We start from the raw sequence: 57,174 nt of genomic DNA on the forward strand, positions 1-57,174 counted from the left end.
GAATTCGGGGAGGACGGCGGTGTAGTCGGACACGTCGTATCCGCCGTCGCGCAGGGGCGATTTGAAGAAGGGCGGCAGCCAGAGGCAGTCGACTCCGAGCCATTGCAGGTAGTCGAGTTTGGCGGTGATGCCCTTGAGGTCGCCGACGCCGTCGCCGTTGCTGTCCTGGAAGGAGCGGACGAGGACCTCGTAGAAGACGGCGCGCTTGAACCACTCGGGGTCGCGGTCCTTGGCGGGGGTGTCCTCGAAGGTGTCCGGGACAGGGGAGTTGACGGTCATGGCGGTCTGGAGCCTCCGATCGGCGGTGATGCGGGTCACCGGACGTGGAACACGTGGGCGGGCGTCCGGCCCGGCTCCAGGCGCACGTAGTTCGTTCTGCTCCAGGCGTAGGTCTCGCCCGTCAGTTCGTCGCGCACGGACAGGGTTGCGCCGTCGTCCAGGCCGAGTTGCGGCATGTCCAACGACACCGTGGCCTCCTGGGTGTGGTGGGGGTCGAGGTTGACGACCACCAGAACCGTGTTCGAACCCGTCCGCTTGCTGTACGCGATGACGGAGGGGTTGTCCGTGCCGTGGAAGCGGAGATTGCGCAGCCGGTGCAGGGCCGGGTTGGCCCGCCGGATCTCGTTGAGCCGGGTGATCAGCGGGGCCAGGCTGCGGCCCTCGCGCTCGGCCGCTTCCCAGTCACGGGGTTTGAGCTGGTACTTCTCGGAGTCCAGGTACTCCTCGCCGCCCTCCCGCAGGGGCGTGTTCTCACACAGCTCGTAGCCGCTGTACAGGCCCCAGGTGGGGGAGAGGGTCGCTGCCAGGACGGCCCGGACCTCGAACGCGGGCCGGCCGCCGTGCTGCAGATAGGCGTGCAGGATGTCCGGGGTGTTGGCGAAGAAGTTGGGCCGCATGTACGAGGCGGCCTCCCCCGACAGCTCGGTGAGGTAATCGGTGAGCTCTTCCTTGGTGTTGCGCCAGGTGAAGTAGGTGTAGGACTGCTGGAAGCCGATCTGGGCGAGGGTGTGCATCATCGCGGGGCGGGTGAAGGCCTCGGCGAGGAAGATCACGTCGGGGTCGGTGCGGTTGATGTCCGCGATGACCCGCTCCCAGAACACGATCGGCTTGGTGTGCGGGTTGTCCACCCGGAAGATCCGCACCCCGTACGACATCCAGTGCCGCAGCACCCGCAGGGTCTCGGCGACCAGACCCTTCATGTCCGAGTCGAACGCGAGGGGATAGATGTCCTGGTACTTCTTCGGCGGGTTCTCCGCGTACGCGATCGTCCCGTCCGGGCGGTGGTGGAACCACTCGGAGTGCTTGTGCACCCAGGGGTGGTCGGGGGAGCACTGCAGGGCGAAATCGAGGGCGATCTCCAGCCCCAGTCCGCGCGCCCGCTCCACGAACCAGGCGAAGTCCTCCAGCGTGCCCAGGTCCGGGTGGACGGCGTCGTGGCCGCCCTCCGGGGAGCCGATCGCCCACGGCACGCCCACGTCGTCCGGCCCGGGGTCGAGGGTGTTGTTGCGGCCCTTGCGGAACGTCGTGCCGATCGGGTGGATCGGGGGGAGGTAGACGACGTCGAAGCCCATCTTCGCGATGGCCGGCAGCCGCCGCGCGGCGGTGCGGAACGTCCCGTGCGGGCGCTCGGGGGTCCCCTCGGACCGCGGGAAGAACTCGTACCAGGACCCGTACAGGGCACGCTCCCGCTCGACCAGGGGTCGAGGGTGTTGTTGCGGCCCTTGCGGAACGTCGTGCCGATCGGGTGGATCGGGGGGAGGTAGACGACGTCGAAGCCCATCTTCGCGATGGCCGGCAGCCGCCGCGCGGCGGTGCGGAACGTCCCGTGCGGGCGCTCGGGGGTCCCCTCGGACCGCGGGAAGAACTCGTACCAGGACCCGTACAGGGCACGCTCCCGCTCGACCAGCAGCGGCAGCGGCTCGGAGGCCGTGACCAGCTCGCGCAGCGGCCGCCGGTCGAGCAGCGCGGTCACCTCCGGCGTCAGCGCCGCGGCGTACCGTTCGGCCACCGGGGCCGAGTCGTCGAGCAGTTTCTTCGCCGCTTCCCGCAGCAGGGTGCGCTCCGGGCCGCGCGGGGCCCGGGCGGCCGCCCGTTCGTGGAGCCGGCCGCCTTCCTCCAGCACCAGGCCGACGTCGATGCCCGCCGGGATCTTCACGTCGGCGTGCCGGCGCCAGGTGGCGATGGGGTCGCTCCAGGCCTCCACGGTGTAGGTCCAGCGGCCCATGGCGTCCAGCGTCACATCGGCGCCCCAGCGGTCCGTGCCGGGGGCGAGCTCGCGCATCGGCGTCCAGGGCCCGCGGTCGCCGTCCGGGTTCTTGAGGACCACGTTGGCGCCGATGGCGTCGTGGCCTTCGCGAAACACCGTCGCGGAGATCCGCACCGTCTCCCCGGTCACGGCTTTCGCCGGCCGCCGGCCGCACTCCACGCGCGGTTCGACGTCCCGGACCGGGATCCGGCCGATCGCCCTGGTGGACTTCACCTTTGCACCTCCGCTAGCTGAAATTGGCTTCCTTCGCCCGGAGTTGGGCGACCGACCCGCGCTGGCGCGGGGTGCTACGTCTCCGCGGGCAGGCGGGGAAGGGACGACGTCACCGAGAGCCGGGTGACGCCGCTCCTGCGGCCCGCCCCCCTGCGCTCCCGCAGGCGGCCGTCGGCACCGGCCCGCAGATACTGCTCGGCGGCGTCCGCGGCCTCCCGTGCGCAGCGCTTGCCCATCAGCACGCACAGGGTGTAGCCGCAGTCCTCGAACGCGGCCCGTGCCGAGCGGTCGCCGGGATGCGCGAGCATGGCCCGCTCCCAGGCCCGGTAACCCCGCAGGGTTCTGGCGACTTCGGTCTTCGCTGGTTGCAGCATCGCGCTGTTCACCTTTCGGGAGTTCACGAGGTACGCCGCTCGAGACGAGCGGGTCGGCCCTTTCCGCAGAGGTGCGAAAACGTCCAACCTCCCGAGGCCTTCACTTATGGTGCACGGCGCATCACCCAACGTCCTGTTGGATCTTGGTTGTGGTGCGCTCGTGTTGCACGAATGGCGTAGCAGCCCCACTGTGGTTGTGACTCTGAAGCGATTACCGCTCACGCTTCGTGTCGGGGACCCCGGCCCGTCGGGCCGAGGAGGAGTGTGAGCCTCGCCGGTGAGGAGCGAACGACGATGAAGACCGCAGTCCCCTGCTACTACCACCTCGACGTGGACGTCAGTCCGGATCGGGTCGGACAGGTCAGGCGCATCCTGGCCGCCCACCTGACGTACTGGGACCTCGAGACGCTCGTCGAGCCCGTCTGTCGCGGGGCCGAGATGCTGCTGAAGGCCATCGACGAACACGCGCAGGACAAGCACACCTCGATCGAGATGTGGTGGAACGGCCAGCATCTGATCACCGCGATCGGCGGCGACGACCGTCAGCTGCGCCCCGACCTCGACCTGCGCGCCTGCCTGGAGCGCATCGCCGCCATGAGCGACGGCTGGGGCTGCTGCGCCACCGGCGCCGGCAGCATGGTCATCTGGTTCTCCCAGCGGGCCCGCGCCGGCGAGCGCGTGCCCCGTGTGCCGACCGGGCCGTCCCCCAGCCTGCGGGAGGGGCTTCAGGTGCCTCGCGCCCTCATCATGGCCGACGTGGCCGCCCCGGCGGACGAGGAGCGCGTCCTGGAGGCCGCCCGGTGAGCTCGCGCCCCAGCCGTACGCGCCGGAGCGCAGGGGTGCCCGCCTGGAGCGGGCGCCCCTACCCGCTGGGCGCCGACTTCGACGGACAGGGAACCAACTTCGCGCTGTTCAGCGAGGTCGCCGAACGTGTCGAACTCGTCCTCGTGGACGACGACCGAACCGCCCGGACCGTCCCGCTGACCGAGGTCGACGGCTTCGTCTGGCACGCCTACCTGCCCGGGATCGGCCCCGGGCAGCGCTACGGGTTCCGCGTGCACGGACCGTGGAACCCGTCCTCCGGCGACCGGTGCAATCCCGCGAAACTGCTCCTGGACCCCTACGCACGGGCGGTCGACGGCCAGATCGACAACCACGCCGCCCTCTTCGAACGGGCCGGCGACCGGCCCGACCCGGCGGACAGCGCGGAACACACCCTGCTCGGGGTGGTCACCGACCCGGCCTTCGACTGGGGCGACGACCAGCCGCTGCGCCGCCCCTACGCCGACACGGTCATCTACGAAACCCATGTGCGGGGCCTGACCCGCGCCCACCCCGACGTCCCGCCCGACCTGCGCGGCACCTACGCCGGACTCGCCCATGCCGCGGTGACCGGACACCTCACCTCGCTGGGCGTGACGGCGGTTGAGCTGATGCCCGTGCACCAGTACGTGCAGGACGGCGTCCTCACCGACCGGGGCCTCTCCAACTACTGGGGCTACAACACCATCGGCTTCTTCGCCCCGCACAACGCCTATGCCGCCCGCGGCACCCGCGGTGAACAGGTGAGCGAGTTCAAGGCCATGGTCAAGGCGCTGCACGCGGCCGGCCTCGAAGTGATCCTCGACGTCGTCTACAACCACACCGCCGAGGGCAACGAGAAGGGCCCGACCCTCTCCTTCCGCGGCATCGACAACGCCTCCTACTACCGGCTCGTGGACGGCGACTGGGCGCACTACTACGACACCACCGGCACCGGCAACAGCCTGCTGATGCGCCACCCCCACGTGCTGCAGCTGATCATGGACTCGCTGCGATACTGGGTGACCGAGATGCACGTCGACGGCTTCCGCTTCGACCTCGCCGCCACCCTGGCCCGGCAGTTCCACGAAGTGGACCGGCTGTCCGCGTTCTTCGACCTCATCCAGCAGGACCCGGTGATCAGCCGCGTCAAACTGATCGCGGAGCCCTGGGACGTCGGCGAGGGCGGCTACCAGGTCGGCAACTTCCCGCCGCTGTGGTCCGAGTGGAACGGCCGCTACCGCGACGCCGTGCGCGACTTCTGGCGCGCGGAACCCGGCTCGCTCGGCGAGTTCGCCTCCCGGCTGACCGGCTCCTCCGACCTGTACGCGCACAGCAGGCGCCGCCCGCGCGCCAGCGTCAACTTCGTCACCGCGCACGACGGTTTCACCCTGCGCGACCTCGTGTCGTACAACGACAAGCACAACGAGGCCAACGGGGAGGACAACCAGGACGGCGAGAGCGACAACCGGTCGTGGAACTGCGGGGCCGAGGGCCCCACCGAGCGCCCCGCGGTCCTCGCGCTGCGGGCCCGGCAGCAGCGCAATCTGCTCGCGACCCTGCTGTTGTCGCAGGGCATCCCGATGCTGTCGCACGGCGACGAGCTCGGCCGCACCCAGCTCGGCAACAACAACGCCTACTGCCAGGACAACGAAGTGTCGTGGATCGACTGGCGGTTGACCGACGAGCAGCAGGCCCTGACCGGATTCTGCCGCAGACTTGTGGCGCTGCGCGCCGCTCATCCCGTGCTGCGCCGCCGCCGCTTCTTCCGGGGCGAGACCGTCACCAGCGCCGGGCAGCCGCTGCCCGACCTGGTCTGGCTGCGGCCCGACGCGGGCGAGATGAGGGCCCGCGACTGGCAGCGCGCCGACGCGCACAGCGTCGGCGTCTTCCTCAACGGCGACGCCATCGCCGAACCGGATCCCCGCGGCCGGCCCGTCGTCGACGACTCGTTCCTGCTGCTGTTCAACGGTTTCTGGGAGCCGGTCGTCTTCCGGCTGCCCGACGCGCGCCACGGCGAGCGCTGGACCGTTCGCGTCGACACCATGGAGCCCGACGGCGGCCCCGACGAGAGCGAGTACAAGGCGGGCGCGGAGGTGACCCTGGAGGCCCGGAGCCTGCTGGTGCTCTCGCGGCCCCCGCTCGGTCCGCGGTGAGGCGGGCGGCGCTCAGCGCTGCCGGTGCGAGGTCACCGTGAACTGGGCGCCGTCAGGGTCCCGCAGCACCGCCTCCCGGGCGGTCTCCACGAGCACGCTGCCGCCGTGCTTCTCCGCCGCCCTGGCGCACGCGGTCACGTCCGCCACGGCGAAGTGGACCTGCCAGTGCGGCCGGATCGTGGGGTCGGGCGCCGCCTCGAGCGCGCCCGACTCGATCCGGGCCACCACATCGCCCCTGCTGCGCAGTACGACCTCGCCGGCCTCGTAGTGGACCTCGCAGCAGCCGGGGCGGTCGGTCGCCCAGTCGAGGATCTCGCCGTAGAAGATGGCCGAGTCGAAGGCGTCGCGGGTGTGCAGCCTGACGAACGCGGGCGCCGCCTGCCGCCAGGCCTCCCAGTTGCCGATCAGCTCGCCCTCCCAGATGCCGAAGGTCGCGCCGTCGCGGTCGGCCAGCAGGGCCGCCCGGCCCGGCGGCAGCGAGATGGGCCCCACGGCCACCGTCCCGCCTCGCTCCCGGGCCCGGGACGCCGCCTCGTCCGCACTGGGCACCGCGAAGTACGGCGTCCAGGCGACCGCCATCTGCCACATCGAGGCGACGGCGGCGATCCCCGCGACCGGCACGCCGCCCACCAGGGCCGTGCGGAAGTGGTCGCCGAGCGTGCCCCGAAGCCACTTCCAGCCCAGCACCGCCTGATAGAAGTCCTGGGTGGCCTCCAGATCGCGGCTGGTCAGGCTCACCCAGCAGGGAGCGCCGAAGACGGAGTGCGTGGAGACCGTGCCCCGGGCGCCGGGGGCGGATGTCGAATGATGGTTCATGGCACTCGCGTTCCTGGTCTGTCGGCGGCGGGCGGGGGAGAGGGACTGCCACCAGTGTCCGGCCGCACCGGGCCCGGCCGCCTGCCGAGGACCCGGGTGGTTCGATGGAGGGGCGGCACGAGTACCGCGCAGGAGCACAGCCGAAACGGCCCGGATCGACCGGGCCGTTCGGGTGACGGACTCCGTGGGGGTCCCGGGCGGCGGGTGTCAGTCGGCTCCGGCCCCGGTCTCGGCGGTGATCTCCTCCCGCAGCCGGGCGAAGCAGCCGCTCAGCAGCCGGGAGACGTGCATCTGCGAGATGCCCAGCTGCTCGGCGATCCGGCTCTGCGTCATGCCCGCGAAGAACCGCAGATACAGGATGGTCCGCTCGCGCTCCGGCAGGGCCCGCAGACACGGTGTCACGGCCACCCGGTCGATGACGGTGTCGTAGCCGGGGTCGGGATGGCCGAGGGCGTCCTCGAGCGCGTAGCCGTCCGTGCCGGGCAGCTCGGCCTCCAGCGACAGAGCGGTGAAGCACTCCAGCGCCTCCGCGCCGGTACGCACCTCTTCCTCGGTGAGCTGCGCGTACGCGGCTATCTCGGCGATGGTCGGCGCCCGGCCCGGAGTCGTCTGGGCCAGCTCCTTCGCCGCGTGCCGCACCCGGTTGCGCAGGTCCTGGACCCGGCGCGGCACGTGCAGCGTCCACATGTGGTCGCGGAAATGCCGCTTGATCTCACCGGTGATCGTCGGCACCGCGTACGCCTCGAAGGCGCGGCCGCGGTCGGGGTCATAGTGGTCGACGGCCTTGACGAGCCCCAGCGCGGCCACCTGGTAGAGGTCCTCGAGGGCCTCGCCGCGCCCGCGGAAGCGGACGGCGATCCGCTCGGCCATGGGCAGCCACAGCCGGACCAGCTCGTCCTTGAGGGCCTGGCGCTCGGGACCTGCGGGGAGCCCGGCGAGACGCGTGAAGGACTCGGTCGTGTCCGGGGCGTCGTCATGGGGGTGCTGTTTCGTTCGGACGGTGGTACGCATCACGCGCGCCTCCCTCAGGAGGGTTGCCGATGAACGGGGGGAACACCGTGGGAAACGCACACTCGGACGGATTGGGCACCCGGGGCGGGCCGATCGGCAGGTCCCACGGACGTGCCTCCTGTCCGAAGCACTTCCCTGCAGATGCCCGCGGATGGGTGTCTCAAAACAGTTTTACCCGATTTGTCTTCTATCGCTGTTCTCGTCGCTCTCCGTACCTTCTTGACCCTTCCTTGGATCGGTTACCTCTGACACAGAGGTAACGTCGTCGGTGTGGACGGTGCGGAGCAGGAGACCTTCCCCGAAGAGCTCGCCGACGCCCTTGTCGGCGTCCAGAGGCTGCTCAGGCGGCGGTTGCGAGCCGGTCTGACCGAGCCACGGCTGCGCGGGGCCGAGGTCGAGCTGCTGCGCCTGGTCGAGGGGCGGCCCGGCGTCGGCGTCTCGGACGCGGCCAAGGAGCTGTGCCTCGCGGGCAACTCCGTGTCGACCCTGGTCAACCGGCTGGTCAAGGACGGGTTCCTGGTCCGCGAGACCGACCCGGCCGACCGGCGCGCCGCACGTCTGCTGCTCACCGAGCGGGCCGAGGCCCGGCTGCACGCCTGGCGGGAGCGGCGCGCCGCGCTGGTCGCGCGGCAGGTCGCCCGCCTGGACGCCGCCGACCGCCGGGCCCTGCGCGCGGCGCTCCCGGCCCTGCGCGCGCTCGCCGTCACCCTGCACGAGGAGGCCGAGAGGTCATGACGACCGACAGTGGCGCGCACGCCGTCGTGTGCAGCCGGCTCGCCCACGCCTTCGGCGACACGAAGGCCGTCGACGGGCTCGACCTGACCGTCAGGGAAGGCGAGGTCTTCGGCCTCCTCGGACCCAACGGAGCGGGCAAGACCACCGCCATCCGGTGCATCACCACCCTGCTGCGGGTTCCCTCCGGCATGGTGCGCGTCTTCGGCCATGACGCCGCCGGGGACCGCATGGCCGTCCGAAGACTGCTCGGTTACGTCCCGCAGCAGCTGTCCGCCGACTCGGGGCTCACCGGCCGCGAGAACGTCTCCCTGTTCGCCCGCGTCTTCGACGTGCCCCGGCGCGAGCGCGCCGAACGCGTCGCCCAGGCCCTGGGCGCCGTCGGCCTCACCGACGCCGCCGACCGGCTGGCCGGCACCTACTCCGGCGGCATGGTCCGCCGCCTCGAACTCGCCCAGGCACTGGTCAGCGCGCCCCGGCTGCTCATCCTCGACGAGCCGACCATCGGCCTCGACCCGATCGCCCGAACGGGTGTCTGGGAGCACATCACCGCCGTGCGCGAGGCCACCGGCATGACCGTCCTGGTGACCACGCACTCCATGGACGAGGCCGACCGGTACTGCGACCGGGTCGGACTGATGCACCGCGGCCGCATCCGCGCGCTCGGCGCCCCGGTGGAGCTCCGCGAGGGCCTGGGCGAGCGCCGGCGCGCCGAGGGCGCACCCGCCACGGACCCGCTGCCCAGCCTGGAGGACGTCTTCCGGGACGTCGCCGGCAGCGGCCTCGACGAGCAGGCAGGAGATTTCCGCGATGTCCGAAGCACCCGCCGCACCGCTCGGCGCGTCGGCTGACCGCGTCCCCGCCCAGAGCATCGACCTGCTGCTGCGGCCGCCCCTCCCGCGCGCGGGCCGGCGGGTGCTGCCGGCCCGGGTGGCCGCCCTGTGCGCCGTCGAGCTGCAGAAGCTGCGCCATGACCGCACCGAGCTGTACACCCGTGCCGTCCAGCCCGCACTGTGGCTGCTGATCTTCGGTCAGACCTTCACCCGGATCAAGGCGATCCCCACCGACGGCATCCCCTACCTCGACTATCTCGCTCCGGGGATCATCGCCCAGTCCGCGATGTTCATCGCCATCTTCTACGGCATCCAGATCATCTGGGAGCGGGACGCCGGCGTGCTCGACAAGCTGCTCGTCACGCCGACTCCGCGCTCCGCGCTCATCACCGGCAAGGCGTTCGCGGCCGGGGTGAAATCGGTGATCCAGGCGGTCGTCGTGGTCGTCATCGCCGCGCTGCTCGGCGTCTCCCTGACCTGGAACCCGCTCAGGCTGCTCGGGGTCGCCGCCGTCGTCGTCCTCGGCTCGGCCTTCTTCTCCTGCCTCTCGATGACCATCGCGGGCATCGTCCTCAGCCGGGACCGCCTGATGGGCATCGGCCAGGCGATCACCATGCCGCTGTTCTTCGGCTCCAACGCCCTCTACCCGGTCGCCGTCATGCCCGGCTGGCTCCAGGCCGTGAGCAAGGCCAACCCGCTCAGCTACGAGGTGGACGCCCTGCGCGGGCTGCTCCTCGGCACGCCCGCGCATCTCGCGCTCGACTTCGGGGTGCTCGCCGTGGCCGCCGCGCTCGGTGTCACCGCGGCCTCCTCGCTCCTGGGCCGACTGGCCCGTTGACGCGGCCCGGGGACGTGATGTGCGGCACGCCCGGCCGATCCCTGGGGAGGTCCGTCGGCCGATTGTGCCTGCGCACGGCTTGATCAGCGATCAAAGGGGGCGAATTCCCTGGCCACAGCGCATTCTGCTCATTTGACAGTGCGATCGGCGCACGGATAGGAAGCAGCCGGTAGAAGTCGAGAGGTGGACTGTGTACGAGCCGAACGTGGTCGGGGACTGGCTGGAGTACGACGAGTACGCCGGTCTACGGGTCCGCGTCCACCGACTGGAACAGAGCGAGCCGCCGCGGGGGCGTGACGACGCCGCGGAGGGGCTGGCCTACTTCTGTCTGCGGGTGACCGTGGAGAACCGGGGCGCCCTGCACTCCACGATCCACCTGGAGGACGGCCAGATCGACGTGCGGCTCGGGCCGGACGGCGAGAGCGCGTTCATCGACTGGCGCAACTCGCAGTTCATCGAGGGCTTTGACGTGTATCCGCTGCGCCGGGCGACCGCCGTGCTGTACGCGGCGGGGCCCGAGGCGTCCCTCGGCCAGGTGGACGTCCAGATCCAGCTGCGCGTCGACGACGACTGGGCCGACCGCCGGCTGTGGACGGGCGGCATCGGACTGCACGAGGGCTCCGGCGCCGCCCAGGCCGGCGCGGGACGCGACAGCCTGTCCCTCCAGGTGAGCAACTTCCTGCGCGACCAGGCCGAAGAGGGCACCGCCTGAGTGATGCGGCGCCCTGCGGGTCGCGGCGGACGGGTCAGTGCGGGATGCCGTCGATGATCTCGCGTGCGCCCTGCCGCAGCAGCGCCACCGCCACCGAGGTGCCTAGCGTCGCCGGGTCGAGGCGGCCCGCCCACTCGTGGGCGTTGAGCCGGGTCTTGCCGTCCGGGGTGAACACGCAGGCGCGGAGGGACAGTTCGCCGCTGCGGTCCATGCGCGCGAAGCCCGCGATCGGGCTGTTGCAGTGGCCCTGGAGCACATGCAGGAACATGCGTTCCGCCGTGGCCTCCCGGTGCGTGGCCGGATCGCCGAGCCCGCTGACCACGTCGATGAGGTCGGCGTCGCCCTCGCGGCACTGCAGGGCGAGGATGCCCGCCCCGATCGGCGGCATCATCGTCTCCGGCGACAGCACCTCGGTGATCACGTCCCGCCGGTCGATCCGCTCCAGGCCGGACACCGCGAGCAGCAGTGCGTCCGCCTCGCCGGCCGCGAGCTTCTCCAGCCGCCGGTTGGCGTTCCCTCGGAACGGCACGCACCGCAGGTGGGGGTGGGTGGCGGCGAGTTGGGCGATCCGGCGGACCGAGGAGGTGCCGATGCGCGTCCCGGCAGGCAGTTCGTCCAGGGCGCGGCCGCCCGGGTGGATCAGTGCGTCACGGATGTCGTCGCGCCGCAGGAACGCCGCGAACACCGTGCCTGCGGGCAGCGGCCGGTCGGCGGGGATGTCCTTGACGCAGTGCACCGCGAGGTCGGCCACGCCGGCCAGCAGCGCCGCGTCGACCTCCTTGGTGAACGCGCCCTTGCCCTCGACCAGGGACAGATCCCCCATCCACTTGTCGCCGGTCGTTTTCACGGGGACCACCTCGGTGCGCACACCGGGATGCAGGGCGGCCAACTCCGTGCGCACCCGCTCCACTTGGGCCAGAGCCATGGGCGAGTCGCGGGAGACGATGCGGATGAGTTCCGGAACGGACATGCGGGACACGATAGACCCTCGTGACCCGCGGCCCGCACCGCTCACGGGTTTCGGTCACCGTTGCACGGCTCAGGTGTCGACCCGCAGACTGAAGCGCCGTTTGTCCGCCCCGAGCGCGCCGCGCCGGGCGTAGAAGCGGATGGCGCCCTCGTTCCAGACCGGGGTCTGCCACTGGACCTCGGCGAGCCCCAGACTGCGGGCCCGGTCCGCCACCGCGTCCATCAGCAGCGCGCCCAGACCCTGCCCGCGATGGTCCGGGGCGAGGAAAAGGCAGTCCATATGCAGATACTCACGGCCCTCCCAGGTGGAGAGCGCGGGAGAGCAGGTGGCGTAGCCGACGATCTCGCCCTCGGGCAGTTCGGCGACCAGACACCCGAGGAGCGGTGCCGGCACGTCGAAGAGGAGCACGGCCAGGCGCTCGGCGAGGTCGGGCACGGGCGGCTCGGCGCGCTCGAACTGCGCGTGCTGCGCGGCCAGTTCCGCGACACGCGGCAGATCGGACCGCTCGGCGTGCCGCACCCGGGCGGCGCTCACCGGACCTCGCTCCCGGCCCGGACGCAGACCGGCGCCTTCTCCGTCGTCACGGGCGGGAGTTCTCGAAGAAGATCCATCCAGTCATCATGCCCCGCGGACGGCCCCGGACGCCGGTTCCGGGGCCGAACTCTGCCGCGGGGCCCACGCGTCAGGCCCTTCACACGCCTACGCGTCGGGGTCGAAGGAGATCCCGGAGGGCTTCGCCGACGACAGGTTCCCGGCGAAGGAGGCGTCCTTCAGGCCGAAGTTGGCGCTTCCGAAGTCGTACCCGCTCAACTTGTCCCGCAGGCCTGCCGGGTAGCCGTTCCAGCCGACCAGCGGCGGGTACTGCCAGGTGTGCTTGGCGTTCTCCGGCGGCTCGTCGTTGGAGTTGGCGATCCGGAAGCAGTGCGTGCGGATGCCGTCCTTGTGGTAGACGGCCTTGGCGTGGGTGCCCTCGAAGCGCACCGTCGACGCGGCGTGCACGGTGAACGAGCCGTGGTTGGACGTGGAGACGTACTGGACCTGGTTGTTCTGCACCCAGACCACGACGTGCTCCCAGTCGTTGCGGTGGCCGCCGATGCCGCTGCCCGCCACCGCCTGGTCCTTCTCGAAGTACAGGCTGTACATGTACGCGCACCAGCCGTTGTTGCACTTGTAGCGCGAGTAACTGTTGGTGTTGTCCAGGTCGGAGGCGTCGTGACAGTCGCCGTTCAGCGCACCGGTCGGCTTCAGGCCGCCGTTGATCGTTCCGTCGGGGCCGATGGCGGGCGTGGAGTAGCACCCGTCCGTGTCGTAGTCGAACGCGGGCTGGTACGTCAGCTCCGCGGCCTCGGCGTTCTGCGGAAGCGCCCGGGGAGGGGCGGCGAAGGCGACCGAGGGGACGGCGACGACCAGCGCGGCGGCGCCGGTGAGACCGGTGAGCCATCTCCTGCGGTGGGCCTTGAACCTGGCTGAGGACACGGGGAGTTCTCCTCGGGATGCGGGCGCAGCCGAACGGCTGTGGGGGAAGAGGGAGTTCAGCTTCCACGCTTTTCACTTCCGCGCCAAGGGGCCGCAGGCGTATCGGTGATGAAGGGCAGCCCAATAGTCGGCGGCCCCGCGCCGTCTCAGACGGAAGTGTCCGGAAGGTCGGCCGCCGACTCCTCGGGCGTCAGGTCCGCTCGCAGCCGCAGCCAGGACGGCTGGCGCAGCAGCCCCGCCCGGGTGCGGGTGCTGTAGCGCACCTCGCCGACCAGCCGTGGCGTCACCCAGCGCGCGCCCGGCGACCGCGGGACGGCGTCGAAGGGACACTTCTCGGACGCGTCGGCCCGCAGCAGCGCCGCGAGTTCGCCGCGTTCGGCCTCGCTCCAGCCGGTGCCCACGCTGCCGACGTAGCGCAGTCCCGTCGTGGCGCGCTGCCCGACGAGGACGGCGCCGGGCAGCCCGGTCAGCCGCCCCTTGCCGGGCAGCCAACCGCCGACCAGGACGTCCGCCACCCGCATGTTGCGGATCTTGATCCAGGCCCGCGAGCGCACGCCGGGCTCGTACACCGAGTCCAGCCGCTTGCACACGAGCCCCTCCAGTCCGTGCGCGCGGGTCGCCTCCAGGGCCTCCCGGCCGTGCCCCACCAGAGCGCTCGGGGTCGACCAGAACGGTCCCTCCAGCGCGAGCGCCTCCAGCCGGGTCCTGCGCCGGGTGTAGGGCAGGGTCAGGAGAGAGCGTCCGGCGAGGTGCATCACGTCGAACAGGACGAGGTGCACGGGAGCCGTGGCGGCCAGTCGGGCGGCCCTGCCCGGGGCCTGGACCAGGCCCATGCGCGACTGCAGCAGCTGGAAGTCCGCCCGGCCCTGCCGGTCCAGCGCGAGCACCTCTCCGTCCAGCACCGCAGGGGTGCCGCCCAGCGCTCCGCCGAGCGGCCGCAGCTCCGGGTAGGCGGCGGTGATGTCCTCCCCCGAACGGGCCCGCAGCGTGACGGTCCCGTCCCCGGCGAGATACACCACGGCACGCTGCCCGTCCTGCTTGGTCTCGTACGCCCAGCGCGCGTCCTGGCCCACGGGCGGCAGGGAGCCGGGGGTGGCGAGCATGGGCGCGACGAGGGGGAGGGGCATGGGTGAGTTGTCGACACGGGGACGCCTCGCCACGCGCACGGCGCGATCGTTTCCCCTGAACGGTGCACCGGGCCCTGTCCCGGGGGCCTCCAGGGGGCCCGTGGGGTGTGTGCGGTGGACCCCGGCAGGCGGTGCGAGCCTGCCGGGGCCCGGCCGGCGAGCCGGGGGCCCGGCGGCATACCGCTCAGTATGGGCCGCCGTACGCCATCCGGGTACCGGTCGAGCGCCGCTCGTCCGCTGCCGTGGGCCGTGGGCCGTGGGCCGTGGGCCGTCGGCCGGGTCCGGGGCGCGGACGCCGTGAGCGGGCAGCCGGCGTGTCCCGCCCGGCCTCGGAGGGCCCGGGGCGGCTCGTCATGCTCCTCCACCGCATGGCGGACGGCCTCCCCGCCCACGCCGTCGAGGACGGGAGCGAGCGGGTGGGCGTCGGTGACGAAGCGGTCAGGCCGTCGGCGAAGCCCGGCAGGAGACGGGCACGGCGCATGCGCTCCTCGGCCCTCTCGGACGTGGAGCAGGCACCGAGCAGCTTGAACGTCGTCGCCGTCCTGCTCGTCGATGCGGACCGTCTCCCCGTCGAGGTGCACGGCCGCCCCGTCCCGCTCTCCTCGGCCTCGTCGTGCTGCGCGACGCGCCACAGCAGCCGGACGATCACCGACGCAGACCATCCGGTGCCGGCAACCTCGGCCCCGACAGGGCGCGTTGGGGGGCGCGGCCGTCCCGGCACCCCGCCGGACGGCCCGCTCCTACCCTCCAGTAGTGTCGGGCGCCAGTCATCTGAGGAGGAACCGTGCCCCGGTCCGAACGCTCACCCCTGCTGCTGGCGGGCCTGCTGGCCGCCGCGGGCGCGGCCCACTTCACCGTGCCGCGCCCGTTCGACGCGATCGTCCCGCGCGCACTGCCCGGCTCGCCCAGGAACTGGACGTACGCCAGCGGCGTCGCCGAACTGGTGCTCGCCGCGGGAGTGGCCCTGCCCCGGACCCGCAGGACGGCCGCCCTGGCCAGCGCCGCGCTCTTCGTCGGCGTCTTCCCCGCGAACGTCAAGATGGCGTGGGACTGGCGCCACCGCCCCGCCCCGCTCAGGGCCGCCGCCATCGGCCGCCTCCCCCTGCAGGCGCCCCTCGTCCTGTGGGCCCGCAGCGTCGCCGCGGGCGCCGGCGCCGCCCGGACGACGGAGGGACGGGCATGACCAAGGCGCTGGAGGTCGGCGACCTCGTGGACGACTTCGCGCTGCCGGATGAGACGGGCGCCGTCCGTACGCTGACGAGCCTGCTCGCCGACGGGCCGGTGGTCCTCTTCTTCTACCCCGCCGCCCTCACCCCGGGCTGCACCGCGGAGGCCTGCCACTTCCGTGACCTGGCCGCGGAGTTCGCCGCCGTGGGCGCCCAGCCCGTCGGCGTGAGCGGAGACTCCGTCGACCGCCAGCAGGAGTTCGCCGGCCGGCACACGCTCGGCATGCCGCTGCTGTCCGACGAGGACGGTTCGGTGCGGGAACGGTTCGGGGTGAAGCGCGGATTCTCCCTGGCGCCCACCAAGCGGGTCACCTACGTCATCGGGCGCGACCGCACGGTCCTGGAGGTGGTGCGCAGCGAGCTGCGCATGAACACCCACGCCGACCGTGCCCTGGACGTGCTGCGCGCCCAGCGTCCCTGAGGGGCGCAGGCGGCCGGAGCGGGCCGTGGAGCCCCCGGCCGTCGGGCCCCGCGTCCCGACCGGACCGGCGCGGTTGATGCACCGGGCTCGAGGGACCATTCTGGACGACATGGAGCAAGTCGTCGCTGCGGCCGTCATCGATGCGCACGGCATCGTGACGGGCTGGAGCGAGGGTGCCCGCCTGCTGACCGGCCATCCGGCCGAGGAGGCCGTGGGCCGGACGGCGGCCGACCTGCTCGCCGAGGAGCTGCCGCCCCGCGCGGACGGCGACTGGACCGGCCCCGTCGTCGTGCGCCATCGCGACGGGCGTCCCGTCACGCTCGTCGTGTCGGCCTGCCCGGTGCTCGGCCGCGACGGCCGGCGCACCGGGTACACGCTCAGCGCCCAGCGGCCCGCCGCCACCGAGCCGACCCTGGCCGGACGGGCCTTCGAGCAGGCCTCCATGTCGATGTCCGTGTTCGACCCCCAGCAGCGCTATCTGCGGTTGAACGAGGTCGCCTGCAAGGTGATGGGCGTCCCGGAGGACGTCCTGCTCGGCCGCCACTTCCCCGACACCGTCGCCGACGTCGAGCCGCACCGGGGATTCGACTGGCACCTGCGTCAGGTCGCCGAGACCGGCCGCCCGATCCGCTACGAGAGCTTCACCAGCGCTCCCTCCCTCAACCGCGAGCACGCCTGGACCACCGAGATGTGGCCCGTGCGGGATGCCTCCGGGGAGGTCGCCGGGGTCGCCCTGGCCGCGTTCGACAGCACCGAGCAGTACCTGGCCCGCCAGCGGCTGACCCTGTTGAACGAGGCCGCGGCCTCCATCGGGACCACCCTCGACGTCGTGCGCACCACCGAGGAGGTCGTCGAGCTCCTCGTCCCGCGGTTCGCCGACTTCGTCAGCGTCGACCTCCTGGACTGGGTGCTGGGCGCCGACGAGCCGCCACCCGTCCCGTCCGGCGAGGTGGTGTTGCGCCGGGTCGCCCACGGCTCCGCCCAGGAGGGCACTCCCGAGGCGGCCGTCCGCCTCGGCGAGACCGACGTCCACCCGCCGTTCAGTCCGCCCGCCCGCGCCCTGCGGGAGGGGCGTGCGATCCGCATCCAGGCAGGCGAGCCCGACTTCGTGAGCTGGCTCGCCGAACGCAACGCGCGCGCTCCCGAGGGCCGCCCCTTCCGCACCGGCGTCCACTCGGTGATCTCGGTGCCCCTGAAGGCACGCGGCATCACCCTGGGCGTCCTGGTCGGCGTCCGTATCGCCCACTTCGACGACTACGAGGCCGACGACGCCGTCTTCGCCGAGGAACTCGCCAGCCGGGCCGCCGTCTGCATCGACAACGCCCGCCGTTTCGCCCGCGAACGCACCACCGCCCTCGCCCTGCAGAGCAGCCTGCTGCCGCGCGGCCTGTCCGGACAGGCCGCCGTCGAGGTGGCGCACCGCTATCTGCCCAGCGGCTCCACGGCGGGGATCGGCGGCGACTGGTTCGACGTCATCCCGCTGTCCGGGAGCCGGGTCGCCCTCGTCGTCGGCGACGTCGTCGGACACGGCATCCCCTCCTCGGCGACCATGGGGCGCCTGTGCATGGCCGTGCGCACCCTCGCCGACGTGGACCTGCCGCCGGACGAACTGCTCACCCACCTGGACGACCTCGTCACCCACCTGGCGGCCTACGACGAGGGCGGGGAGGACGTCGCCGAACTCGGCGCCACCTGCCTCTACGCCGTCTACGACCCCGTCAGCCGCAGGCTGACCGCCGCCGCCGCGGGCCATCCCGCGCCGGCCCTGGTACGGCCCGACGGCACCGTGCAACTGATCGGCATGACCCCCGGGCCCCCGCTCGGCGTCGGGGGACTGCCCTTCGAGGCCGTCGAGCTGGAACTGCCCGAGGAGTCCGTCCTCGCCCTCTTCACGGACGGCCTGATCGAGGACCGCGACCGCGACGTCGACCGTGCCGTCGGCGAGCTGTGCAACGCCCTCACCGCGCCCGCGGCCTCTCTCGACGCCCTCTGCGACAGCGTCCTCAAGGCGGTTCTGCCGGAGGATCCGGGCGACGACGTCGCGCTCCTGCTCGCACGCACCCGCGCCCTGGGCGCGGACCGGGTCGCCACCTGGGACGTCGCCCCCGACCCGGCCCAGGTGGCAGCCGCCCGGCAGGCCGCCACCGAGCAGCTCGCGGCGTGGGGCATGGAGGAGGCGGCGTTCGTGACCGAACTCGTCGTCAGCGAGCTCGTCACCAACGCCATCCGCTACGGCGCACCGCCCATCCGGCTGCGCCTGATCCGCGACCGCAGCCTCATCTGCGAGGTCTCCGACGGCAGCTCCACCTCCCCCCATCTGCGCCGCGCCCATGCCTTCGACGAGGGCGGGCGCGGCCTGCTGCTGGTCGCGCAGCTCACCCAGCGCTGGGGGAGCAGGCAGACGGGCCGAGGAAAGACGATCTGGGCGGAGCAGTCGCTCGAGTTCGAGTGATCACTCGAAAGGGCAGCATCGTCGCGGCTCGCGGTCGGACGTCGTCACGATTTCCCGGCGGGTGGTGCGGGTGGTGCGGGTGGTGCGGGCGAGGGGCCGACCGGGCGGCCCCCCCCGGCGGGCGACGCGGGGCGGGGAGTGCCGCCGACCGTGCCACCCGGCCTCACCGGCTCCTCCGTGCCGCGGGCGCATCCGGTGACCGTCCCGCCAGGCGCCGACCGCGCACGGGAGAGCACCGTCCGCCCGCCGACCTGCGGCCCGCCGGTGCGGGCGGCCGGGGGAGGCGATGCGGGCGGATCGGCACCCCTCGCAGCGCTCAGAACTCCTCGTGCACCTCGGGGTCGCCGCCCAGGCGCCGATGCGTCCGGTGCGCGATCGCCGCCATCTGCGCGGGGCCGAGTTCAAAGCCGAAGACGTCGAGGTTGGCGCGCTGCCGTAGCGGACTGGAGGACTTCGGGATGGGGACCGCGCCCAGTTGCAGATGCCAGCGCAGCACGACCTGGCCGGGGGTCACGCCCTGCGCCTCCGCGACCGACACGACGGCCGGGTCCGCCAGGATCGCCGAGCCGCGCCCCAGCGGACTCCAGCTCTCCGTGCGGACGCCCTTGGCCTCGTGGAAGGCGCGCAGCTCCTCCTGAGGGAAGAGCGGGTGCAGCTCGATCTGGTTGACGGACGGCAGAACGCCGGTCTCCTTCTCCAGCCGGTCGAGGTGTTCGGCGGTGAAGTTGGAGACGCCGATCGACCGGACCAGGCCGTCCTCGCGGAGCTTGATCATGGCCCGCCACGAGTCCACGAACCTGCCGACGCGGGGGAGCGGCCAGTGGATCAGGTAGAGGTCCACGTAGTCGACGCCGAGCCGCCGACGGGACTCCTCGAAGGAGGCGAGGGTCTCCTCGTAGCCATGATGGCGGCCGGGCAGCTTCGTGGTCAGCACGATCTCCTCGCGCGGCACCCCGGCCCGGGCCACGCCCCGGCCGACCCCGGTCTCGTTGCGGTAGTTGGTCGCCGTGTCGACGAGCCGGAAGCCCAGGCCGATCGCCCCGGCCACCGCCTCCTCCGCCTCCGCGTCGTCCATCGGCCAGGTGCCCAGGCCCAGAGCGGGGAGCTTCGTGCCGTCGTTCAGAGAGTGCTGCGGGATGTCGATCACGATGGAGCCTTCCCTCGACGGTGTCGTCCTCCCAGCCTCGGGGAAGAGCGGGGGATGGACCAAACGGGAGGCCCGGGCGGGGGCGGGAGACAGGGAGCGCGGTGTCGCCAGGCCGACGATGCGCTGTCACGATCTTCCTGTCGCCGTGACCCACGACCACGACGAGTCGTCGTGACCCACGACCACGACGAGTGAAGACGAGTCGAAGACGAGCGGAGAGCGCATGACGACGGACAGCCGACCGGCAGGCCTCGACGACGCTGCGGCCGACGAGGCCGCGCGGGCGGCCGGAGTGCGGGTGCAGCCGGTCGCCGGGCACATCGGGGCGGAGATCGACGGCGTCGACCTGGCCGCCGGCCTCGACGACGCCCAGGTCGCCGCGATCAGAGCCGCCCTGTGGCGCTGGAAGGTGGTGTTCTTCCGGGACCAGCGCCTCGATCACGCCGGACATGTGGCGTTCGCTCGGCGGTTCGGCGACCCCGTCGTCCTGCACAGCCGCGGCGGCGCCTCGCCGCCGGACTTCCCCGAGATCGAGACGACGGCCGACCGGCTCGAACTGGGCGGGAAGTTCGGCATGGAGCACGAGGAGTGGCTGCGCCGACGCCGTCACACCCTGCTGCGCGGCTGGCACTGCGACCACGGCGCCCGCATCGACCCGCCGGCCGCGACGATCCTGCGGGCCGAGACCGTTCCGCCCTACGGCGGGGACACGACCTGGTCCAACCTGGCCGCCGCCTGTGCCGGACTCTCCGCACCGGTGAGGGAGTTCGTGTCGGGGCTGCGCGCCGAGCACCGCCTCGGCGTGGGCTACCAGCCCCGGCCCGGGGAGGACGCCTACGTCCGCCACCTGCTCGACCGTCAGGTCGCCTCGGTGCATCCCCTGGTGCGCGTCCACCCCGAGACGGGCGAGCACGTGCTGTACGTCAACGGCTACTACGTCGAGCAGATCACCGATCTCTCACGGGCGGAGAGCCGCGCGATCCTGGACATGCTGCTCGACGAGGCGACCCGCGCCGAGTACACGGTCCGCTTCCGCTGGGAGCCCGGCAGCGTGGCCTTCTGGGACAACCGCGCCACCATCCATCTCGCGCCGAGCGACAACGCCCACCTGGGCTTCCCGCGCACCATGCACCGGGTGATGCTCGCCGGCGAGGTCCCCGTCGGGGCGGACGGCAGGCCGTCCGAGGCGGTGACGGGAACCGAGCCGGGCCGCTGGTGAGGAACCTCAGACCTGCGCGCCGGGCCGCCACCCCAGCGCCGGGCCGAGTTCCGTCGCCATGTCGGTGAGGATCTGCACGTAGTCCTCGCGCTCGAAGGTGAACGGCAGGGCGAAGGCCACCTCGTCGATCTCGCGGAACGCGACGTGGGCGTGCAGGCGTTCGGCGATCTCGGCCGAGGAGCCCACCAGGTCCGGGGCGAAGAGCAGACGGGCGGGGCCCTGCGGAGAGGAGGTGCGGGGGAGGCGCTCGGCCGCGAACTGCGCGTACCGTGCGCGTTGTTCGGGCGAGGCGGAGTCGGTGGGGATGACCACGAGGCCCTGGGAGACGCGCGCCGAGTCCCCGTCGGGGTGGGCGGCCCGGAAGGCGTGCACATGGGAGCGCTGGATCTCGGCGAAGTCCCTGGTGTCGTCCGGCCCTTCGGCCTTGACGACGCTGCTGGTGAGGAAGTTCATGCCGTGTTCCCCGGCCCAGCGCGCCGAACTCAGGCTGCCGCCGCCGTACCACATCCGGCGGCCCAGGCCGGGGGAGTGCGGCTGGACCCGGTCGGAGAAGACCTCGAAGCCCTCGACCCCGCTGAAGTCGGTGGCGGACTCGCCCCGCACGAGGTCCAGCAGCCGGCGCACCCGTTCGTAACCGAAGTCCTCGGCGTCGGCCGTGTCCGGGTACAGGGCCTCCTTCACCTGGTCGTAGTGCATCGGCGGGCCGACGCTCACGCCCGGGTTGAGGCGGCCCGCCGACAGGACGTCGACCGTCGCCAGGTCCTCCGCGAGGCGCAGCGGGTTCTCCCAGCCGAGCGGGATCACGGCGGTGCCGAGCTCGATGCGGCGGGTGCGCTGCGAGGCCGCCGCCAGGACGGCGACAGGGGAGGAGATGCCGTACTGCAGGTGCCGGTGGCGCACCCAGGCGCTGTCGAAGCCGAGCCGCTCGCCCAGCTCGATGATCTCCAGCGTGCTCTCGTGGCCCGGTCCCGGGTCGTCGCCGTCGAACAGTCCGATGGTGAGGAAGCCCAGCTTGCGCAGGGGGCGTGAGGTCGGGGGCACAGCTCCTCCGTCGTTCTCGGCGTGCACGCTCGTGCGGTGGTCCTGGCCGTATGGTCGCAGGCGGGCTCAGACCAGGGGGATGACGACCTCGTCCTCGACCGGCGGGTTCAGCTCCTGGGCCAGGTTGCCGGTCGCCGCATGGCAGCGCAGCCGGACCGCCTCCGGTGAGACGTCCAGGCGCAGGAAGCACTTGAAGAACGGCGGGCTGTAGGTGGCCGAGCCGGGCGAGAACAGCTGGGTGTAGATCTTGCGCACCGGCAGCCGGAAGCGTGTGCGGTGCTCCGGACGGCTGCCGGAGCCCAGCAGGGAGGCGATCAGCCGGATCCGGCGCGTCACGCGCACCTGCGGACCCGGCGTGCGGGTGGGCGGGATGCCCAGCCGCTCGGCGACGACCGCCTGGGCCTCCTCCTCGGTGAGGGCGAAGAAGCGGCGCAGCCGCAGCCGGCGCCCGTAGAGCCTGCTGTAGAAGGCCAGGGAGTCGCCGCGCAGCGGATAGCAGCGGAAGTCGCCTTCCGTGACGCCGGCGACGGACACCCGGGGGATGGTGTGCGTGGCGTGCATGAAGGCGCCCCCGCCGCCCGCGACGACGTACTGCAGGGTCCGGCCGTCCGCGAGGCGCACCGGGTAGCGCTGGTAGTTGTGGATGTCGCCGCCTATCGCCGCCACGAAGTGGTGTGCGGGCGCGCTGACGATGTCGTCGACGGTGCCGCCGCCCTCGATGGGACAGGGGTGGTGTTCTCCGTCGACGTACAGGGGCGAGCCGGTGATCAGGATCTTCGGGCGCGGCCCCTGGGACACCTCGCGCAGCCAGGCGCCCTGTTCGGCGTCCAGGACGCCGAGGAGCCCGGTGTCGATCCCGATGATCCGGACCGGCCCGGCGTCGATCGCCCAGTACGGGCCGGGCTGCACGGCCTGTTGGACGGCCTCGCCGCGCAACGCCCGTGCCCGCGCGAGGTGTCGGCCGTCGTCCGGGCGAGGCCGGTGCCAGAGCAGCGAGCGCAGCCAGGCGCGGCTCGGGGGGCGCGGGGCCGGCTCGGCGGGCAGGGCCGGGGCGTCGCCGCAGAAGACCCGCATGAACGCGCCGAGGTCCTCGTACCAGTCGTGGTTGCCCGGTATCGCGTAGATCGGGGCCCGGTAGTCGCGGTACGGGCGGAAGAACTTGGTCTCGTAGTCGTCGGCGCTGCCGACCGGGTAGATGACGTCACTGGCCAGGACGGCGAACGACGTGCCCTGACCGACCCTCAGAAAGCCCGGCACCACCGCGTATTGCGGATCGTCGCCCTCGCCCGTGTCGCCGATGACCATGAAGGAGAACTCGTCCGGCTCGGTGCGCCGGATGATCTTGTCGGCCGGGGCGCCGGCGGACTCCCGCTGTGCCACCAGGCGGCCGCGGGTGCGTCCCGTGGGGTCGCCGAACCAGGAGGCGAGCACTCCGTTGCGGGCGGCCCACAGCAGCCTGGGGTTCAGCCACGAGATCTTCTCGACCCTGCCGGGCATGAGCCGGCGGTACGCGCCACGGTCGGCGTCGCCCCAGCCGGCGCCCGCGGCGGTATCGCGTGAGGAGTCAGACACCGGTGCACCGTAGCAATGATCCACGGGCGGCAGGAGGGCGGGTGACCGGCGGCGACGCGGTGCGCGGCGGGCGGGCGCGCCCCGTCGCCCACTGGTTCCGCGACCGGGCGCCGTGGAGCGCGCCCGCAGCCCCGACTCGGCGAGGAGTGAAGGCTGTTGCCGTGGGGAGAATGTCCATGGCCGAGGCGGTGGCGAGCGCACGGCGCGCCCCTGGCGGATCGTGCGCCGGGGCCGCCCCCGGGCCCCGTCCCTGTGGCCGTCGGACAGCGAACGCACAGGGCGTTCACAGCACGGCCGGGTGCACACACGTCGGACGCGTCCCGAACCGAGGGATAACCCTTGAAGCATCCCGGGCGGGCTGACATGCCACCGACAAGCCTGTCATTCTCCCTCCCAACTGCCGCACACCAGCGGCATGGTGCCCCACCTGTTCACGGTCCCGCACCGCTCAGCTCGTCCCGGACAGCACACCCGTCTGCCCGGTCTGTCACCGGCCGATCCCACCGGCCGCAGCAGTAGGAGAACGAGTGAGACCCAACCCCCGCAAGCGGACCGCGGTCGGAGCAGCCCTGCTCTCCACCGCCGCCCTCCTGGCCCTCGGAGTCCAGTCGGTTCCGGCGACCGCGGCGCCCGCAGCCCCCCACCCCACCCCCCTGCGCACCGGCGGCCTGCCCGCCGGCCTCACGCCCGCCCAGCACGCCGGCCTGATCAGGAACGCCGAGGCGAAGACGGCGCAGACCGCGCAGTCCCTGGGCCTGGGCGCCCAGGAGAAGCTGGTCGTCAAGGACGTCGTGAAGGACAACGACGGCACCGTGCACACGCGTTACGAGCGCACCTACGCGGGGCTGCCCGTGCTCGGCGGCGACCTCGTCGTGCACACACCCCCGGCTTCGTCGGCCGCCGGCACGGTGAGCACGACCTTCAACAACAACCGCCGTACCGTCTCGGTCACCTCCACGACCGCCGCGTACAGCAAGGCGGCGGCGGAGACCAAGGCGCTCAAGGCCGCCCGGGCGCTCGACGCGAAGGACCCGGCCGCCAAGAGCGCCCGCAAGGTGATCTGGGCCGGCTCGGGCGCCCCGAAGCTCGCCTGGGAGACCGTGGTCAGCGGGCTGCAGGACGACGGAACGCCGAGCAAGCTGCACGTCATCACCGATGCCGCCACCGGCACCGAACTCTCCCGCTACCAGGGCGTCGAGACCGGCACAGGCAACACCCAGTACAGCGGCGCGGTCAGCCTGTCCACCACGCTGTCCGGGTCGACGTACCAGCTGTACGACACCACGCGGGGCGGTCACAAGACGTACAGCCTCAACAACGGCACGTCCGGCACCGGCACGCTGATGACGGACGCGGACGACGTGTGGGGCACGGGCTCCGGCTCCAACACCCAGACGGCCGGCGCGGACGCCGCCTACGGCGCCCAGACCACCTGGGACTTCTACAAGAACACCTTCGGCCGCAGCGGCATCAAGAACAACGGCGTCGCCGCCTACTCCCGCGTCCACTACGGCTCGGCGTACGTCAACGCGTTCTGGGACGACGACTGCTTCTGCATGACCTACGGCGACGGCACCGGCAACACCCATGCGCTGACCTCGCTGGACGTGGCCGGCCACGAGATGAGCCACGGCGTCACCTCCAACACCGCGGGCCTCGACTACACCGGTGAGTCGGGCGGCCTGAACGAGGCCACCTCCGACATCTTCGGTACCGGCGTGGAGTTCTACGCCAACAACTCCTCCGACGTGGGCGACTACCTCATCGGCGAGAAGATCGACATCAACGGCGACGGCAGCCCGCTGCGCTACATGGACAAGCCCAGCAAGGACGGCGGCTCCGCCGACAGCTGGTACTCCGGCGTCGGCAACCTCGACGTGCACTACTCCTCGGGCCCGGCCAACCACATGTTCTACCTGCTCTCCGAGGGCAGTGGCACCAAGACCATCAACGGCGTCACCTACAACAGCACGACCTCCGACGGCGTCGCCGTCGCGGGCATCGGCCGGGCCGCCGCGCTGCAGATCTGGTACAAGGCGCTGACGACGTACATGACGTCCAGCACCGACTACGCGGGCGCCCGCACCGCGGCCCTGAACGCGGCCGCGGCGCTGTACGGCTCCAGCTCCACCCAGTACGCCGGCGTCGGCAACGCGTTCGCCGGCATCAACGTCGGCGGTCACATCACCGTCCCGTCGACGGGCGTCTCGGTCACCAACCCGGGCGGCCAGACCTCGAAGGTCGGCACCGCGGTGAGCCTGCAGATCTCGGCGAGCAGCACGAACAGCGGCTCGCTGACGTACGCCGCCACCGGACTGCCCGCGGGCCTGTCGATCAACTCCTCGACCGGCCTGATCTCCGGCACGCCGACCACGGCCGGCTCCTCCAGCACCACCGTGACGGTGACCGACTCGACCGGCGCGACCGGCACCGCGGCCTTCACCTGGACGGTCAACCCCTCCGGCGGCGGCACCTGCACCGCCACACAGCTGCTGGGCAACGCGGGCTTCGAGTCGGGCAGCACCACCTGGACCGCCTCCAGCGGAGTCATCACCAACTCCAGCAGCCAGGCGGCCCGCACCGGCTCCTACAAGGCGTGGCTCGACGGCTACGGGTCGACCCACACCGACACGCTCTCGCAGTCGGTGACGATCCCGAGCGGCTGCACCAACACCACGTTCACGTTCTACCTGCACGTCGACACCGCCGAGACCACCGCCGCAACTCAGTACGACAAGCTGACGGTCACGGCCGGATCGACCACGCTGGCCACGTACTCCAACCTGAACGCGGCCTCCGGCTACGTGCAGAAGTCCTTCAGCCTCGGGTCCTTCGCGGGCTCCACCGTGACCCTGAAGTTCTCCGGCGTCGAGGACTCCTCTCTCCAGACCAGTTTCGTCGTGGACGACACCGCCGTCACCACCGGCTGATCCGTTCCCGCTGACGACGGCGTCCCGCCCACGGATGGTCCGTGGGCGGGACGCCGTCGTGTCCGCTCAGCTCAACGGGTCGAGCGTCAGGTACGCCTGGAGCGGAGAGCCGTCGTGGACGAGCGACTCCTGGTGTCCGACGTCGTCGAAGGCGAACGCGTACGCCTTCCCGTCGGCCATCTGCGCGTGGATCTTGCGTGCGTAGTGGTTGGTCACCGTGTCCTGGTAGAAGTTCGCCGTCGTGGTGTCCGGCTGTGCGGGGTTCACCAGCAGCGTGGAGCGGTTGAAGCCCGCGCACAGGGTCCGCGAGATCGGCCCGCGCACGGCGTCGTTCGGGGCGTCCAGCAGCCGGTGACAGCCGAACACACTGGCCGCGTCCGGCTTCTGGAAGCTGGTGACGACGGCTCCGGAGGCGTTGGTGAAGTTCATGACCCCGCCCGAGACCCGGCCGTAGTACTTCGTGCCCGGCTGGTCGGCGAACGGGGTCACGGTCAGCGTCGTCGTCGCGTATTTCTGCCACACACGGTTGACGTAGTCGTCCATGACGCCGGCCGGGAGCGCCCCGGTCTCCACCCCGTACAGGGGGGAGAGCGCACGCAGCACGGTGCCGTCGGAGCGGGTCTGGATCAGGTTCGCCCAGCCGCCGGGCTGGCCGCGCAGGGCGTTGAAGAAGCCGGTGTAGCCGCCGGGCTTGAGATGTCCGGTGCTGACGGTGACCCCGTCGGAGCGCTGCACCCCGACCGCGTACGGCGCGGAGAACATGTCGACCTGGGTGCTGTTGAGCCAGAGCCCGGAGTCGTTCAGCGTGTACTCCGACCAGTTGAACAGGATGGCGCGGTTGGGGTCGCTCGGGTTCTGCACGGCCGGCTGCACCAGCCCGCCGGTGGTCAGCCGGAAGTCGAGCTTCTGCCCGTACGAGAAGTAGATCCGGCCGGAGAACTTGGGCATCCGGATCGTGGTCGACCGTCCGGCGGCCGGTCCGGCGATCGACGCGTCGGGCGCCGGGGTGGGCGGGTTGCCGCCCGCGGGCCAGGCGTGGAAGCCGCCGTTCGCGTCCGCCCAGCCCTGGCGGCCGGACGACAGCTGGGTGCCGAGGTTGTACACGTAGACGGGCTCGCCGCGGCCCGAGTTGTTGGTGATCTTCAGTGGGACGGTGTCCGGGACGGCGGCCCGGGCGACCGGCGGGGGTCCGAGGGTGAGCAGTGCGCCGACGAGGGCGACCGCTCCCAGCAGTCTGAAGGTGATCCTTGTGAGCACTCTCCACCTCCGTGCGGGGTAGGCCTGTGGGGTTGGTCCGTACCATCCTGAGAGCGCTCTCAACGTCGCATCGGGTTGTGCCCATGTCAACGATTTCAACAAAAGAGGACGCCCGCGGCCGCTCCGGGCCGCGGGCGTTCCGGGCGGGCCGAGGGTGGCCCGTGATCCGGCGGACGGTTCAGAAGGCCCGCTTCAGCAGGTCCAGCAGCGCGACCCAGTGCCGCTCGGCAGCCGCCTCGTCGTACGCGGAGGTGTCGGCCTGCGTGTAACCGTGCTCGGCGCCGGCGTAGACCTCGCAGGTGTGCCGGACGCCGGCGGCCGTGAGGGCTTCCTCGAAGCGCGCGATCTGCTCCGGCGGCAGACCCCGGTCGTTGTCGGCGTGACCGAAGTACACCTCGCACGTGATGTGCTCCGCGGCCAGGTGCGGGCTGTCCGGCGCGTCGGTGACGAGACGGCTGCCGTGGAAACCGGCCGCCGCCGCGATCCGGTCCGGGTGCGCGCCGGCGGTGGCCAGGGTGAGCCGGGCGCCCATGCAGTACCCGGTCACCGCGACCGGGCCGTCCGCGACCAGGGGGCTCTCCTCCATCCACCGCAGATACGCGTCGGCGTCCCGGACGATCAGCTCGGGGGTGAGCGCGAGCACGTACGGGTACAGCGTCTCGAAGATCTCCGGGCGCGCCGCGGGGTCGATGAACTCGGGCAACTCCATCACGGGGGCGCGTCCGTGACGGTAGAACAGGTTGGGGACCAGCACCGCGTAACCGGCTTCGGCCAGCCGGTCGGCCATCGCCCGCAGGTGCGGACGCAGTCCGAAGGCGTCCTGGTAGAGCAGCACGCCCGGGCGGGGCGCGCCGTCACCGGGGCGGGCGAGATAGGCGTCGGCGACGCCGTCCTCGGTGGTGATGTCCACTGCTGTTCCCTGTACGGCGGTCATGGGGGAAGCCTCTCTGCGCGGCGCACGGCGACGAGTGGTCGAGCGGGCCCGGCGGGGCCGGGCGGGTGACACGGGCTCATCGTTGCACGCAGCATTCATCCGATCGCGAGGGCCCCCGGCCAGGTCCCGCTACTCGAACCGCGAGGCGTCGCCCGCCCCGCGCCGCACGATCTCGGCCTCTCCCTCGGAGAAGTCGATCACCGTCGTCGGCTCGGTCCCGCAGTCCCCGGAGTCGAGCACGGCGTCCACCACGTGATCGAGCCTGTCCTTGATCTCCCAGCCCTGGGTCATCGGCTCGTCCTCGCCGGGCAGCAACAGGGTGCTGGACAGCAGCGGTTCGCCGAGCTCGGCCAGCAGGGCCTGGGTGACGACGTGGTCGGGGATGCGCACGCCCACGGTCTTCTTCTTCGGGTGCTGGAGCATGCGCGGCACCTCCTTCGTCGCCGGGAGGATGAAGGTGTAACTGCCGGGCGTCGACGCCTTGATCGCGCGGAACACGTCCTTGTCGACCCGGACGAACTGTCCGAGCTGCGCGAAGTCCTGGCAGACCAGTGTGAAGTGGTGGCGGTCGTCGAGGTCGCGGATGGACCGGATGCGGTCGATGCCGTCCTTGCTGCCCAGCCGGCAGCCCAGGGCGTAGCAGGAATCCGTCGGATACGCGATCAGCGAGTCCGCCCGGATGGCGGCCGCGACCTGGGAGATGGTGCGCGGCTGGGGGTTGTCGGGGTGCACGTCGTAGTACTTCGCCATTGGCTGAGCTTATGCCGTGCCGAGGGACGGGACCGCGCTGGACCGTCCCGCGGACGTCGACCGGCCCGGACTCGACCGGCCCGCGCCGGACCCGGCGGCAGTGGCGCGGCCGCCCCGCGCCTCGGCCCGCCCCGCCTGGTCCAGCGACTCGGCCTGCGTCGCCGTCGACTCCTCCTGCGCCGCCGTAGGGGCGTCGCCCGTCGCGCTCGGCCCGCGGAGGCCCGGTGATGCGGCCTGCTGTGCCGGCCTCGGCGGCGAGGCGGCGGTGCGGGGCCCTGGCGCTACGGGATGCCGCGGCCCGGCGAGGGCAGCGGGGTGAGGGGCGGCGCGACCGCCGGGCAGGGGCCACGGCCTGGGCGGTGGGCGGACACGCGGCGCTCGGGTCCCGGCCTCGGTCTTCCCCGGGGAGGCCGAGGCGGACTCGCCCCCCTGGCGGTCGGGCACCTCGACCTGCCCCGGCGTACGCGGTCCGCGCGGCCCCCGGCCCGCGCGGCCGGACCTGTCGGAGCGCTCGCACCCCGTGTCCGTTCAGCCACGCCGCCGGACCGGCATCGGCCGCGTATCCCGACCGGGGTCAGCCGCGCCACCGAACCAGGATCAGTCGCGCAGGCGGACCGGGATCTCCCGCCAGCCGCTCGCGATGAACGAGGGCACCTGCCGCAGATCGCCGGCCGTCGTGTCCAGCCGCAGCCCGGGGAACCGCTCGAACAGCGCGGGCAGCGCCGTCAGCGCCTCCATGCGGGCCAGGGGCGCCCCGATGCACCGGTGCACGCCGATCCCGAAGGCCAGATGGTCCTCCGCGCCGCGGGCCGCGTCGAACTCCTCGGCGTCCGGACCGTAGTGGGCGGGGTCCGCGTTCGCCGCCGCGTAGGTCGTGATGATGGCGTCGCCGGCCGGGATCGTCACGTCCCCGACCTTCAGATCGCTGACCGCGAAGCGCAGCGGCAGCGTGGCGATCGACGGGTACAGCCGCAGCGTCTCGTCCACGACGGCGTCCCAGCCGATCTCGCCCCGGCGCACGGCCGCCAACTGCTCGGGCCGGCGCAGCAGCGCCACCGTCGCGTTCCCGACGAGGTTCACGGTCGTCTCGAATCCGGCCCCGATGACCAGCAGCAACGTATAGAGCAGCTCCTCGTCGCTCAGCCGGTCGCCCTCCTCGTCGCGCACCCGGATCAGCTCGGTGGTGAGGTCGTCGCCGGGCTGCTCGCGCTTGTGGGCGATGAGCGAGCCCAGCACCGTGCCGATCTGCTCCTGCACGAACGCGGCGTGCTCCGGACTCGGATCGGAGGTGTCCATGATCGCCGCGATGAGCCGGCCGGTGGCCGGCCTCAACTCCTCCGGAATGCCGAAGAGTTCGCAGATGATCCGCATCGGCAGAGGGTGGGCGAACGCGGCCCTCAGATCCACTGCCTCCTCGCTGTCACCGCCCTGGTCGAGGGCGTCGAGCAGCTCCGTGGTGATCGCCTCCACGCGCTCGCGCAGCGCCTCGGTGCGCCGGTGGGTGAAGCTCGGCGCCACCAGCCGCCGCAGCCGCGCGTGGTCGGCGCCGTACGTGGACAGCATGTTGATCACGCCGACCCAGCCCAGGATCCAGCCCCAGGAAGGGTGCTCGCCCAGCTCCGGCCAGTGCCGCCAGTGCCGTCGGGGATCCTTGCTGACCCGCGGATCCAGGATCAGCGCCTTGAGGGTGTCGTACCCGGTGGGCGCCCAGGCCGGAATGCCGCCGGGCAGCTCGACGGGCACGATCGGGCCGAGGGCGCGCAGCCGGGCGCTCTCGGCGTGCACATCGGCGCCGAACGGGTCGAGGGCGATGCGGTCGGTCACGGTCACGGACGGGCTCCTTGCGACGGGGAGGAGGCGGCGGGTGCGGTGCCGGGGGAGCGCGGGCTGAAACGGACGGGCAGCGCGCTCAGCGAGCGGTGGAACGGGCCCGGCCGCCACGCCAGCCGCTCGCGGGGCAGCACAGGGTCCAAGTCGGGCAGCCACTGGGTGAGTTGCTCGATCGCCTCGGTGACGAGCAGCAGTGTGTGCTGCTTGACCGGACAGGCGTGCGCCCCGGCGCCCCACGACAGATGCGAGGCGTCGGCGGGATGCCGGCCGGAGACGTCCTCCCGCTCGGCGAACCGCCCGAGCGCCCCGTACGAGACCACGACCGGCACCGCCTCGCGCAGCCACACCCCGTGGAAGGAGACGGGCCTGCGGACGTAGTAGACGCCGTAGTTCGCCAGCGGAGTCTCGTGGTGCAGCACCTCCACCACCGCGTCCATGACCGGACGGGCGCCGCTGGTGAGCGTGGAGTAGTACGCGGGGTTGCCCAGGATCCTGGACAGGGTGTTCGACAGGAGGTTGGCGGTCGGCTCGTACCCGGCGCCGAGGGTGAGGAACACCTGCCAGGTGACCTCCTCCCGGGTCAGTCCGGCCGGATGGTCCAGCAGATGGCTGGGCAGGTCGTCGCCGCGCCGGCCGGCCTTGGCGGCGATGAGCTCCAGCACGTACTGGGCGTACTGCGCCTCGCCCTCGGTGGCCTGCGCCCCGCCCTCCATCATCTTGCCCAGGCCCTCGTTGAGCCGGTCGCCCTGGCTGTCGGGCAGCCCGAACAGGTCGTTGAGCACCAGGGCCATCAGCGGGCGGGCGAAGTCGGCGACCAGGTCGGCCTCGCCGCGCGGACCGATACGGCCGGCCAGCAGCCGCACCGCCCGGTGCACCCGCCCGCGCAGGTCGTGCGGTTCGACCAGGTCGAAGACGTCGATGAGGGTGGTCCGGTAGCGCAGGTGCTCCGCGCCGTCGGAGAACAGGGCGTTGGGCCGCCACCGCATCATGCCCAGCACCGGCGAGTCGGCGGGCACGGTGGCCTCCCAGGCCCGCGGATCGTGCGAGAACGTCTCCGTGTCGTGCAGCACGTCCAGCGCAGCCCGCCGGTCGGTGACCACGTATGCGGACACCCCGGGCGCCAACTCGGCCCATCCGACGACCCCTTGGGAGCGCAGCGCGGTGTAGTAGCGGTGCGGGTCCGACGCGAAGCCGTCCTCCCACAGCCGCACGGGTACGGTGCGCGTGAAGTCGCGCCGGTCGGCGGGAAAGACGGTCACCGGGCCTCCAACGGAAAGCGTCCGACGAGATGGTCGACCAACGCGAGCAGCGCGTCGACCGAGGAGTTCGCGTCGCGGGCGTCGCAGGTCACCATCGGCGTCCCCGGCTCCAGGTCCAACGCCCGGCGCAGCCGTTCCTCGCCGTAGTGGCGCGGTGCGTCGGGGAAGGCGTTGAAGGCCACCGCGTACGGCAGTCCGCTCTCCTCGACCAGCCCCAGCACGTCGAACGACGCGTCGAGCCGACGGCTGTCGACCAGGACGAGCGCCCCCAGCGCCCCGTGGGCGATGTCGTCCCACAGCGCTCGGAAGCGCTCCTGTCCGGGCGTGCCGAACAGGTACAGCACGACGTCGCCGGGCAGACTGATGCGGCCGAAGTCGATGGCGACGGTGGTCGTGGACTTCTCCCGCACGCCGGCCAGGTCGTCCACCCCCGCGGACGCCTCGGACAGGGGTTCCTCGGTGTGCAGCGGCCGGATCTCCGACACCGAGTCGATGAGGGTCGTCTTGCCCACCCCGAACGGTCCCGCGACCAGGATCTTCACCAGGTCGCGGTCGGTGTCGGGCAGGTGGACGGCGCCGGTGGCGCCGGCGCTACCGGCGGAGCTTGAGGGCGCGGAGGCCATCGGCCACTCTTTTCAGCAGATCGGGGTCGTACCGTTCGGCGGGCGGAATCGGGGCGCGGGCGAGGACCAGGTCCCGGTCGACGAGGTCGGCCGCCAGCACCCGCACGGCGGAGACCGGCAGCCTGAGCAGCGCCGCCGCCTCCACGACGGCGAGCGAACCGCCCTCCAGACTGTCCAGCAGGGCGAGTTCGGCGGCGGGGAGGCCTGCGGGCGGCGGCTCGCCGCTGCGGGCGAGCACCGAGAGCCGCTCCAGGTGCGGGCGGCTGGGCCGGGCCACGCCGCCGGTCGACAGGTAGGCGGGAACCAGGGGGCGGCCGGCCGGGCGGTCGGTCATGCCGGAGGGTTGTCGTCGGCTCCTCGGGCCGCGGCCGCCATGGCCTTCTCGCCCAGTCGTGCCACCTGCGAGTGCAGCCGGTGCGCCAGCAGGTCCAGCCGCACCTCCGCGTCGCCGTACGCGGCCACGCAGGTGCCGTGGTCCGTCGGCACGATCAGCACGTATCCGTGGTCGGACTCGATGACGATCTGCCGTACCTCGGCGCGCTCCCGGTCGGCGAACGCGGCCGCCGCCGTGCGGCAGGCGCCCTGCACGGTGCTGGTGATGGCGGCCACCCGCTCGGCCGAGGGCTGGGACAGGGCGTCGGTGTACCCCGTCACAAGACCGTCCCGGGTCAGCATGACGGCGGCCAGCACATGCGGCACCTGGAGGATCGGCTCCAGCACCCATGCCGTGTCGCCCGTGTTGCGGCTGGTCATCTGGCCGCGCCCCCTTCGTCGTCGGTGTGGTCGGTGTGGTCGTTCCGGTCGGTGTGGCCGGCCGCGGCGTCCGGGTGGGCGCTCTCGCCGGGGTTCCCGGCGGCGGCGCGCGCCGCCGCCGTGCCGGACTGCAGCGCGCCGAGGGCGGCCGCGGCCTCCTCCGGGCGGCGTGCGGGACTGCGCGCCGGCGCGGCTGCCGGTGTCGGCGCCGGCGTCCTCGTGCGGCGCCGTCGCTGCGGCAGTCCATCGCCGTCGCCGTTGCCGTCCCGCGATTCCCGGTGCCCGGGCGGCGCTTCCGGGGCGCCGGCCTCCGTCCCGTACGCGTGGGCGGGGGTGGGGGCGGCGGGCCGGTCGGGGGCGGTCCTGCGCGTGGCGCGCGTGGTGCGCGAGGCGCTGGCGGCCGGCGGCCGGTCGGTCGGGTCGAGGTGACTGAGGAGGTGGCTGTCGACCCGCAGCACCGCGCGCACGCCGCCGTAGGGGGAGGCCGAGGAGAGGTCGACGCTCAGGTCGAACTGCCTGGTCAGCCGGCCGATCGCGGCGAGGCCCATGCGCGGCGGGTCGCCGAGGTCGGTGAGCAGGATGGGATCGTCGCCGGCCACCAGCCGCTGGGCGCGGTCCCGTTCGTCGTGTGTCATGCCCAGGCCCGCGTCGTCGACGGTGACGCACACCCCGTGATGGACGTGCTCCAGGCTGACCGTGACGTCGGTGTCGGGGGAGGAGTGCCGGAGCGCGTTGTCGAGCAGCTCCGCGACGATGACGGCCACCGGCTCGACGGCGTGCGAGACCAGGGCCGTTCCGGGTTCGAGGTGGTTGTGGACCTGTACCCGGTGGTAGCCCGCGAGCCGCGCCTGGCCGCCGGTCACCGCATCCACCAGGTGCGACTCCTCGCGTGCCAGCCCCACCCAGGCGCCGCACACCACGGCCGCGACCTGCGCGCGGCGCAGCGACTGCTCGTTCTCGTGGTCCAGCCGGAACAGGGTCTGCGCCAGTTCCGGTTCGTCGTAACGCTGTTGGAGGCCGCGCAGCGCGTCCTGCAGCCGGTACAGGGCCGCCTGGATCTCCCGGACGGCGCCCCGCATGCCGGCCTGCGCCGCGGCGTCGATCCGGGTGCGCTGGGCGGCGGCCTCGGACTGCAGCGCCAGCACCACGTTCTCCAGGGCGATGCCCAGCGGGGTGCCGGCGGTGAGCGGCTGGAGGGGTCCCGGCACGGACAGGTGCGGGTGGGCCACCTGACGGGCGGCGGCGGGCACGCGCTGCGTGGCCAGATGCTCGACCTCGGCCGTGAACGCCCGTGCGGTGCCGTCGAGTCGGGTGCGCAGCGCGGCGATCTCCGCGAGCTGCCGGTTCTGTCGCCGCCGTGAACGCACCAGCCCGCCGCCGAGGGCGAACGCGGACAGGGTGCCGGCGGCCAGGGCGCCGGCCACGAGGTCCGGTAATTCGATCATGGATTCGGTTCCAGGGGAGGTCGGGCGGCGTCGCGGCGTTCAGGGCAGGGGCGGTTCCGGCGGGCTCGGATCGGGCACTCGCAGCACAGTACACACCGTCATTGATCGATCCCGCACGGTCGAGCCGGACTTGGCTCGGAAAGTGCCCGGTATCTGTTCACTTCTGCGTCGACTGTCGGAATTGCCTTACGCCGCAAGCGAATTGGACGACCCCTCGGGTGTGCGGATCAGGGCACCGGTCCGCGACGGGGCGGGGCGGCGGGGCGGGCGGGGCCGATGGTGGGACCGGTCCGGCTCAGGCGCGCCGACCTCGGTTGCCCGGCCGCTCCACCTTCCGCGCCGAACGAGGAGCCGGCGCCTGAACGGCGCTCGGCCGAGGCAGGGGCCGCTCGAAGCCGAGCTCGCGCCCGCCGCCGGGCCGGCCCGTCCGACGGGTCACACCCCGATCGCCGGTGACAGTACGGCCAGCGTGCCGTTGGCCTGCCTCAACGCCAGTTCCAGCGTTCCGGGCGCGTGCAGGGCGCCCGTCCCGTCCGGCGGCACCAGCCACTCCACGAAGCGGGCGGCCCGGTAGGGCGGAGGCACCGCCACCCACGAACCCCGGCTCGCGCGCCGCAGTCCCGCCCCGATCCACCGGGTGGCGGGATCGGGCGGCAGGAAGAAGCCCACCCGGTGCGCGGCGGTGTCGACCAGCGTCGGCCCCGGCACGGGACGCGACGCCTGCCACAGCAGATCCAGTGCGAGCAGGCCCAGCCGGTCCGGCACGCTGAGCACGTCCCAGTAGCGCCCCGCCTCCAGCAGCGCCACCCCGTCGCCCTGGTCCCATTCCCGCTTGCACAGTCGGGGGTCCGTCGCGGCGGCGGAGAGCCACTCCACTCCGCGCATCCACATCGCATCGCTCATGTCCGCTCCGTCTGACGTCCGCCGGTGGCCGCATGCCAACCGGGCATATGCATGCTGGTAGATATTTCTAGGTGGCGGAAGGGGTGGCGAACCCTGGCGTTTCGGTGTGTTTCGTTCGATGTCCGCGCCGCTGTTCGGCTCGGGTCACGGCTCCCCCGAGCCCGTGGCCTCCCGGTTCATCGGCTTCGCCCGGAGGCTGCCGCGCGCGTCTCGACGGCGGCCGGCCGCGGCAGGCCGAAGGGCCAGGACGGTGCGCACGATCACGATCGCCTGGCCCTCCATATGCCGCTGTGTGTGCCGCTTCGTGCGCCCCTGCGCACCCCCGGACGGGAGTCCCGCCCGCGGGCGTGGCTCAGCTCGGGCCCGCGCTGCGCTGCGGCACCGGCAACGGCGGTTCGGCCTGGCGCAGTTCGGCCAGCAACTCGTTCTGCCCCGCGAGGAGTTCGGTGAGGATGCGGCGGGCGGCGCGCAGCAGCTCGGCCACGTCACCGCCTGCCAGCGCGTAGCTGACCGTCGATCCCTCACGGATCGAGACGACGATCCCGGAGCGCCGCAGTACAGCCAACTGCTGGGACAGGCTGGAGGGTTCGATCTCGATCTCGGTGAGCAGGTCCCGCACGGCGACGGGGCCGCCCTGCAGCAGTTCGAGGACCCTGATGCGCACCGGGTGCCCGAGCATGCGGAAGAACTCGGCCTTGGCCTGGTAGAGGGGAACCTGCATGGTCAATCGCTCGCTCCCTGCCGCGTTCGGTGCGTGATCCTCGCTGCCACGGCGGCCCGCCCCGCCGGCCGTGCGCCGCCGCGCGCGAGTGCTTCGTCCCGATCCTGACGGCTACCCGCCCCGTACACCCGTGTGATGCGCTGATCTGGATGTGTCGAGATGAAGAAATCTTCACATCCAGGGCATGCGAGGTCCAGGGCCGTCAGATCCTCTACACCTCGAGTTCGGCCTCGATCCGCTTCAGCTGGTGACGGGCCATGGCCAGGTTGGACCTGCCGCGGTCCAGCACCAGGTAGATGAACAGCCCGCTGCCGGTCCGGCCCTTGAGGAGCCGGATCAGGTGGTACTGGGTCGCCAGCGTGATCAGGATGTCCTCGATCTCCCCCTTCAGGCCCAGGTGTTCCATGGTGCGGACCTTGGCGCGGATCACATCGGTGTTGCCGGCCGCGGCGACGTTCAGATCGAGGTCCTTGCCGCCGCCGAGCGTGCCGAGTGCCATACCGCTGGTGTAGTCCACGACGGCGACCCCCAGCGCCCCCTCCACCGCGGTCATCGTCTCCTTCATAGAGATCTCCACATTCGCCATGGCGCTGCTCCCGCCGGTTGCACGGGCCCGGTCTCCTCCGGCCCCGCTGGTGCGTCGACCGTACGGAGACCGTCCCCCGAGAGGGTGACGTGCTCCGGGACTGGCGCAAGGAACTCCGGAACGCGGGGATCCGAGACCCTTTTTGATCGTGTGCATGCTAGATCTGAGCGGACCGTCGAGGGTGAGCGCGCGACGGCCGGCCGGGCGGCCATCGCACCGATGGCCGCCCGCGTGTCTGCCGTGCGCCGTGCGCCGTGTGCAGCGCTGTCACGGCCTACGGGACGAGCTTCCAGTCCTGTGAACCGTCCGTGAGCGCGTTCTGCAACGTCAGCTGCGCCCCGGCGGACGCACCGGTCAGGTACAGGCTCGTGTTCCTGACGGCCTGGAGCCGGTGGAACCCGTCGGCGGTCTTGACGAGGTTCCAGCTGCCGGTGGCGCTGTCGTCGACCCACTGGCCGATCTTCTGGCCCGCGGTGGCGCTGCCGGTCCAGATGGCCGCCGCACGGCCGCCCGACTTGTTCAGCAGGGTCACTCCACCGTTCGGCTCGGTCGTCACGTGCCAGTACTGCGTGTCCGTGATCGCCGCCGCGCCGGCGTCCTCCAGGACCACGTCGGGCACGTCCGCGTTGCCGAGGTTCGCGTCGTTGGTCCGGTTGCCGGTGCCGATCACCTGGCCGGTCCTGCGGTTCACCAGCCGGTAGTACGCGCCGCGCGAGTCGCCGAGGTCGACCTCCGCGTGGGCGATCGTCGACGTGCCCTGGTTGTTGAGGACGGCGACACGTCCGGTCACGTCCACGTACTGCAGGTTGCGGCTGTATCCGGCGGGCGAGGTGGTCTGGTACTCCTTCCACACGCCGTCGCCGCGTCCGCTGTCGTCGACCCAGACGTCCCCGCTGCCCGCCGCGTTGTAGACCAGACGTCCGTCGGGAAGCGCGATGACGACCGGGCTGCCGCCGGTCGCGAGAGGCCGGGAGCCCGCCACGACCGGCAGCGAGGTGACGGCCATGCCGGTGGCGGAGCCGCGGAAGAACCTCAGCGGGTCGTCCGCGAGCAGGTACCGGGTGTTGGCGCCGCCGCCCCAGTACTCGAAGGTGAGCAGCCACCGTCCGTCCGTCGTGCGCACGACGTTCGTCATGCCCGGCCTGCCGCCGCCGATCTCCTTCTTCCCGCCGCCCATGTCCTGCACCGAGCCGGCGACGTCGACGACGGGCGCGCTCCAGTCCGCGCTGTTCCCGTTCCAGGTCCGGTGCACGAGGATCTGACCGTGCGAGTCCGCGGCGGTGTCGTCGGCGGGGTCCGGGGTCGGCACGCCGGTGACCGGATCGAAGCCCGTGTAATCGTGTTCGTCGGAGTAGTAGCAGACCAGTTTGCCCTGGTAGACCATCAGGTACGGCTCCCAGAGGGGATCGACCTGCTTGTTCGTGTTCGCGGCGGCGACGTTCCGGCCGATCGCGCCGGCGCTGCCGCCCTGCCAGCCGCCGGTGGCGACGACGTTGACGACCCGCCACGTCCTGCCGTCGTCGACGCTCGAGTACAGGGCGATCGCCAGATCCCTGCGGTCGCCGTCGTTGTCCGGCGTCCAGGCGGGGTCGGCCGCCTTGTGCTCCTTGTAGTAGTAGTCGTCCCCCGACACCACGCTCGCCAGGAGCAGCGTGCCCTTCTTGAGCGCACCGACCTTCTGCGGCAGGACGTAGAGGTACGGGTTGGTCCAGTTGCTCGTGTACTTCGCGTAGCGGGGGTCCTCGGAGAGGTACGCCGGCGCCTTGACCTCCGACAGCGGCTGCCACGAGGTGCCGTCGTCGTCGCTCTTGTAGACGGGCAGGGTCTGTCCGTCGGCGCTGCCCGTCGCGGGGACGACCGTGGACTTCTCGAACGACGCGACCAGACGTCCGCTCGGCAGCTCCGCCGACTTCGGGTAGACGGCGCAGTTGCCCCGCCCCTTCAGGCACGGCTCGCTGCCGAGCTGGTAGAGGGTTCCGCCCGTCGGGTCGTACGCCTGCGCGCCGGTCATGGGAACCGCCAGCATGACGGTCGCCGCGACGGCGGTTCCCAGCGTCCGGCTCAGTGTTCTGCTCTGCACAGCCCCTCCTCGGGGGACGGCCCCGCCGATGTCCGTGGCGGGTGGGGATTCAGGCGACGAGGACGCGTACGTCCCAGGGGCCCAGGTCGAGTGCGGCGCCGGCGGGGACGACGGCGCGGGTCAGCACGTCGGAGAGGCCGACCGGGGCGGCGACGCTCACCGGCTCCCAGCTCCAGTTGTGGACGATGTGCACACGGCGTCCGTCCGGTGCGGTTCCGGTGGTCGCGGTGACCGAGGCCGGGAGATCGCGCCAGGTGTGCCGCGCGGCCGGCGCCAGCCACTCCGCGAGCGCCCTGGCGAGGTCGCGCCCGGGCGCGGTGCCCACGTACGTGACCCGGCCCGCGCCGTGACGACGGGTGGTGACCGCGGGCCAGCGTCCGAAGTGCGGGTGGTCGTACGTGACGAGCGCCTCGGCGTCGATGACGGTGAGACCGTCGGCCCAACGGGTGGCCGTCGCGCCCTCCGGCACCTCGATCGGACCCCCGGACGCGGACCGCACGGGGACCTCTGCGACGAGATTGCTGAACTCGTCGTAGCGCACGCCCGCGACGTGGGTCAGACGGCCCGGGGCCGCTTCGTGCCGGGCCCGTGCCTCGTGGTCGGCGTAGCCGGTGCGCGGGCCGAGCACGAGGTGGCCGCCGGCCTCGGCATAGGCCGCGAACCAGTCGAGGGTCGAGTCGGCCGCGAGGTACAACGCCGGTACCACGAGCACGGGATGACGGCCGGCGGCCTCCTCCGGCGTCAGTCCCTCCCCTTGCCCGCGCGGATCGTGCAACTGGCGGGCGTGCACGATGCGCACCTGCCGGCCGGCATCGAACGCTCCCCGGTAGAAGGGATCGAAGAAGCGGTGGTAGGCGGCCGGGTCGGGCTCGCCGTCCGGCCCGGTCAGCGGCGGGTGCTTCTGCATCAGCCACTTGCTCGGCGTCGAGTACACCATCGTCAGGTCCGCGTCCGGTTCGAGTCCGGCGACCAGGTCGCCCGCGGCCTCGAACTCGGCTCCCAGCCGGGCGAGTTCACCATAGGTGCGGCCGGGCAGGCCGGTGTGCGGGAGGACGCCGCCCCAGTAGGTCTCGGCGCCGAAATGCAGGGTGTTCCAGTGCCAGTACTCGATCATGCGGGCCCCCCGCGCGACGAGCGCCCAGGCCGCCTGTCGCCACTGGCCGTCGTAGGCGGGCCGGTTGTCCCAGGGGAAGCCGATGGAGCCCGCGTTGGTCTCGGTGACCAGGAACGGCTCCTGACGCGAGGAGAACATCCAGTCGGCGCTCTGGTACAGCGACCACACACCCGCCGTCTGCCACTTCTGCTCATGGCTGTCGGGCGTGGGGTCGGGCAGCAGCAGAGCGTCCTGCATGCCGTAGTACGGGTTCCCGGAGGCGATGTCGAGGCAGTCGGTCAGCTCGTCGTCCTCCACGGCGGGCCGGGTGTAGGAGATGCAGGTGGTGACGAACTGCTCGGGCCCGGCGTACTCGCGGACGATGTCGGCCTGCCAGCCGATGAACTCCGTGACCTGACGGGCCTGGAAGGCGCGCCAGGCGACGTCGTACTGCGGCTGCGCGTTGCCGTCCGGCGTCCACAGGTCGGCCCAGGTCGACAGCCGGTGCGACCAGTACACCAGCCCCCATTCGCGGTTGAGGGTCTCGACGTCGCCGTACCGCTCGCGCAGGTGGTCCACGAAGCGCTGGAAGACGCCGTGGTTGTGCAGGAGTTCGTTGCCGGGTTCGTTGTCCACCTGGAAGCCGATCACCGCCGGGTGGTCGGCGTACCGGGCGACGATCTTGCGGATGATCCGCTCGGCGTGGAAGCGGAAGGCGGGGTGGGTGAAGTCGACCTCCTGCCGTGCACCCCAGCCGATGCGCTCACCGGTGCGCCGCTCGCCCGCGATCTCGGGGTACTGACGGGCCAGCCACGGGGGCACGGCGTACGTCGGCGTCCCGAGGACGACGGAGATGCCCCGCTCGTGCGCGCCGTCGAGGACCGGCTGGAGCCAGTCGAGGTCGAAGCGCCCGTTCTCCGGCTCCCAGGTCGACCACACCGACTCGCCGACCCGGATGACGGTGACGTGCGCGTCGGCCATCAGATCGAGGTCGGTCCTGAGCCGGTCGTCGGGCCGGTCGGCGCCGTAGGGGGGCCGGTATTCGTGGTAGTACGCGGCGCCGAAGAGGACGCGGGCAGGCAGAGCCGCCATGAGGGAAACCTCCGCAGGAGCGAGGGGGGAAGGGGTCACTGCTTGACGCCGCCGGCGGCCAGGCCGCTCTGCCAGTAGCGCTGGAGCAGCAGGAACGCCACGACGAGCGGCACGATCGACAGGAGTGAGCCGGTCACGACCAGGGCGAGCATGTCGCTGCTGGAGCCCGCCCCGCCGTTCTGCGCCTGCGCGGCCCAGGAGGACAGGCCGACGGTGACGGGGTACAGATCCGGGTCGTTCAGCATGATCAGCGGCAGGAAGTAGTTGTTCCAGGTCGCGACCAGGGTGAACAGCAGGACCGTCACCAGGCCGGGCGCCAGCAGCCGCAGGGCGATCCGGAAGAAGATCCGGGCCTCGCCCGCCCCGTCGATGCGGGCGGCCTCCAGCACGCTGTCCGGGACGGCGTCCTGCGCGTAGACGCGCATCAGGTAGAGACCGAAGGGATTGACCAGGGAGGGCAGGATCACCGCCCACGGGGTGTTGACCAGACCCGCCTTGGCGAAGAGGAGATAGGTCGGGATCGCCAGCGCGGTGGTCGGGACCATGACCGCGCCGAGCACCAGGTGGAAGGCGGTCCGGTCGCCGCGGAAGCGGAACTTCGCGAAACCGTACCCGCCGGCCGCCGCGAGCAGCGCGGCCCCGACCGCGCTGACACCCGCGTACATGACCGTGTTGAGCAGCCAGTGCACGTAGACGCCGTCGTCCTGGGCGAAGGTCTGCCGGACGTTGGTCAGCAACTGCGGGGCGTGCGAGAACCACAGGCCGAAGCTGTTGAACAGGTCCCGGGTGCTCTTGGTGGAGGCCACGAGCAGCCAGAACAAGGGGAGGAGGAAGTACGCCAGGGCGGCCAGCATGGCGATCGTCAGCGGGGTGCTGCGGCGCCGGGAGGCGGATCCGCGCCGGGGCGGTGCGGCCGGGGAAGGCTTCGCCGTCGGCACGGCCGTGGCCCCCGTGGGGGTGGTGGAGGTCGTGGTCGTCACGGGGTCCTCCTGCGGTTCGCGGTGAGCAGGACGGCATAGGAGGCGATCACGATGGCGAGGCCGAGGAGGAAGGAGACCGTGGCCGCGTAGTTGACCTGCTGTCCGGTGAAGGCGAGCGTGTAGGCGTAGAGGTTGGCGGTGTAGGAGCTGCTGATCACGTCCGGGGCGATGGTCATCAGCAGCTTCGGCTCGTTGAACAGCTGGAAGCTGCCGATCACCGAGAACAGCAGGGTGAGCATCAGCGCCGGGCGCAGGGCCGGCAGTTTGATCGACCAGGCGGTCCGCCAGGCGCCGGCCCCGTCGACCGCGGCCGCCTCGTACAACTCCTCGGGGACGGTGCGCAGGGCGGCGTACAGGATGATCATGTTGTAGCCGACGAACTCCCAGGTCACGATGTTCGCCAGGCTGCCCAGCATCCAGCTGTCGCTGAGGAAGTCCGGAACGGGCAGACTCAGATCGCGGCTGAGCTGGGCGAAGGGCCCGAAGTCCGGCCCGTACAGATAGCCCCACATGAGCGCGGCGACCACGCTGGGAACGGCGTACGGGACGAAGATGCCGAGCCGGATGAACCGGGCGAGCCGGAGCAGCCCGCTGTCGAGGGCCAGCGCGAACACGAGCGCGAACAGCAGCATCACCGGCACCTGGATCACGAAGAACAGCGCGACGCGTCCGATGCCGTGCAGGAACTGCGGATCGCTCAGGGCCTGGACGTAGTTGTCGAGCCCGACGAAGGCCGTGCCGCCGATGAGCCGTTCCTGGAACAGGCTGAGGTAGGCGGCGTAGCCGAGGGGGGCGAGGAAGAGCAGCAGGAACAGCACCATGAACGGCGCGACGAACAGCGGACCCGCCGCCCGGCGACGGTGTGCGGCAGCCATGTCAGCTCCCCTTGACGGTGAAGCCCTGGCCCTTGGCGTACGTGGTGAGCCGTGACTGCCAGGTGCCGAGGGCCGCGACCGTGTCGCCCTTGCCGGCGAGGGACTTGCCCACTGTCTCGGTCCAGTCGGTCGCCGCCTGGTCGAGGAACGGGGGCCACTGGAAAGAGGAGTTGACCGTGGCGCTGATGTCGGCGAAGACCTGGTTGACCTTCTGGCCGCCGTAGAAGGCAGGGGCGTCGGAGACGAACGAGGCGTCGGTGAGCAGGGCCTTGGTCGCCGGGAAGAAGAACTGCTCGGTGGCGAACATCTTCGCGCTGGCCGGGTCGCTGTTGAGGAACTGCGCGAACAGCGCGGCGGCGACGGGGTTCTTGGTGCCGCGGATGACGGCGGTGGTCGAACCGCCCCAGTTGCCCGAGCTGGGCTTGGCGGCGTCCCACTGCGGCAGCGGGGCGGCCCGCCACTTGCCCGCGGTGGCCTTGGCGGAGCCGGAGAGGAAGACCGGGCCCCAGGCCGCGGTGATCCAGGTGGCGTACTTGCCCCGGTTGAGAGCCGCGTACCAGGAGTCTGTGAAGTCGGGCTCGACGCCGATGACGCCTTCCTTCGCGAGCCCGCCCCAGTAGGCGCCGAGCTTCTTGGAGACGGCGTCGTCGACGCTGATGGCGATGTCGCTCCTGCCGGAGGTGGCGTACGGCTTCGCGCCCGCCTGCCAGAGCAGCCCGTGCCAGGCGGCGACCTGGTTGGCCGCGAGGTTGGTGAGGTAGACGTCCGGGTCGGCCTTGTGCAGCTTGCGCGCCGCCGCGGCGAACTCGTCCCACGTCGTGGGCACGTCGATGCCGTGCGCGTCGAAGATGTCCTGCCGGTACAGCATGCCCATCGGGCCGGTGTCCTGCGGGATCGCCCACACCTCGCCGTGGCCGCCGGTGACCTGGCCCCAAGTCCAGTCCACGAAGGTGGACTTCAGCGCGGACGCCCCGTAGGGACGCAGATCCAGCAGACTGTCGGTGATGGTGAAGGTCGGAATGGCCTGGTACTCGATCTGGACCATGTCCGGGGCGCCGCTGCCGGCCTTCAGCGCGGTGCGCAGCTTGGTGTACTGCGGGGTGCCCTGGCCCGCGTTGACGACCTTGACCTTGATCGCCGGGTACCGCTTCTCGAAGAGCGCGACCTCCTTGTCGATGTTCGGGACCCAGGTCCAGAACGTCAGCTCGGTCGGCGTCTTCATCGCTTTGTCGATGTCGGCCTGGCTGACCGGCTTCGCGGACACCGGGGAACCGCCGGAGTCGCCGCCGCATGCGGTGAGGGCGGCGCCGAGCGACAGCGCGCCCGTAGTGGTGAGGAACAGACGCCGGCTCATCGAGGAGCGGCCGGACAGCGACGTGAAAGGGTTCTGAGGCATGGTGAACTCCCGCCGAGGCGATGGGCACGGCACGCCTGACGGGCGTGCGGAGGCATGGTGGAGGAAGGTGTGAACGCGAGGACCGGGGCTGGATCGCCTGAGCGGTCGAGGCGGTGAAGGGGGCGCGAGGTCGCCGGGCCCGGCTCAGTGACTGCCGCGCCGGGCGGCGGCCGGGTGCGTCTTCGGCGCAGGGACGGTGGTCAGCGGCGCGGACCGTGCGGCGGCTCGTCCCGTGGTCATGCGAGCGGCCGTGCGTGCGGCCGGCCGGTCGTGCTGGTCACTGCGGCGTGGAGCGGCCTCCGTTCGCGTGCGGCGGAGTGTGCGCGGCGCCGCCGGACCGGGATGCGGCGGGCCGTCCGCGACCCGGGGTCGTCCGGTTCGGCGGGGGCGCGGTCGAGGCGCGGACGACGAGGTCGACCGGTGGGTCGCTCGCCGGCAAGGGGGCCGCGTCCGGGTTCTCGATGGCGTGCACCAGTCGCTTGATGCCCTCCTGCGCCACGGCGTCGAAGCGCTGCGGCACGGTGGTCAGCGGAGGAGTCACATAGGGGGCGACCGGCACGTCGTCGAAACCGACGACGCTCACGTCGTGCGGCACCCGACGTCCGGCCTCCGTCAGCGCACGGATGAGACCGATCGCCATGTCGTCGTTGGCGGCGAACACCGCCGTGACGTCGCCGTCCGCGGCCAGCTCGCGGCCGGCCACGTAACCGGAGGCGGCCGACCAGTCGCCCTCGACGACCGGTGGGACGTCCCGGCCGTGCGCGGTCAGCGCCGTCCGCCAGCCGTCCAGCCGGTCCCGGGCGGCGTACCAGGCCTGCGGACCCGCGAGGTGATGGACCGTCGTATGGCCCAGGCCCAGCAGGTGTTCGGTGGCCACGTGGGCCATGAGGTCGGCCCCGTCGCCCGCCGTCAGCACGGTGGGCGCGGCGACGGGCGACGGGGCGCCGAGGACCAGGACGGGGACGCCGACGCGCAGGGCGACGTCGCCGCCGGCCGCCTGTTCGTCGATGGGTTCGGAGATGACGATGCCGTCCACGCCCTGGTCCAGGAGCGAGTCCACGGCGCCCGCGATGCCTGCGGGATCGCCTTCCACCGTGTTGACCACCCGCAGCGCGTATCCCGTGTCCCGGACGGCCCGCTCGACGCCCATGAGCAGCGAGGCGGGACCGTACAGGGCCGTGCCGAGCGTCACCACGCCGATCGAGCGGGTGCGCCCGGAGGCCAGGGCCCGGGCGGCGTTGTTGCGCCGGTATCCGAGCTCTTCCGCGGCTTCGAGGACGCGTCGGCGCACCTCGGCGGAGACGTACTGCTCGTCGTTGAAGACCCGCGACACCGTCTTCTGCGAGACGCCGGCCAGACGGGCCACGTCCACGCTGCGTGGCGCGGCGGAGTTCCCGCCTCGCCCTGTTGCTCGCGTCATGGTGTCTCCCGGTAGCCGTGCGTCCCCACGATGGTGCCAGACCCTGCCGGACGTCCGGGTCGGACCTCCGTCACATGACTGCGCAGTCATGTCTGCGCTGACATGTCTACGCAGTCATACGGCGGCCGTCAAGAGGTGGGACCGCATCCGCCGCACTCGGGGGGGCGGGGCGCCGGCCGCCCTGGAGGTCAGTTCTTCGACAGCCACGTCTCCAGGGCGTCGATGAGACGCTTCAGCGCCGGCTTGTCCGCGGTGCGGTCGGTGGTGACCGTCCGCCCGTCGAACTGGAGCGTGTACCGGAACCTGTCCGCGGCGCCCCGGTCCAGCGAGGACGCGGGGACCGCGTCGAGCGCCGGATCCGCGAGCAGGGTGCGCAGCCTCGTGAACTGGGCCGCGGTCGTGCGACGCACTCCGGAGGCGCCCCGGTCGGTGGTGCGGACGGTCCCGTCGCCCCGCAGGACCACCTCGCGGTTCACCCCGGCGAAGCCCCCGCTGATCGTCATCGTCACCAGTTTCCGGCCGCTCTGCCCGGTGGCCGACGCCGAGGGGACCGTGCCCGGGTTCGGGGCGCTGGGGGAGGCGGCGGGGGAGGAGGGGGAGGCCGGGGCGGACGGCGGCGGGGCGTCGGAGACCGTCACGCCGACGGTGGCCTCGTCCGTCGGCTCCGCCGCCCTGCCGTCGCGCCCGGCGGAGCAGCCGGCCAGCGCCAGCGCCATCGCGGCCGTGCACACGATCGCCGAGCCCCGAGTCAGCACGTCGTCCTCCCTGAGTGTCGCGTGTGCCTCTGAGTACCCGTCATACGGCTTGGCCATGCCCTGAGTTCGCGGGGTGCGGCGCCGTCGGCCGAACTGCGGCCGACGCGGCCGCCCCGGGCCCGGTCCGGGTCACGGTGGCGTCGCTTGCGGCCGGGCCGGGGGAGCGGGCAGGGTTCCGTGCCGTGGCCACCTTGCTGATCGTTCATCACACCCCCTCACCCCACTGCCAGGCTCTCTTCGAAGCGGTCGTCTCGGGCGCGACGGCGCCGGAGATCGAGGGCGTCCGCGTCGAGCGCCGCGCGGCCCTCGCCGCGACCGCCTCCGACGTCCTGGCAGCCGACGCCTTTCTGCTGGGCACCCCGGCCAACCTCGGCTACATGTCCGGCGCGCTCAAGCACTTCTTCGACCAGATCTACTATCCGTGCCTCGACGCCACCCGGGGCCGGCCCTTCGGCTACTACGTGCACGGCGGCAACGACGTCACGGGGGCGGTGCGCGCCGTCGAGACCGTCACCACGGGCCTGGGCTGGCGGCGCGCGGCCGAGCCGGTCACCGTCACGGGGGAACCGGACCGAGGCGACCTGGAGGCCTGCTGGGAACTGGGGGCGACCGTCGCGGCCGGGCTCATGGACTGACCCGCGCCGGACCGAGCGCCGGCGGCCGCCCGGGCCGGGCGGACGGGATCAGTTCCAGAGCGGATACGTCACGACCCGTCCCACGTGCGCCGGCCTGTCCTTCGGATAGAAGAGCGTGATGCGGCTGTAGTGCTGCACCTGGGGGCGCTTCTTCCAGGGCTGCGGCCGGTCCAGCTTCACCACGACGGGATACCGGTGGAAGCGGCCGGCCGCGCAGTACGGAACGCAGTCGTTGACGACGTTGACCCCGGCGCCGCGCGCCGAGCGCGCGCCCCAGCTGTACCAGTGCATGGACACGAGGCGGCTGTTGCCGTCGCCGCAGGCCAGGATGAAGCGGCTGGGCCGCACCCGGGCGTGTCCGAAGCAGTCGACCAGGACCGGCGGCCGGATCTGCCGCGCCACGGCCGGATGCGCAGCGGGCGGCGACGAGGCCGGCGCGGCCGCGGCCGAGCCGACGGTCGCCGTGAGGCCCAGCGCCGCACAGATCGTGACCGCTGTTCGCGTCGTGTGTCGCATGTGTCGCATGTCCGCTCCCACCCGGCCGGGCAGTGACGCGCCGGTGTGCCGCGTCCTGCCGGGGTCCTCTACCGACGCTACGACCGCGAGCGGAAGGCGACCACTCGAACGGCCCACAGCGGCGGCGCGCGACGTCGGCCGGGGTCGGCGAGCACGACACCGCCGCCGTCCTTCCACCGTGCCCCCGGGGGGTCGGCCGCCGCTGTCCGTCGACCTCTGAACTCACAGGGTGCTGCACGTCGTGCCAGGGCAGGCCGTGCGGACGGCGGCATTCACCCTTCCGGGCAGCGGCCCTGTGCCCGGCGGCTGAAAACGTGCGCCGAGCAGGGGGAATCCCCAGAGAGCCATGGTCATTTCCAGCCGATGTCTTGGCATTCCCATGACAAAACAGTGCACCGAGTGCCACCCTGCTGCCGAAGTTCGAAGTTCACCATTCCTTCACACCCGCATCATGCGGCGCATCGATCAGCCACCCCCCACCTCCTTCCACCCGCCTGTCGTGCAGCGCTCCGGACCGGCCCCACCTCGCCGGTCCGCCCCACCCCGGTCCCCCTCACGGGCCGACCGTCGCACAGAAGGAGAACCCGTTGCCCCGGCGACACCGCCCCACCCTCCGGCGCAGACGCGCCGCCGCTCTCGCGTTGACGACCATCGGAACCCTGCTGACCCTGGGCGCCCCCACGGGCGCCGCCGCGGCACCCGCCGACCCGGGCCCCTCGCGGATCAGCGCCACGCCACGCGCCGGCGCCGCCGCGACACCCCTGTCGCCCGCCCGCCGCGCCGCGCTGATCAAGGCGGCGCAGACCGCCGCCGGCGCCACGGCCCAGCGGCTCGCCCTCGGCGCGCAGGAGAAACTGCTCGTGAAGGACGTCGTCCAGGACGCGGACGGCACCACCCACACCCGCTACGAGCGCACCTACGCCGGACTTCCGGTGCTCGGCGGCGACCTTGTCGTCCACTCCGTCGCCGGTCGGACCACCGTGTCCCGGGCGACCGCGGCCACCCTCAAGGTTCCCTCCCTCACCCCGAAGCTCTCGGCGTCGAGCGCCACCGGCAAGGCGCTCGCCGCCGCGAAGGGCGCGGACGTCGCCGGCGCCTCGACCGGACGCGCGCCGCGTCTCGTCGTCTGGGCCTCGAAGGGCAAGCCCGTCCTGGCGTGGGAGACCGTCGTCGACGGCGTCCAGGACGACGGCACGCCCAGCGAGCTCCAGGTGGTCACCGACGCGACCACGGGCAAGCCGATCCTCGCCGCCGAGAAGGTCCACACCGGCACCGGCACCGGCCAGTACGTCGGCACGGTTCCCGTCGGCAGCACCCAGTCGGGATCGACGTACCAGCTCACCGACCCCGACCGCGCGGGGCACAAGACCTACGACCTGAACCAGGGCACCTCGGGCACCGGGACCCTCTTCACGGACGACAACGATGTCTGGGGCAACGGTCTGCCCGCCGACCGCCAGACCGCCGGCGTCGACGTGGCCTTCGGCGCCGCGGCGACCTGGGACTACTACAAGGAGGAGTTCGGCCGCAACGGCATCCGCAACGACGGAGTCGCCGCCTACAGCCGCGCCCACTACGGCAGCAACTACGTCAACGCCTTCTGGCAGGACAGCTGCTTCTGCATGACCTACGGCGACGGCTCGGGCAACACGCACCCGCTGACCGCGCTCGACGTCGCGGCCCACGAGATGAGCCACGGAGTCACCGCCGCCACCGCCGACCTGAACTACTCGGGGGAGTCGGGCGGTCTCAACGAGGCGACCTCGGACATCTTCGCCGCCGCCGTCGAGTTCCACTCGCACCTCGCCGCCGACCCCGGCGACTACCTCGTCGGCGAGAAGATCGACATCAACGGCGACGGCACACCCCTGCGTTACATGGACAAGCCCTCCAGGGACGGCGCCTCGCGCGACAGTTGGAGCTCCTCCCTGGGCGACCTCGACGTCCACTACTCCTCGGGTCCCGCGAACCACTTCTTCTACCTGCTCTCCGAGGGCAGCGGCGCCAGGACCGTGAACGGCGTCGCCTACGACAGCCCCACCTCCGACGGCCGTCCCGTCACCGGCGTCGGCATCGAGAACGCCGCCGCGATCTGGTACCGGGCGCTGACGACGTACATGACGTCGTCGACCGACTACGCCGGCGCGCGCACCGCCACCCTCCAGGCGGCGAGCGACCTGTTCGGGGCCTACAGCCCCACCTACCTCGCCGTGGCCGACGCGTGGGCCGGCATCAACGTCGGCAACCGGATAGCCCTCGGCGTCAACCTCGCCCCGATCGCCGACCAGACCAGCGGCATCGGCCAGGCCGTGAGCCTCCAGGTGGACGCCTACACCACCAACTCCGGTGCGGGCCTGACCTATGAGGCGACCGGACTGCCCGACGGACTGAGCATCAGCCCGAGCGGACTGATCTCCGGAACGCCGACCTCCCTCGGCGACAGCGACGTGTCCGTCAAGGTGACCGACGGCACCGGCGCGTCCGTCACAGACAGCTTCACCTGGCGGATCGCGTACATCTACGCCAACGGCGCCCGCGTCGACATCCCGGACAACGGCGCCGCCGTGGAGTCCCCGGTCACCATCACGGGCCGCGACGGCAACGCCTCCGCCACGACCTCCGTCTACGTCAACATCGTCCACACCTACCGCGGTGACCTGACCGTCGACCTCGTCGGTCCGAACGGCACCGTCTACTCCCTGCTCAACCGCAGCGGCGGCTCCGCCGACAACGTCGACCAGACCTTCACGGTCGACGCCTCCGCGCAGCCCCTCGACGGCACCTGGAAACTGCGCGTCCAGGACCGCGCGTCGATCGACGTCGGCTACATCCAGCGCTGGCAGCTCACCCCCTGAACCGACACGGACCACGCCGCCGCCCGGGTCTCGCGAGACCCGGGCGGCGGTGCGTGTCGAGGTCGTCCCGGTGACGTGCCCCCGGTGACACATGGGTGTCGTCCCGATGGCGGGGACCCCCGGCGGCCGGCCCCGTCCTCGCGCGCGGTCGCCGGGTCTGCTCCGGCCCGGGCACCGGCCGGAGGCCGGACGGGTGGGCAGACGGCGCGGAGGCGGACGGGCGGATCCGCGGCAAGGGGGAGGCGAACGGTCGAGCGGTCCGGACGTAGGCGGGTCTCAGGTGCGCCGCGGCGCGGGAACGGCGCCGGCCACGAGCTGCGCCAAGGGCGTCCCGCGCGCCCACAGCCGCAGCCGGGGACCGTCGATCAGATAGGTGTGGCCCTCTCGCGCCGCCCAGACCTCGTCCCGGTGGGTGAACGCGCCCCGGTGCACGACCAGTCGCAGCGGCGGACCGGCCCGCTCCCGTGACCGCAGCCGCGCCCGGCAGGAGCAGGCCTCCTCGTCGGGCAGCGGTTCGCCCACGGGGCGGAACGCCACGTCGAGCAGCCGCCCCCGGTCGTCGCGGGCGGCGAGGTGGAGCGCGTCGTGCCGGGCGGGCGACGACACCCGCCAGCCGTCCCGCCGGAGCATCCTGCCCACGGCGAGCACCAGCGCGGGCATGTCCAGCTCCGCCAACTCCTGGGCCGTGTAGTACCCGCCGCGCAGCCGAGCGGGCCGACGGGAGCGACGGCGTACGACCGCGCCCACGACCGCGAGCGGCGCCAGGGCCAGCGCACCGGCGGGCCAGCCGAACGCGCGGCAGACCAGGGCGAGTCCCGCCAGGCCCGCGCCCGCGAGCGCCAGCAGTGCGGTCAGGGCGGGCAACACCTCGCGCAGCCGGGGCCCGTAGCGGCCCGACGCACGCAGCTCACGCACCGTCCGGCGGCGGCGCGCCGACGCCGACTCCCCGGCCCGCGCCCGCTCGCGTCCACGTGCCATCAGGGTCGGCCCCCCAGCCCACACACAACGACGTGTACGGGGTGGATACCCGGCTCGTCGGGGGATTGCGCCCGAAAGTCCCTTTTCCGCCACGCCTTGGCCGAAGTGCGTCCAGCGGTCCTTCGCGGACCCTCCGCCCCCCGGGCGACGGGCCGTTGTCAGTGGTGAGTGACAAGCTGCTGGTCATGGACGAGGTTGAGTTCTTGCGGGGCCGGGTCTACGGAGCCGACCACGAGGACGCGGGCCCCCGCCCGGAGCGCACGTACGCGCACCTGGTGGGCGGCCCGCTGGACGGGCTGCTGCTGGACGTCACGGACCGCTCGGAGCGGGAGCTGCGCGAGGTGGCGCTGACCACGGAGATAGGCCGCTACGGGCCGGGCGGCCGCGCCCTCTACGCCGCGCGCGAAGGCGACGTCAGCCGCCTCGACTGGCGCGGCGACGCCCCGGGCGTCCTGTGAGGCGAGCGCCGAAGCCGTGGATCCCGTCACCGGAACGATGGCTTCCATCGCGCGCGAATGATCAAATGTGCGAATGTCGACCGGATCCACCTCAGCCCCGCTCGCGACCGTCGCACCGACGACCCGTCACGGCTGGCACAAGCTCCTCATCGCGCTCGTCCTCCTCGGGCGCGTGACGCGCGTCCCGGCGGCGATGGACGCCACGACGGGAGCGACCCCGTCCAGCTGGTGGCTCGTGGTGTGGGAGGTGCTCGCGCTGGTGCTGGCCGCCTTCGCCGTGAGCGAGTGGGAGATCCTCGCCGCGGCGTCCTGGCGCATGCCCGTGTCGCAGTGGATCTGGCTGGTCCTCTTCCATATCGGTCTCATCGGGTTCCTGGGCTCTCTGCTGTTCCAACTGCTCCGGTAGGGCCTGCTCCGGCCGCTCCGGCGGAGGCGCTCCGGGCCGCTCCGGCGAGGGCGCTCCGGCAGGGAGAGCGGCGGAGGAGTGGCGGGCGCATCTTCGTTCGATCGTACGAACATGCCTTCGGCAGGGTTACTTCTGCGCCCTGCGCTTGATAGGAAACTTTCCTGTCAGTCGCAACGCAGGATCACCCCACCCCCCACTCCTCACCTGGAGCCACTGTGGCGCACATATCCCGGCCGGCCGACGGCCCCGCCCCCGCCTCCCGCCGCCTCTTCCTCGCTCTTGCCGGCGTCGTGGCGGCCGCCCCTCTGCTCGGCGCCCCGCAGGCGACGGCGGCCCCGGCCGCGAAGGGCCTCGACGACCCGGCGAAGAAGGAGATCGCCATGAAACTGGTGTCGAGCGCGGAGAACTCCTCGCTCGACTGGAAGGCCCAGTACAAGTACATCGAGGACATCGGCGACGGACGCGGCTACACCGCCGGCATCATCGGCTTCTGCTCCGGCACCGGCGACATGCTCGACCTCGTGGAGCTGTACACCGCCCGCAAGCCGGGCAACGTCCTCGCGAAGTACCTGCCCGCCCTGCGAGCGGTCGACGGCACCGACTCGCACGCGGGCCTCGACCCGAACTACCCCAAGGACTGGCGCAAGGCCGCCCAGGACACCGCGTTCCAGCAGGCGCAGAACGACGAGCGCGACCGGGTCTACTTCGACCCGGCGGTCCGCCAGGGCAAGACCGACGGCCTGCGCGCCCTGGGCCAGTTCGCCTACTACGACGCCATCGTCATGCACGGCGACGGCACCGACCCCACCAGCTTCCGCAACATCCGCAAGCGCGCGCTCGCCAAGGCGAAGCCGCCGGCCCAGGGCGGCGACGAGACGGCGTATCTGAACGCCTTCCTCGACGCCCGTGTCTGGGCCATGAAGCAGGAGGAGGCCCACAGCGACACCAGCCGGGTCGACACCGCCCAGCGTGTCTTCCTGCGCAAGGGCAACTTCGACCTCGAACCGCCGCTGGACTGGAAGGTGTACGGCGACAGCTACCACCTCGGCTGAGCGCGACGGCGCCGGAACCACCTCCGTGCCCTTTCCGGCCGTCGCCCCGGCCGAGCCGCGCACCCGCTGCGCCGGCCGGCCGGGGCGACGGGCGGGCCCGCGACGGCGGCCCCGTGAGTGAGGCGGCTGGGGCGTAGGTGGTGGGTTAGCGGGTAGCCGCGCGGATATGAACGGGGTAGCAACGAAGGCGGTCCGGATGGCACCTGTCCCGCCCGATCAGGGATTTTCCTCGACCGAGGGGGCCCCTGCCGAGACGACGGTGGCCCTGGACGGAAAGGACGGCTGCATCGCCCGGGCGCGGCAGCTGACGGGCGAGTTCCTCACCCGCGTCCAGCGCCGGCAGGGCGTGACCGTGTCCGCCCGGGCCATGGATCTCTCCCAGCTCGTGGTGAGCGAACTGGTGACCAACGCCCTCAGATACGCGCCGGGGCCGGTCCTGCTGCAGTTGCGCATCGCCGGCGCCGCCGTGGAGATCGCCGTCTGGGACAGCGACCCGGTGCTGCCCACCCCGCACGCCCCGGACCCGACGCGGGTCGGCCAGCACGGCCTGGAGATCGTCAGAGCCGTGGCCGAGGGCTTCGCCGTGACACGCGAGCCCATCGGCAAACGCATCGTCGCCCGCCTTGGTCTGACCGAGGGACGATGAACGCGACCCCGGGTGCGCGGTCCCGGGACGGCGCAGGCCCTACCCGATGAGGGTGGCCTTCGGACGGACCACGCAGAACTCGTTGCCCTCCGGGTCGATCAGGACCGTCCACGACTCCTCGCCGGTCTGACCGACGTCCGCCCGGCGGGCGCCGAGCGCGAGAAGGCGCTCGATCTCGCTCTCCCGGTCCTGCGCGCCGCAGGTCAGGTCGAGGTGCAGCCGGTTCTTGACCGTCTTGCGGTCCGTCACCGGCATGAAGCAGATGCCCACGGGCGCGGACTCGTCCGGCCCGATCACGACCTCCCTCGCCCGCTCGGAGAGGATCCGCCAGCCCAGCGCCCCGGCCCAGAAGCGGGCCAGACCGGGCAGATCGTGCGCGTCGACGACGATGTGATGGAGGGAGACCGGCATGCCGTCCAGTGTGCCCCGGCCGGAAAGGGGCGGCCTCAGCCCTGGAGAGGATATGTGTCGACGACGCTGAAGCCTGTCCTGCCCAGGACGAGCACCCCGTCGGACAGCGGCGTGCAGCGCACGCCCCCTTTTCCGCGCAGGGCCCGCTGCGCGCCGGGCCCCACGGTGACGTCCATCCACGCGCAGGGGCGCGCCGGGCGGTTCACCGCGAAGGCCACCGGGCCCGCCGGGCCGTCGAGCACGATCGTCGAGCCCACGCAGGAGTCGATGTCGACGCCGCGCAGCAGGATGTTCCGGCGGGTGTGCCGCAGACCGACGGCCGGGTCGATGTGCCGGGGCAGGTGCTCCGCGGCCATGAAGGTCACCGAGGCGTCCCGGTGGGCCGGGCGGCCGTAGTACCGGTCGCCGACCAGCCCGAGGCCACGACGCACTTGTACGGCGTGCGTCGACTCGTCCTGCGGGCCGTCCGCCGGGCCGTCGGCCGGACGCCCCGCGAGCCGGTGCGACGCCGAGACCAGCAGCTCCACGATCTCGACCTCGGTCATGGATGCACTGTAGTCCCGGCGCCGGACATCACCGGTGACTCGTGTCAGGGCCGCAGCGGCAGCGTGGAGCAGTTGGACGTGGCCGGCTCGCCGTCGAGCCGGTCGGCCAGCCAGGCGATCGCCGCGCCCTGGTCCACGAGCAGCGGGGTGAAGTGGTTGATCAGCGCCCGTCCCACGCCGGGCAGGATCACCGGCTTGTACGTGACGTCGACGCCCTTGGCGCACCAGGCGACGGCCAGGGCCCGCGCCTGCGCGTGCGGCACCAGGTCGTCGGCGGTGCCGGTCGCCACCCGCACCGGCGAGGCCGGCTCGCGGGCCCCGATGCGCTGGTCGGCCAGGAACGCCTTGAGCGCCGGTTCCGAGGCGACGACCTCGCTGATGGACCGCCCGTCCGTGGTCCAGGCCGTGCTGCGGGCCGAGTTGTAGGCGAGCAGGGCATCGCCCACGCACATGGTCGACAGGTCCTTGAGGGCGGCCCGGCCGGTCGCGTTGAGGTGGGCTTCGGCGATGGGCCTGAGCGCGGGGTCGGACTCCAGGAAGCCGTTCACCGACCAGCCCAGCGCGCCGGCCAGGTCGCTGCCGTCGATGGCCTTGGTGACGGCGACCAGGTCGGCGGGAGGGGCTCCGGCGTAGGTGCCGGCGAGCACGACGTCGGGAGCGTAGGAGGGCTGCAGTTCGGCGGCGGCCGCGGTGGCCCCGCCGCCCTGGCTGTAGCCGAACAGCGCCACCCGGGAGCCGGCGGTGAGCGAGGTGCCGTCGAGGGAGCGGGCGGCGCGGACCGCGTCCAGGACGGCATGGGCCTCGTCGACCCGGTTGACGTAGGTGTGCAGCCGGTCCGTCGTGCCGAGACCCGCGTAGTCGGTGACCACGACGGCGACGCCCCGGGCGAGAAGGCGGTAGATCGCCAGGTCCTCGTAACCGACGGACAGCGTCTGTCCGTTGACCACGAGCGGGTGTTCGAGGCCGAGGGAGGCGGCGCACTGGTCGCCCTGTCCCAACGTGCCGGGCGCCAAGGCGACCAGCGGGCGCGCCCCCCTGCCCGTCCAGCGGGCCGACGGTTCGATGTAGGCGCCGGTGACCGCCATGGGCCGCCCGGCGGAGTCGGTGGACTTGTACATCAGGCGGGTCGCCGTACCGGGCAGCGGTCCGTCGACGCCCGGCAGGCTCAACGCGAGGGGGAGCGGTTCGGAGCGCACCAGGGCGCCGTCGGCCGCCGGCAGCGAGGCGGGCGGGTCGTAGAAGGTGGGGATGGTGACGCCGCGCGAGACCACGGCGTCCGTGGAGAGCGACGCGTGGGCGGGTACGGCGGTGACGCCGAGGCAGGCGGCAGCGGTGACGGCTGCGGCCAGCAGGCGGGTGGGGGCGGGCATGGCGGACCTCCGGGGAGGGGAGGGCCGAGCCTTCGTCTGCGGCTCGGACGGCGGACGGCCCGGTGGGGTGCGGGCCGTGACGACCGAGCGGTACGAGGCCTCGGTCGCCCACCGCTGCCCGTACCGCTCTTAGACGAACTGTCAGGACCGTAGCGAGGGCCGGGTTACCCGGGGTAGCGGTCGGCAGGTTACGTTTCGGTAATATGACTGTCCGGTA

53 protein-coding genes are annotated in these 57,174 nt (G+C 72.3%); 17 read left to right on the top strand and 36 right to left on the bottom strand.

The window, feature by feature from the left end; all coding sequences use genetic code 11:
* The 3 genes from BG482_RS18820 to BG482_RS18830 all read right to left on the bottom strand — a co-directional run.
* Window positions 1-279: alpha-amylase family glycosyl hydrolase (locus tag BG482_RS18820; RefSeq protein WP_256096405.1), on the bottom strand; the 279-nt coding region annotated here is incomplete at its 3' end.
* A gap of 35 nt (window positions 280-314) precedes the next feature.
* The gene (locus BG482_RS45265; protein WP_370745827.1) at window positions 315-2,420 is read right to left on the bottom strand and encodes an alpha-1,4-glucan--maltose-1-phosphate maltosyltransferase; all 2,106 of its coding nucleotides are present in this window, start codon (window positions 2,418-2,420) and stop codon (window positions 315-317) included.
* Between the two features lie 133 nt (window positions 2,421-2,553).
* Window positions 2,554-2,853 (bottom strand): DUF5133 domain-containing protein, encoded by a 300-nt coding sequence (locus BG482_RS18830; protein ID WP_069770234.1) that lies wholly within the window; start codon window positions 2,851-2,853, stop codon window positions 2,554-2,556.
* A gap of 294 nt (window positions 2,854-3,147) precedes the next feature.
* Here BG482_RS18830 and BG482_RS18835 point away from each other — a divergent pair, with 294 nt between their 5' ends.
* Window positions 3,148-3,657: a pep a2 gene (locus tag BG482_RS18835; protein ID WP_069770235.1), complete on the top strand. Its 510-nt coding sequence runs from the start codon at window positions 3,148-3,150 to the stop codon at window positions 3,655-3,657.
* Between the two features lie 35 nt (window positions 3,658-3,692).
* Window positions 3,693-5,810, top strand: coding sequence for a glycogen debranching protein GlgX (gene glgX, locus BG482_RS18840; protein WP_069770236.1), 2,118 nt, complete (start codon window positions 3,693-3,695; stop codon window positions 5,808-5,810).
* A gap of 12 nt (window positions 5,811-5,822) precedes the next feature.
* On the opposite strand, the gene BG482_RS18845 is transcribed toward glgX, so the two are convergent.
* Together BG482_RS18845 and BG482_RS18850 are read right to left on the bottom strand one after the other, a co-directional pair.
* On the bottom strand, window positions 5,823-6,626 hold the full coding sequence (locus tag BG482_RS18845) for a VOC family protein (protein ID WP_069770237.1): 804 nt from the start codon (window positions 6,624-6,626) through the stop codon (window positions 5,823-5,825).
* 207 nt (window positions 6,627-6,833) lie between these two features.
* Entirely contained in the window at window positions 6,834-7,637 is an 804-nt protein-coding gene (locus BG482_RS18850) for a SigB/SigF/SigG family RNA polymerase sigma factor (protein WP_069770238.1), read from the bottom strand.
* 270 nt (window positions 7,638-7,907) lie between these two features.
* On the opposite strand from BG482_RS18850, the gene BG482_RS18855 reads away from it, so the two are divergent.
* The 4 genes from BG482_RS18855 (at window position 7,908) to BG482_RS18870 (ending at window position 10,752) form a co-directional block, all read left to right on the top strand.
* On the top strand, window positions 7,908-8,372 hold the full coding sequence (locus tag BG482_RS18855; RefSeq protein WP_069770239.1) for a MarR family winged helix-turn-helix transcriptional regulator: 465 nt from the start codon (window positions 7,908-7,910) through the stop codon (window positions 8,370-8,372).
* Window positions 8,369-9,220: an ABC transporter ATP-binding protein gene (locus BG482_RS18860; protein WP_069770240.1), complete on the top strand. Its 852-nt coding sequence runs from the start codon at window positions 8,369-8,371 to the stop codon at window positions 9,218-9,220. The genes BG482_RS18855 and BG482_RS18860 overlap by 4 nt, the downstream gene beginning before the upstream one ends.
* A complete protein-coding gene (locus BG482_RS18865) occupies window positions 9,180-10,040 on the top strand; it encodes an ABC transporter permease (protein WP_069770241.1) in 861 nt (286 codons plus the stop codon). Before BG482_RS18860 ends, BG482_RS18865 begins: the two co-directional genes overlap by 41 nt.
* Window positions 10,041-10,230: 190 nt before the next feature.
* Window positions 10,231-10,752: a hypothetical protein gene (locus BG482_RS18870; protein ID WP_069770242.1), complete on the top strand. Its 522-nt coding sequence runs from the start codon at window positions 10,231-10,233 to the stop codon at window positions 10,750-10,752.
* A gap of 34 nt (window positions 10,753-10,786) precedes the next feature.
* Here BG482_RS18870 and hemC read toward each other — a convergent pair whose 3' ends face one another.
* From hemC to ligD, 4 genes are all read right to left on the bottom strand, one after another.
* Entirely contained in the window at window positions 10,787-11,722 is a 936-nt protein-coding gene (gene hemC / locus BG482_RS18875) for a hydroxymethylbilane synthase (protein WP_069770341.1), read from the bottom strand.
* A gap of 69 nt (window positions 11,723-11,791) precedes the next feature.
* Complete coding sequence (locus tag BG482_RS18880; protein ID WP_069770243.1) at window positions 11,792-12,256, bottom strand: GNAT family N-acetyltransferase; 465 nt, start codon at window positions 12,254-12,256, stop codon at window positions 11,792-11,794.
* A 165-nt stretch (window positions 12,257-12,421) separates the two neighbouring features.
* On the bottom strand, window positions 12,422-13,198 hold the full coding sequence (locus BG482_RS18885) for an NPP1 family protein (RefSeq protein WP_069770244.1): 777 nt from the start codon (window positions 13,196-13,198) through the stop codon (window positions 12,422-12,424).
* A 146-nt stretch (window positions 13,199-13,344) separates the two neighbouring features.
* Window positions 13,345-14,325: a non-homologous end-joining DNA ligase gene (gene ligD / locus BG482_RS18890; protein ID WP_069770245.1), complete on the bottom strand. Its 981-nt coding sequence runs from the start codon at window positions 14,323-14,325 to the stop codon at window positions 13,345-13,347.
* 784 nt (window positions 14,326-15,109) lie between these two features.
* Here ligD and BG482_RS18900 point away from each other — a divergent pair.
* The 3 genes from BG482_RS18900 (at window position 15,110) to BG482_RS18910 (ending at window position 18,424) form a co-directional block, all read left to right on the top strand.
* On the top strand, window positions 15,110-15,508 hold the full coding sequence (locus BG482_RS18900) for a hypothetical protein (protein WP_069770247.1): 399 nt from the start codon (window positions 15,110-15,112) through the stop codon (window positions 15,506-15,508).
* Complete coding sequence (locus tag BG482_RS18905; protein ID WP_069770248.1) at window positions 15,505-15,972, top strand: peroxiredoxin; 468 nt, start codon at window positions 15,505-15,507, stop codon at window positions 15,970-15,972. The genes BG482_RS18900 and BG482_RS18905 overlap by 4 nt, the downstream gene beginning before the upstream one ends.
* Window positions 15,973-16,081: 109 nt before the next feature.
* Complete coding sequence (locus BG482_RS18910) at window positions 16,082-18,424, top strand: SpoIIE family protein phosphatase (RefSeq protein WP_069770249.1); 2,343 nt, start codon at window positions 16,082-16,084, stop codon at window positions 18,422-18,424.
* 316 nt (window positions 18,425-18,740) lie between these two features.
* On the opposite strand, the gene BG482_RS18915 is transcribed toward BG482_RS18910, so the two are convergent.
* A complete protein-coding gene (locus BG482_RS18915; protein ID WP_069770250.1) occupies window positions 18,741-19,571 on the bottom strand; it encodes an aldo/keto reductase in 831 nt (276 codons plus the stop codon).
* Between the two features lie 223 nt (window positions 19,572-19,794).
* On the opposite strand from BG482_RS18915, the gene BG482_RS18920 reads away from it, so the two are divergent.
* A complete protein-coding gene (locus BG482_RS18920; protein ID WP_069770251.1) occupies window positions 19,795-20,790 on the top strand; it encodes a TauD/TfdA family dioxygenase in 996 nt (331 codons plus the stop codon).
* A gap of 6 nt (window positions 20,791-20,796) precedes the next feature.
* Here the strand turns inward: BG482_RS18920 and BG482_RS18925 are convergent, their stop codons facing one another.
* Together BG482_RS18925 and BG482_RS18930 are read right to left on the bottom strand one after the other, a co-directional pair.
* On the bottom strand, window positions 20,797-21,831 hold the full coding sequence (locus tag BG482_RS18925; protein ID WP_069770342.1) for an LLM class flavin-dependent oxidoreductase: 1,035 nt from the start codon (window positions 21,829-21,831) through the stop codon (window positions 20,797-20,799).
* 66 nt (window positions 21,832-21,897) lie between these two features.
* Window positions 21,898-23,403: a metallophosphoesterase gene (locus BG482_RS18930; RefSeq protein WP_069770252.1), complete on the bottom strand. Its 1,506-nt coding sequence runs from the start codon at window positions 23,401-23,403 to the stop codon at window positions 21,898-21,900.
* A 527-nt stretch (window positions 23,404-23,930) separates the two neighbouring features.
* Here BG482_RS18930 and BG482_RS18935 point away from each other — a divergent pair.
* Entirely contained in the window at window positions 23,931-26,333 is a 2,403-nt protein-coding gene (locus BG482_RS18935) for a M4 family metallopeptidase (protein ID WP_069770253.1), read from the top strand.
* Between the two features lie 66 nt (window positions 26,334-26,399).
* Here the strand turns inward: BG482_RS18935 and BG482_RS18940 are convergent, their stop codons facing one another.
* The 19 genes from BG482_RS18940 to BG482_RS19030 all read right to left on the bottom strand — a co-directional run bounded on the left by BG482_RS18940 (window position 26,400) and on the right by BG482_RS19030 (window position 47,085).
* Complete coding sequence (locus BG482_RS18940; protein ID WP_069770254.1) at window positions 26,400-27,590, bottom strand: glycoside hydrolase family 64 protein; 1,191 nt, start codon at window positions 27,588-27,590, stop codon at window positions 26,400-26,402.
* Window positions 27,591-27,768: 178 nt separating this feature from the next.
* Window positions 27,769-28,524: a dienelactone hydrolase family protein gene (locus BG482_RS18945; protein ID WP_069770255.1), complete on the bottom strand. Its 756-nt coding sequence runs from the start codon at window positions 28,522-28,524 to the stop codon at window positions 27,769-27,771.
* Between the two features lie 129 nt (window positions 28,525-28,653).
* Window positions 28,654-29,274 (bottom strand): L-threonylcarbamoyladenylate synthase, encoded by a 621-nt coding sequence (locus BG482_RS18950; protein ID WP_069770256.1) that lies wholly within the window; start codon window positions 29,272-29,274, stop codon window positions 28,654-28,656.
* A 597-nt stretch (window positions 29,275-29,871) separates the two neighbouring features.
* Complete coding sequence (locus BG482_RS18955; RefSeq protein ID WP_069770257.1) at window positions 29,872-31,104, bottom strand: cytochrome P450; 1,233 nt, start codon at window positions 31,102-31,104, stop codon at window positions 29,872-29,874.
* Window positions 31,101-32,363 (bottom strand): cytochrome P450, encoded by a 1,263-nt coding sequence (locus BG482_RS18960; RefSeq protein ID WP_069770258.1) that lies wholly within the window; start codon window positions 32,361-32,363, stop codon window positions 31,101-31,103. Before BG482_RS18960 ends, BG482_RS18955 begins: the two co-directional genes overlap by 4 nt.
* The gene (locus BG482_RS18965) at window positions 32,360-32,986 is read right to left on the bottom strand and encodes an ATP/GTP-binding protein (protein WP_069770259.1); all 627 of its coding nucleotides are present in this window, start codon (window positions 32,984-32,986) and stop codon (window positions 32,360-32,362) included. Before BG482_RS18965 ends, BG482_RS18960 begins: the two co-directional genes overlap by 4 nt.
* Window positions 32,955-33,320 (bottom strand): DUF742 domain-containing protein, encoded by a 366-nt coding sequence (locus BG482_RS18970; RefSeq protein ID WP_069770260.1) that lies wholly within the window; start codon window positions 33,318-33,320, stop codon window positions 32,955-32,957. Before BG482_RS18970 ends, BG482_RS18965 begins: the two co-directional genes overlap by 32 nt.
* Window positions 33,317-33,739, bottom strand: a complete 423-nt coding sequence (locus tag BG482_RS18975; RefSeq protein WP_069770261.1) for a roadblock/LC7 domain-containing protein — start codon at window positions 33,737-33,739, stop codon at window positions 33,317-33,319. The genes BG482_RS18970 and BG482_RS18975 overlap by 4 nt, the downstream gene beginning before the upstream one ends.
* Window positions 33,736-35,184, bottom strand: coding sequence for an ATP-binding protein (locus BG482_RS18980; RefSeq protein WP_069770262.1), 1,449 nt, complete (start codon window positions 35,182-35,184; stop codon window positions 33,736-33,738). Before BG482_RS18980 ends, BG482_RS18975 begins: the two co-directional genes overlap by 4 nt.
* A 435-nt stretch (window positions 35,185-35,619) precedes the next feature.
* Window positions 35,620-36,087 (bottom strand): hypothetical protein, encoded by a 468-nt coding sequence (locus BG482_RS18985; RefSeq protein WP_069770263.1) that lies wholly within the window; start codon window positions 36,085-36,087, stop codon window positions 35,620-35,622.
* Between the two features lie 352 nt (window positions 36,088-36,439).
* Window positions 36,440-36,808 (bottom strand): helix-turn-helix transcriptional regulator, encoded by a 369-nt coding sequence (locus BG482_RS18990; RefSeq protein ID WP_069770264.1) that lies wholly within the window; start codon window positions 36,806-36,808, stop codon window positions 36,440-36,442.
* A gap of 211 nt (window positions 36,809-37,019) precedes the next feature.
* Window positions 37,020-37,394, bottom strand: coding sequence for a hypothetical protein (locus tag BG482_RS18995; RefSeq protein ID WP_069770265.1), 375 nt, complete (start codon window positions 37,392-37,394; stop codon window positions 37,020-37,022).
* 274 nt (window positions 37,395-37,668) lie between these two features.
* Window positions 37,669-39,420, bottom strand: a complete 1,752-nt coding sequence (locus BG482_RS19000; protein WP_069770343.1) for an RICIN domain-containing protein — start codon at window positions 39,418-39,420, stop codon at window positions 37,669-37,671.
* 103 nt (window positions 39,421-39,523) lie between these two features.
* Complete coding sequence (locus BG482_RS19005; RefSeq protein WP_069770266.1) at window positions 39,524-41,659, bottom strand: beta-galactosidase; 2,136 nt, start codon at window positions 41,657-41,659, stop codon at window positions 39,524-39,526.
* A 35-nt stretch (window positions 41,660-41,694) separates the two neighbouring features.
* Window positions 41,695-42,639 carry a carbohydrate ABC transporter permease gene (locus BG482_RS19010; protein WP_079141910.1) on the bottom strand — a complete coding sequence of 315 codons (945 nt, stop codon included), beginning with the start codon at window positions 42,637-42,639 and terminating at the stop codon, window positions 41,695-41,697.
* Complete coding sequence (locus tag BG482_RS19015; protein ID WP_069770267.1) at window positions 42,636-43,514, bottom strand: carbohydrate ABC transporter permease; 879 nt, start codon at window positions 43,512-43,514, stop codon at window positions 42,636-42,638. The genes BG482_RS19010 and BG482_RS19015 overlap by 4 nt, the downstream gene beginning before the upstream one ends.
* 1 nt (window position 43,515) lies before the next feature.
* The gene (locus BG482_RS19020) at window positions 43,516-44,910 is read right to left on the bottom strand and encodes an ABC transporter substrate-binding protein (RefSeq protein ID WP_069770268.1); all 1,395 of its coding nucleotides are present in this window, start codon (window positions 44,908-44,910) and stop codon (window positions 43,516-43,518) included.
* A 277-nt stretch (window positions 44,911-45,187) separates the two neighbouring features.
* Window positions 45,188-46,330 carry a LacI family DNA-binding transcriptional regulator gene (locus BG482_RS19025; RefSeq protein WP_079141912.1) on the bottom strand — a complete coding sequence of 381 codons (1,143 nt, stop codon included), beginning with the start codon at window positions 46,328-46,330 and terminating at the stop codon, window positions 45,188-45,190.
* A 188-nt stretch (window positions 46,331-46,518) separates the two neighbouring features.
* A complete protein-coding gene (locus tag BG482_RS19030) occupies window positions 46,519-47,085 on the bottom strand; it encodes a protealysin inhibitor emfourin (RefSeq protein WP_256096406.1) in 567 nt (188 codons plus the stop codon).
* Window positions 47,086-47,267: 182 nt separating this feature from the next.
* On the opposite strand from BG482_RS19030, the gene BG482_RS19035 reads away from it, so the two are divergent.
* Complete coding sequence (locus tag BG482_RS19035) at window positions 47,268-47,720, top strand: flavodoxin family protein (RefSeq protein WP_069770270.1); 453 nt, start codon at window positions 47,268-47,270, stop codon at window positions 47,718-47,720.
* A gap of 48 nt (window positions 47,721-47,768) precedes the next feature.
* On the opposite strand, the gene BG482_RS19040 is transcribed toward BG482_RS19035, so the two are convergent.
* Complete coding sequence (locus BG482_RS19040; RefSeq protein WP_370745830.1) at window positions 47,769-48,245, bottom strand: hypothetical protein; 477 nt, start codon at window positions 48,243-48,245, stop codon at window positions 47,769-47,771.
* A gap of 578 nt (window positions 48,246-48,823) precedes the next feature.
* Between BG482_RS19040 and BG482_RS19045 the strand changes: the two genes are divergently transcribed.
* Entirely contained in the window at window positions 48,824-51,091 is a 2,268-nt protein-coding gene (locus BG482_RS19045) for a M4 family metallopeptidase (RefSeq protein WP_069770272.1), read from the top strand.
* A gap of 276 nt (window positions 51,092-51,367) precedes the next feature.
* Here BG482_RS19045 and BG482_RS19050 read toward each other — a convergent pair whose 3' ends face one another.
* Window positions 51,368-52,069, bottom strand: coding sequence for a hypothetical protein (locus BG482_RS19050; protein ID WP_256096407.1), 702 nt, complete (start codon window positions 52,067-52,069; stop codon window positions 51,368-51,370).
* 185 nt (window positions 52,070-52,254) lie between these two features.
* On the opposite strand from BG482_RS19050, the gene BG482_RS19055 reads away from it, so the two are divergent.
* The 4 genes from BG482_RS19055 (at window position 52,255) to BG482_RS19070 (ending at window position 54,631) form a co-directional block, all read left to right on the top strand.
* A complete protein-coding gene (locus BG482_RS19055; RefSeq protein ID WP_069770346.1) occupies window positions 52,255-52,527 on the top strand; it encodes a hypothetical protein in 273 nt (90 codons plus the stop codon).
* Between the two features lie 73 nt (window positions 52,528-52,600).
* Window positions 52,601-52,933 carry a hypothetical protein gene (locus BG482_RS19060; protein ID WP_069770274.1) on the top strand — a complete coding sequence of 111 codons (333 nt, stop codon included), beginning with the start codon at window positions 52,601-52,603 and terminating at the stop codon, window positions 52,931-52,933.
* 215 nt (window positions 52,934-53,148) lie between these two features.
* A complete protein-coding gene (locus tag BG482_RS19065) occupies window positions 53,149-53,985 on the top strand; it encodes a chitosanase (protein WP_069770275.1) in 837 nt (278 codons plus the stop codon).
* A 196-nt stretch (window positions 53,986-54,181) separates the two neighbouring features.
* A complete protein-coding gene (locus BG482_RS19070; RefSeq protein WP_069770276.1) occupies window positions 54,182-54,631 on the top strand; it encodes an ATP-binding protein in 450 nt (149 codons plus the stop codon).
* A 39-nt stretch (window positions 54,632-54,670) separates the two neighbouring features.
* Here the strand turns inward: BG482_RS19070 and BG482_RS19075 are convergent, their stop codons facing one another.
* From BG482_RS19075 to BG482_RS19085, 3 genes are read right to left on the bottom strand one after another with little or no spacing between them, the layout of a single operon-like run.
* A complete protein-coding gene (locus BG482_RS19075) occupies window positions 54,671-55,042 on the bottom strand; it encodes a VOC family protein (RefSeq protein ID WP_069770277.1) in 372 nt (123 codons plus the stop codon).
* Between the two features lie 35 nt (window positions 55,043-55,077).
* Window positions 55,078-55,587, bottom strand: coding sequence for a molybdenum cofactor biosysynthesis protein (locus BG482_RS19080; protein WP_069770278.1), 510 nt, complete (start codon window positions 55,585-55,587; stop codon window positions 55,078-55,080).
* Window positions 55,588-55,631: 44 nt separating this feature from the next.
* Entirely contained in the window at window positions 55,632-56,957 is a 1,326-nt protein-coding gene (locus BG482_RS19085) for an alpha/beta fold hydrolase (RefSeq protein WP_069770279.1), read from the bottom strand.
* Window positions 56,958-57,174 lie beyond the last annotated feature (217 nt).

Origin of the sequence: Streptomyces sp. LUP30, from assembly GCF_001746365.1 — a bacterium.
Lineage (GTDB): Bacteria > Actinomycetota > Actinomycetes > Streptomycetales > Streptomycetaceae > Streptomyces.

Coding starts and splice junctions, on each gene's coding strand:
- BG482_RS18950 (WP_069770256.1), bottom strand. CDS start 29,274: ATGGCGAAGTACTACGACGTGCACCCCGACAACCCCCAGCCGCGCACC.
- hemC (WP_069770341.1), bottom strand. CDS start 11,722: ATGTCCGTTCCGGAACTCATCCGCATCGTCTCCCGCGACTCGCCCATG.
- BG482_RS19005 (WP_069770266.1), bottom strand. CDS start 41,659: ATGGCGGCTCTGCCTGCCCGCGTCCTCTTCGGCGCCGCGTACTACCAC.
- BG482_RS18830 (WP_069770234.1), bottom strand. CDS start 2,853: ATGCTGCAACCAGCGAAGACCGAAGTCGCCAGAACCCTGCGGGGTTAC.
- BG482_RS19015 (WP_069770267.1), bottom strand. CDS start 43,514: ATGGCTGCCGCACACCGTCGCCGGGCGGCGGGTCCGCTGTTCGTCGCG.
- BG482_RS18970 (WP_069770260.1), bottom strand. CDS start 33,320: ATGACCGACCGCCCGGCCGGCCGCCCCCTGGTTCCCGCCTACCTGTCG.
- BG482_RS18920 (WP_069770251.1), top strand. CDS start 19,795: ATGACGACGGACAGCCGACCGGCAGGCCTCGACGACGCTGCGGCCGAC.
- BG482_RS19050 (WP_256096407.1), bottom strand. CDS start 52,069: ATGGCACGTGGACGCGAGCGGGCGCGGGCCGGGGAGTCGGCGTCGGCG.
- BG482_RS18945 (WP_069770255.1), bottom strand. CDS start 28,524: ATGACCGCCGTACAGGGAACAGCAGTGGACATCACCACCGAGGACGGC.
- BG482_RS18860 (WP_069770240.1), top strand. CDS start 8,369: ATGACGACCGACAGTGGCGCGCACGCCGTCGTGTGCAGCCGGCTCGCC.
- BG482_RS19080 (WP_069770278.1), bottom strand. CDS start 55,587: ATGACCGAGGTCGAGATCGTGGAGCTGCTGGTCTCGGCGTCGCACCGG.
- BG482_RS18865 (WP_069770241.1), top strand. CDS start 9,180: ATGTCCGAAGCACCCGCCGCACCGCTCGGCGCGTCGGCTGACCGCGTC.
- BG482_RS19070 (WP_069770276.1), top strand. CDS start 54,182: ATGGCACCTGTCCCGCCCGATCAGGGATTTTCCTCGACCGAGGGGGCC.
- BG482_RS18980 (WP_069770262.1), bottom strand. CDS start 35,184: ATGATCGAATTACCGGACCTCGTGGCCGGCGCCCTGGCCGCCGGCACC.
- BG482_RS19085 (WP_069770279.1), bottom strand. CDS start 56,957: ATGCCCGCCCCCACCCGCCTGCTGGCCGCAGCCGTCACCGCTGCCGCC.
- BG482_RS18835 (WP_069770235.1), top strand. CDS start 3,148: ATGAAGACCGCAGTCCCCTGCTACTACCACCTCGACGTGGACGTCAGT.
- BG482_RS19060 (WP_069770274.1), top strand. CDS start 52,601: ATGTCGACCGGATCCACCTCAGCCCCGCTCGCGACCGTCGCACCGACG.
- BG482_RS19020 (WP_069770268.1), bottom strand. CDS start 44,910: ATGCCTCAGAACCCTTTCACGTCGCTGTCCGGCCGCTCCTCGATGAGC.
- BG482_RS19025 (WP_079141912.1), bottom strand. CDS start 46,330: ATGACGCGAGCAACAGGGCGAGGCGGGAACTCCGCCGCGCCACGCAGC.
- BG482_RS19000 (WP_069770343.1), bottom strand. CDS start 39,420: ATGCTGGCGGTTCCCATGACCGGCGCGCAGGCGTACGACCCGACGGGC.
- BG482_RS19040 (WP_370745830.1), bottom strand. CDS start 48,245: ATGCGACACATGCGACACACGACGCGAACAGCGGTCACGATCTGTGCG.
- BG482_RS19075 (WP_069770277.1), bottom strand. CDS start 55,042: ATGCCGGTCTCCCTCCATCACATCGTCGTCGACGCGCACGATCTGCCC.
- BG482_RS18910 (WP_069770249.1), top strand. CDS start 16,082: ATGGAGCAAGTCGTCGCTGCGGCCGTCATCGATGCGCACGGCATCGTG.
- BG482_RS18850 (WP_069770238.1), bottom strand. CDS start 7,637: ATGCGTACCACCGTCCGAACGAAACAGCACCCCCATGACGACGCCCCG.
- BG482_RS18985 (WP_069770263.1), bottom strand. CDS start 36,087: ATGAGCGATGCGATGTGGATGCGCGGAGTGGAGTGGCTCTCCGCCGCC.
- BG482_RS18965 (WP_069770259.1), bottom strand. CDS start 32,986: ATGGCCTCCGCGCCCTCAAGCTCCGCCGGTAGCGCCGGCGCCACCGGC.
- BG482_RS19055 (WP_069770346.1), top strand. CDS start 52,255: ATGGACGAGGTTGAGTTCTTGCGGGGCCGGGTCTACGGAGCCGACCAC.
- ligD (WP_069770245.1), bottom strand. CDS start 14,325: ATGCCCCTCCCCCTCGTCGCGCCCATGCTCGCCACCCCCGGCTCCCTG.
- BG482_RS18905 (WP_069770248.1), top strand. CDS start 15,505: ATGACCAAGGCGCTGGAGGTCGGCGACCTCGTGGACGACTTCGCGCTG.
- BG482_RS18995 (WP_069770265.1), bottom strand. CDS start 37,394: ATGGCGAATGTGGAGATCTCTATGAAGGAGACGATGACCGCGGTGGAG.
- BG482_RS18845 (WP_069770237.1), bottom strand. CDS start 6,626: ATGAACCATCATTCGACATCCGCCCCCGGCGCCCGGGGCACGGTCTCC.
- BG482_RS18975 (WP_069770261.1), bottom strand. CDS start 33,739: ATGACCAGCCGCAACACGGGCGACACGGCATGGGTGCTGGAGCCGATC.
- BG482_RS18990 (WP_069770264.1), bottom strand. CDS start 36,808: ATGCAGGTTCCCCTCTACCAGGCCAAGGCCGAGTTCTTCCGCATGCTC.